Source organism: Nocardioides luteus (assembly GCF_014648595.1).
GTDB lineage: Bacteria > Actinomycetota > Actinomycetes > Propionibacteriales > Nocardioidaceae > Nocardioides > Nocardioides luteus.
Genome location: NZ_BMRK01000001.1, coordinates 450,511 through 503,967 on the forward strand (window position 1 = coordinate 450,511; position 53,457 = coordinate 503,967).

At 69.8% G+C, this 53,457-nt stretch carries 63 protein-coding genes and 1 riboswitch (2 of these 64 cut by a window edge); of the genes, 33 read left to right on the plus strand and 30 right to left on the minus strand.

All coding sequences use genetic code 11. From position 1 onward, the window contains the following. Positions 1-677 carry the 3' portion of a class I SAM-dependent methyltransferase gene (locus IEY81_RS02160; RefSeq protein WP_189116771.1) on the plus strand. The gene continues 115 nt to the left of window position 1, outside the view, so the window shows 677 of its 792 coding nt (coding positions 116-792); the start codon falls outside the window, past its left edge; the stop codon is at positions 675-677. Between the two features lie 36 nt (positions 678-713). Here the strand turns inward: IEY81_RS02160 and IEY81_RS02165 are convergent, their stop codons facing one another. The 5 genes from IEY81_RS02165 to IEY81_RS02185 all read right to left on the minus strand — a co-directional run bounded on the left by IEY81_RS02165 (position 714) and on the right by IEY81_RS02185 (position 5,314). Continuing rightward, positions 714-1,394, minus strand: a complete 681-nt coding sequence (locus tag IEY81_RS02165) for a methionine ABC transporter permease (protein ID WP_189116772.1) — start codon at positions 1,392-1,394, stop codon at positions 714-716. Then, on the minus strand, positions 1,394-2,443 hold the full coding sequence (locus tag IEY81_RS02170) for a methionine ABC transporter ATP-binding protein (protein WP_189116773.1): 1,050 nt from the start codon (positions 2,441-2,443) through the stop codon (positions 1,394-1,396). Before IEY81_RS02170 ends, IEY81_RS02165 begins: the two co-directional genes overlap by 1 nt. After that, complete coding sequence (locus IEY81_RS02175) at positions 2,440-3,378, minus strand: MetQ/NlpA family ABC transporter substrate-binding protein (RefSeq protein ID WP_189116774.1); 939 nt, start codon at positions 3,376-3,378, stop codon at positions 2,440-2,442. Before IEY81_RS02175 ends, IEY81_RS02170 begins: the two co-directional genes overlap by 4 nt. A 170-nt stretch (positions 3,379-3,548) precedes the next feature. Then, entirely contained in the window at positions 3,549-4,394 is an 846-nt protein-coding gene (locus IEY81_RS02180; RefSeq protein ID WP_189116775.1) for an ABC transporter permease, read from the minus strand. Then, entirely contained in the window at positions 4,391-5,314 is a 924-nt protein-coding gene (locus tag IEY81_RS02185) for an ATP-binding cassette domain-containing protein (protein WP_189116776.1), read from the minus strand. Before IEY81_RS02185 ends, IEY81_RS02180 begins: the two co-directional genes overlap by 4 nt. 131 nt (positions 5,315-5,445) lie before the next feature. On the opposite strand from IEY81_RS02185, the gene IEY81_RS02190 reads away from it, so the two are divergent. Further along, positions 5,446-6,690 (plus strand): sensor histidine kinase, encoded by a 1,245-nt coding sequence (locus IEY81_RS02190; RefSeq protein ID WP_189116777.1) that lies wholly within the window; start codon positions 5,446-5,448, stop codon positions 6,688-6,690. Beyond that, positions 6,687-7,346, plus strand: coding sequence for a response regulator (locus IEY81_RS02195; protein WP_189116778.1), 660 nt, complete (start codon positions 6,687-6,689; stop codon positions 7,344-7,346). The genes IEY81_RS02190 and IEY81_RS02195 overlap by 4 nt, the downstream gene beginning before the upstream one ends. A 9-nt stretch (positions 7,347-7,355) precedes the next feature. On the opposite strand, the gene IEY81_RS02200 is transcribed toward IEY81_RS02195, so the two are convergent. Next, positions 7,356-7,526 (minus strand): hypothetical protein, encoded by a 171-nt coding sequence (locus IEY81_RS02200; RefSeq protein WP_189116779.1) that lies wholly within the window; start codon positions 7,524-7,526, stop codon positions 7,356-7,358. A gap of 113 nt (positions 7,527-7,639) precedes the next feature. Here IEY81_RS02200 and IEY81_RS02205 point away from each other — a divergent pair, with 113 nt between their 5' ends. The 6 genes from IEY81_RS02205 (at position 7,640) to IEY81_RS02230 (ending at position 12,547) form a co-directional block, all read left to right on the plus strand. Continuing rightward, positions 7,640-8,089 carry a helix-turn-helix transcriptional regulator gene (locus IEY81_RS02205; protein WP_189116780.1) on the plus strand — a complete coding sequence of 150 codons (450 nt, stop codon included), beginning with the start codon at positions 7,640-7,642 and terminating at the stop codon, positions 8,087-8,089. 5 nt (positions 8,090-8,094) lie between these two features. Then, entirely contained in the window at positions 8,095-8,517 is a 423-nt protein-coding gene (locus IEY81_RS02210; protein WP_189116781.1) for a VOC family protein, read from the plus strand. A gap of 51 nt (positions 8,518-8,568) precedes the next feature. After that, positions 8,569-10,950, plus strand: coding sequence for an ATP-binding cassette domain-containing protein (locus tag IEY81_RS02215; RefSeq protein WP_229787214.1), 2,382 nt, complete (start codon positions 8,569-8,571; stop codon positions 10,948-10,950). Positions 10,951-11,068: 118 nt separating this feature from the next. Next, positions 11,069-11,536: a DUF6069 family protein gene (locus IEY81_RS02220; RefSeq protein ID WP_189116783.1), complete on the plus strand. Its 468-nt coding sequence runs from the start codon at positions 11,069-11,071 to the stop codon at positions 11,534-11,536. 39 nt (positions 11,537-11,575) lie between these two features. Continuing rightward, positions 11,576-12,046, plus strand: coding sequence for a VOC family protein (locus IEY81_RS02225; protein WP_189116784.1), 471 nt, complete (start codon positions 11,576-11,578; stop codon positions 12,044-12,046). A gap of 21 nt (positions 12,047-12,067) precedes the next feature. After that, the gene (locus IEY81_RS02230) at positions 12,068-12,547 is read left to right on the plus strand and encodes a GNAT family N-acetyltransferase (protein ID WP_189116785.1); all 480 of its coding nucleotides are present in this window, start codon (positions 12,068-12,070) and stop codon (positions 12,545-12,547) included. A gap of 29 nt (positions 12,548-12,576) precedes the next feature. On the opposite strand, the gene IEY81_RS02235 is transcribed toward IEY81_RS02230, so the two are convergent. Then, complete coding sequence (locus IEY81_RS02235; RefSeq protein WP_189116786.1) at positions 12,577-13,209, minus strand: class I SAM-dependent methyltransferase; 633 nt, start codon at positions 13,207-13,209, stop codon at positions 12,577-12,579. A 62-nt stretch (positions 13,210-13,271) separates the two neighbouring features. Here IEY81_RS02235 and IEY81_RS02240 point away from each other — a divergent pair, with 62 nt between their 5' ends. From IEY81_RS02240 to ddaH, 3 genes are read left to right on the plus strand one after another with little or no spacing between them, the layout of a single operon-like run. Continuing rightward, a complete protein-coding gene (locus IEY81_RS02240) occupies positions 13,272-13,502 on the plus strand; it encodes a DUF433 domain-containing protein (protein WP_189116787.1) in 231 nt (76 codons plus the stop codon). Next, entirely contained in the window at positions 13,499-13,738 is a 240-nt protein-coding gene (locus tag IEY81_RS02245; protein WP_189116788.1) for a hypothetical protein, read from the plus strand. The genes IEY81_RS02240 and IEY81_RS02245 overlap by 4 nt, the downstream gene beginning before the upstream one ends. Before the next feature lie 24 nt (positions 13,739-13,762). Continuing rightward, complete coding sequence (gene ddaH / locus IEY81_RS02250; protein ID WP_189116789.1) at positions 13,763-14,533, plus strand: dimethylargininase; 771 nt, start codon at positions 13,763-13,765, stop codon at positions 14,531-14,533. Between the two features lie 14 nt (positions 14,534-14,547). Here the strand turns inward: ddaH and IEY81_RS02255 are convergent, their stop codons facing one another. Both IEY81_RS02255 and IEY81_RS02260 read right to left on the minus strand, forming a co-directional pair. Continuing rightward, positions 14,548-15,921, minus strand: a complete 1,374-nt coding sequence (locus tag IEY81_RS02255; RefSeq protein ID WP_229787215.1) for an alpha/beta fold hydrolase — start codon at positions 15,919-15,921, stop codon at positions 14,548-14,550. A gap of 121 nt (positions 15,922-16,042) precedes the next feature. After that, positions 16,043-16,660, minus strand: coding sequence for a GyrI-like domain-containing protein (locus IEY81_RS02260; protein ID WP_189116790.1), 618 nt, complete (start codon positions 16,658-16,660; stop codon positions 16,043-16,045). A 23-nt stretch (positions 16,661-16,683) separates the two neighbouring features. On the opposite strand from IEY81_RS02260, the gene IEY81_RS02265 reads away from it, so the two are divergent. The 4 genes from IEY81_RS02265 (at position 16,684) to IEY81_RS24025 (ending at position 18,301) form a co-directional block, all read left to right on the plus strand. Then, positions 16,684-17,082: an MmcQ/YjbR family DNA-binding protein gene (locus tag IEY81_RS02265; RefSeq protein ID WP_189116791.1), complete on the plus strand. Its 399-nt coding sequence runs from the start codon at positions 16,684-16,686 to the stop codon at positions 17,080-17,082. After that, positions 17,079-17,591, plus strand: coding sequence for a putative immunity protein (locus IEY81_RS02270; protein WP_189116792.1), 513 nt, complete (start codon positions 17,079-17,081; stop codon positions 17,589-17,591). The genes IEY81_RS02265 and IEY81_RS02270 overlap by 4 nt, the downstream gene beginning before the upstream one ends. Before the next feature lie 25 nt (positions 17,592-17,616). Further along, on the plus strand, positions 17,617-17,961 hold the full coding sequence (locus tag IEY81_RS02275) for a TraR/DksA family transcriptional regulator (RefSeq protein ID WP_189116793.1): 345 nt from the start codon (positions 17,617-17,619) through the stop codon (positions 17,959-17,961). A 169-nt stretch (positions 17,962-18,130) separates the two neighbouring features. Beyond that, positions 18,131-18,301: a hypothetical protein gene (locus tag IEY81_RS24025; RefSeq protein ID WP_229787216.1), complete on the plus strand. Its 171-nt coding sequence runs from the start codon at positions 18,131-18,133 to the stop codon at positions 18,299-18,301. Between the two features lie 10 nt (positions 18,302-18,311). On the opposite strand, the gene IEY81_RS02285 is transcribed toward IEY81_RS24025, so the two are convergent. Next, positions 18,312-18,611, minus strand: a complete 300-nt coding sequence (locus IEY81_RS02285) for an anthrone oxygenase family protein (protein ID WP_189116794.1) — start codon at positions 18,609-18,611, stop codon at positions 18,312-18,314. A gap of 123 nt (positions 18,612-18,734) precedes the next feature. Here IEY81_RS02285 and IEY81_RS02290 point away from each other — a divergent pair, with 123 nt between their 5' ends. Then, positions 18,735-19,724, plus strand: coding sequence for a tyrosine-type recombinase/integrase (locus tag IEY81_RS02290; RefSeq protein ID WP_189116795.1), 990 nt, complete (start codon positions 18,735-18,737; stop codon positions 19,722-19,724). Here IEY81_RS02290 and IEY81_RS02295 read toward each other — a convergent pair. Both IEY81_RS02295 and IEY81_RS02300 read right to left on the minus strand, forming a co-directional pair. Next, the gene (locus IEY81_RS02295) at positions 19,714-20,184 is read right to left on the minus strand and encodes a class I SAM-dependent methyltransferase (RefSeq protein WP_229787217.1); all 471 of its coding nucleotides are present in this window, start codon (positions 20,182-20,184) and stop codon (positions 19,714-19,716) included. The genes IEY81_RS02290 and IEY81_RS02295 overlap by 11 nt on opposite strands. Positions 20,185-20,275: 91 nt before the next feature. Further along, positions 20,276-20,962: a winged helix-turn-helix transcriptional regulator gene (locus IEY81_RS02300; RefSeq protein WP_189116796.1), complete on the minus strand. Its 687-nt coding sequence runs from the start codon at positions 20,960-20,962 to the stop codon at positions 20,276-20,278. 109 nt (positions 20,963-21,071) lie between these two features. On the opposite strand from IEY81_RS02300, the gene IEY81_RS02305 reads away from it, so the two are divergent. Further along, positions 21,072-22,445: an FAD-binding oxidoreductase gene (locus IEY81_RS02305; RefSeq protein ID WP_189116797.1), complete on the plus strand. Its 1,374-nt coding sequence runs from the start codon at positions 21,072-21,074 to the stop codon at positions 22,443-22,445. 3 nt (positions 22,446-22,448) lie between these two features. Here IEY81_RS02305 and abmR read toward each other — a convergent pair whose 3' ends face one another. Beyond that, positions 22,449-22,961, minus strand: a complete 513-nt coding sequence (gene abmR / locus IEY81_RS02310) for an ATP-binding transcription factor AbmR (protein WP_189116798.1) — start codon at positions 22,959-22,961, stop codon at positions 22,449-22,451. Between the two features lie 80 nt (positions 22,962-23,041). Here abmR and IEY81_RS02315 point away from each other — a divergent pair, with 80 nt between their 5' ends. Further along, a complete protein-coding gene (locus tag IEY81_RS02315) occupies positions 23,042-23,539 on the plus strand; it encodes a GNAT family N-acetyltransferase (protein ID WP_229787218.1) in 498 nt (165 codons plus the stop codon). Here IEY81_RS02315 and IEY81_RS02320 read toward each other — a convergent pair. Beyond that, complete coding sequence (locus IEY81_RS02320) at positions 23,527-24,498, minus strand: NADP-dependent oxidoreductase (protein ID WP_189116799.1); 972 nt, start codon at positions 24,496-24,498, stop codon at positions 23,527-23,529. The genes IEY81_RS02315 and IEY81_RS02320 overlap by 13 nt on opposite strands. 77 nt (positions 24,499-24,575) lie before the next feature. Here IEY81_RS02320 and IEY81_RS02325 point away from each other — a divergent pair, with 77 nt between their 5' ends. Together IEY81_RS02325 and IEY81_RS02330 are read left to right on the plus strand one after the other, a co-directional pair. After that, positions 24,576-25,163 (plus strand): TetR/AcrR family transcriptional regulator, encoded by a 588-nt coding sequence (locus IEY81_RS02325; RefSeq protein ID WP_229787219.1) that lies wholly within the window; start codon positions 24,576-24,578, stop codon positions 25,161-25,163. 16 nt (positions 25,164-25,179) lie between these two features. Further along, a complete protein-coding gene (locus IEY81_RS02330; RefSeq protein WP_189116801.1) occupies positions 25,180-26,676 on the plus strand; it encodes an acyl-CoA carboxylase subunit beta in 1,497 nt (498 codons plus the stop codon). Here IEY81_RS02330 and IEY81_RS02335 read toward each other — a convergent pair. The 3 genes from IEY81_RS02335 to IEY81_RS02345 form a co-directional block, all read right to left on the minus strand. Beyond that, entirely contained in the window at positions 26,673-27,551 is an 879-nt protein-coding gene (locus tag IEY81_RS02335) for an LLM class F420-dependent oxidoreductase (RefSeq protein WP_189116802.1), read from the minus strand. The genes IEY81_RS02330 and IEY81_RS02335 overlap by 4 nt on opposite strands. 258 nt (positions 27,552-27,809) lie before the next feature. Further along, entirely contained in the window at positions 27,810-29,228 is a 1,419-nt protein-coding gene (locus IEY81_RS02340; RefSeq protein WP_189116803.1) for a S28 family serine protease, read from the minus strand. A 167-nt stretch (positions 29,229-29,395) separates the two neighbouring features. Further along, complete coding sequence (locus IEY81_RS02345) at positions 29,396-29,830, minus strand: SPW repeat protein (RefSeq protein WP_189116804.1); 435 nt, start codon at positions 29,828-29,830, stop codon at positions 29,396-29,398. Positions 29,831-29,965: 135 nt separating this feature from the next. Here IEY81_RS02345 and IEY81_RS02350 point away from each other — a divergent pair, with 135 nt between their 5' ends. The 6 genes from IEY81_RS02350 (at position 29,966) to IEY81_RS02375 (ending at position 33,550) form a co-directional block, all read left to right on the plus strand. Continuing rightward, positions 29,966-30,331 (plus strand): MmcQ/YjbR family DNA-binding protein, encoded by a 366-nt coding sequence (locus IEY81_RS02350; RefSeq protein WP_189116805.1) that lies wholly within the window; start codon positions 29,966-29,968, stop codon positions 30,329-30,331. 96 nt (positions 30,332-30,427) lie between these two features. After that, entirely contained in the window at positions 30,428-30,703 is a 276-nt protein-coding gene (locus IEY81_RS02355; RefSeq protein WP_189116806.1) for a Fe-S cluster assembly protein HesB, read from the plus strand. A gap of 94 nt (positions 30,704-30,797) precedes the next feature. Beyond that, positions 30,798-31,547, plus strand: coding sequence for a VOC family protein (locus tag IEY81_RS02360; protein WP_189116807.1), 750 nt, complete (start codon positions 30,798-30,800; stop codon positions 31,545-31,547). Between the two features lie 9 nt (positions 31,548-31,556). Then, entirely contained in the window at positions 31,557-32,681 is a 1,125-nt protein-coding gene (locus IEY81_RS02365) for an endonuclease/exonuclease/phosphatase family protein (RefSeq protein WP_189116808.1), read from the plus strand. Between the two features lie 147 nt (positions 32,682-32,828). After that, positions 32,829-33,020 (plus strand): hypothetical protein, encoded by a 192-nt coding sequence (locus IEY81_RS02370; protein ID WP_189116809.1) that lies wholly within the window; start codon positions 32,829-32,831, stop codon positions 33,018-33,020. Then, on the plus strand, positions 33,017-33,550 hold the full coding sequence (locus tag IEY81_RS02375; protein WP_189116810.1) for a MauE/DoxX family redox-associated membrane protein: 534 nt from the start codon (positions 33,017-33,019) through the stop codon (positions 33,548-33,550). The genes IEY81_RS02370 and IEY81_RS02375 overlap by 4 nt, the downstream gene beginning before the upstream one ends. Here IEY81_RS02375 and IEY81_RS02380 read toward each other — a convergent pair. Beyond that, the gene (locus tag IEY81_RS02380) at positions 33,505-33,966 is read right to left on the minus strand and encodes a GNAT family N-acetyltransferase (protein WP_229787220.1); all 462 of its coding nucleotides are present in this window, start codon (positions 33,964-33,966) and stop codon (positions 33,505-33,507) included. The two genes, IEY81_RS02375 and IEY81_RS02380, sit on opposite strands and share 46 nt — an antisense overlap. A 184-nt stretch (positions 33,967-34,150) precedes the next feature. On the opposite strand from IEY81_RS02380, the gene IEY81_RS02385 reads away from it, so the two are divergent. Then, entirely contained in the window at positions 34,151-34,861 is a 711-nt protein-coding gene (locus IEY81_RS02385; RefSeq protein ID WP_189116811.1) for a peptidylprolyl isomerase, read from the plus strand. A 4-nt stretch (positions 34,862-34,865) separates the two neighbouring features. Here IEY81_RS02385 and soxR read toward each other — a convergent pair whose 3' ends face one another. Beyond that, positions 34,866-35,339, minus strand: coding sequence for a redox-sensitive transcriptional activator SoxR (soxR, locus tag IEY81_RS02390; protein WP_189116812.1), 474 nt, complete (start codon positions 35,337-35,339; stop codon positions 34,866-34,868). Positions 35,340-35,400: 61 nt separating this feature from the next. On the opposite strand from soxR, the gene IEY81_RS02395 reads away from it, so the two are divergent. Both IEY81_RS02395 and IEY81_RS02400 read left to right on the plus strand, forming a co-directional pair. After that, the gene (locus tag IEY81_RS02395; RefSeq protein WP_189116813.1) at positions 35,401-36,099 is read left to right on the plus strand and encodes an SDR family oxidoreductase; all 699 of its coding nucleotides are present in this window, start codon (positions 35,401-35,403) and stop codon (positions 36,097-36,099) included. After that, the gene (locus IEY81_RS02400; RefSeq protein ID WP_189116814.1) at positions 36,096-37,187 is read left to right on the plus strand and encodes an S-adenosylmethionine:tRNA ribosyltransferase-isomerase; all 1,092 of its coding nucleotides are present in this window, start codon (positions 36,096-36,098) and stop codon (positions 37,185-37,187) included. The genes IEY81_RS02395 and IEY81_RS02400 overlap by 4 nt, the downstream gene beginning before the upstream one ends. Positions 37,188-37,196: 9 nt before the next feature. On the opposite strand, the gene IEY81_RS02405 is transcribed toward IEY81_RS02400, so the two are convergent. Further along, the gene (locus IEY81_RS02405; protein WP_189116815.1) at positions 37,197-37,634 is read right to left on the minus strand and encodes an OsmC family protein; all 438 of its coding nucleotides are present in this window, start codon (positions 37,632-37,634) and stop codon (positions 37,197-37,199) included. A gap of 37 nt (positions 37,635-37,671) precedes the next feature. Here IEY81_RS02405 and pepN point away from each other — a divergent pair, with 37 nt between their 5' ends. The 3 genes from pepN to IEY81_RS02420 all read left to right on the plus strand — a co-directional run bounded on the left by pepN (position 37,672) and on the right by IEY81_RS02420 (position 44,372). Continuing rightward, positions 37,672-40,125: an aminopeptidase N gene (gene pepN / locus IEY81_RS02410; RefSeq protein WP_189116816.1), complete on the plus strand. Its 2,454-nt coding sequence runs from the start codon at positions 37,672-37,674 to the stop codon at positions 40,123-40,125. A 126-nt stretch (positions 40,126-40,251) separates the two neighbouring features. Beyond that, positions 40,252-41,451: an exonuclease SbcCD subunit D gene (locus tag IEY81_RS02415; protein ID WP_189116817.1), complete on the plus strand. Its 1,200-nt coding sequence runs from the start codon at positions 40,252-40,254 to the stop codon at positions 41,449-41,451. Beyond that, positions 41,451-44,372, plus strand: a complete 2,922-nt coding sequence (locus tag IEY81_RS02420) for an AAA family ATPase (RefSeq protein WP_189116818.1) — start codon at positions 41,451-41,453, stop codon at positions 44,370-44,372. Before IEY81_RS02415 ends, IEY81_RS02420 begins: the two co-directional genes overlap by 1 nt. Positions 44,373-44,539: 167 nt before the next feature. Here the strand turns inward: IEY81_RS02420 and gcvP are convergent, their stop codons facing one another. The 10 genes from gcvP to IEY81_RS02470 form a co-directional block, all read right to left on the minus strand. Continuing rightward, positions 44,540-47,410 carry an aminomethyl-transferring glycine dehydrogenase gene (gene gcvP, locus IEY81_RS02425; RefSeq protein WP_189116819.1) on the minus strand — a complete coding sequence of 957 codons (2,871 nt, stop codon included), beginning with the start codon at positions 47,408-47,410 and terminating at the stop codon, positions 44,540-44,542. 69 nt (positions 47,411-47,479) lie between these two features. Further along, positions 47,480-47,570: riboswitch (glycine riboswitch) on the minus strand. A gap of 83 nt (positions 47,571-47,653) precedes the next feature. Further along, positions 47,654-48,271 carry a MerR family transcriptional regulator gene (locus tag IEY81_RS02430; RefSeq protein WP_229787222.1) on the minus strand — a complete coding sequence of 206 codons (618 nt, stop codon included), beginning with the start codon at positions 48,269-48,271 and terminating at the stop codon, positions 47,654-47,656. Positions 48,272-48,448: 177 nt separating this feature from the next. Beyond that, positions 48,449-48,916, minus strand: a complete 468-nt coding sequence (locus IEY81_RS02435) for a bifunctional nuclease family protein (RefSeq protein WP_189116820.1) — start codon at positions 48,914-48,916, stop codon at positions 48,449-48,451. A gap of 42 nt (positions 48,917-48,958) precedes the next feature. Further along, positions 48,959-49,711, minus strand: coding sequence for a transcriptional regulator FtsR (gene ftsR / locus IEY81_RS02440; protein WP_189116821.1), 753 nt, complete (start codon positions 49,709-49,711; stop codon positions 48,959-48,961). A 3-nt stretch (positions 49,712-49,714) separates the two neighbouring features. Continuing rightward, positions 49,715-50,197, minus strand: coding sequence for an FHA domain-containing protein (locus tag IEY81_RS02445; RefSeq protein WP_189116822.1), 483 nt, complete (start codon positions 50,195-50,197; stop codon positions 49,715-49,717). Between the two features lie 99 nt (positions 50,198-50,296). Continuing rightward, a complete protein-coding gene (gcvH, locus tag IEY81_RS02450; RefSeq protein WP_310280908.1) occupies positions 50,297-50,683 on the minus strand; it encodes a glycine cleavage system protein GcvH in 387 nt (128 codons plus the stop codon). A gap of 94 nt (positions 50,684-50,777) precedes the next feature. Then, a complete protein-coding gene (locus IEY81_RS02455) occupies positions 50,778-52,181 on the minus strand; it encodes a DUF881 domain-containing protein (protein WP_189116824.1) in 1,404 nt (467 codons plus the stop codon). Beyond that, the gene (locus IEY81_RS02460; protein ID WP_008359542.1) at positions 52,174-52,506 is read right to left on the minus strand and encodes a small basic family protein; all 333 of its coding nucleotides are present in this window, start codon (positions 52,504-52,506) and stop codon (positions 52,174-52,176) included. Before IEY81_RS02460 ends, IEY81_RS02455 begins: the two co-directional genes overlap by 8 nt. Next, positions 52,503-53,456 (minus strand): DUF881 domain-containing protein, encoded by a 954-nt coding sequence (locus tag IEY81_RS02465; RefSeq protein WP_189116825.1) that lies wholly within the window; start codon positions 53,454-53,456, stop codon positions 52,503-52,505. Before IEY81_RS02465 ends, IEY81_RS02460 begins: the two co-directional genes overlap by 4 nt. Then, positions 53,449-53,457 carry the 3' portion of a CDP-alcohol phosphatidyltransferase family protein gene (locus IEY81_RS02470; protein ID WP_189116826.1) on the minus strand. It continues 714 nt past the right edge of the window, so the window shows 9 of its 723 coding nt (coding positions 715-723); the start codon falls outside the window, past its right edge; the stop codon is at positions 53,449-53,451. The genes IEY81_RS02465 and IEY81_RS02470 overlap by 8 nt, the downstream gene beginning before the upstream one ends.

Below are 53,457 nucleotides of genomic sequence, written 5' to 3' on the forward strand. Positions count from 1 at the left end.
TCGACGTCGGTGCGGGGCCGGGGACGATCACGGTCGACCTCGCCGGCCGGGTCGCGCAGGTGACGGCGACCGAGATCGGGGAGAGCGAGCTCGACCTCTCCCGGCAGGCGGCGCAGGAGAGCGGAGTCACCAACGTCGACTTCCGGGTCGAGGACGTGCACGCGCTGGGCATCGAGGACGATGCGTACGACGTCGTGCACGCCCATCAGGTGCTGCAGCACGTCGCCGACCCGGTGCAGGCGCTGCGGGAGATGCGTCGGGTGGCCAGGCCGGGCGGGCTCGTGGCAGTGCGGGACAGCGACTACGCCGGGTTCGTGTGGTGGCCGGAGTCGGCGGAGCTGACCGAGTGGCTGCGGCTCTACCGGCTCGCTGTGCGCGCCAACGGCGGTGAGCCCGATGCCGGCCGGCGGCTGTTCTCCTGGGCACGCGAGGCGGGCTTCACCGACATCCGGGCGAACTCGAGCACCTGGTGCTACTCGGCTCCGCAGGAGCGGTCCTGGTGGGGCGGGCTGTGGGCCGACCGGTTCACCGACTCCGCGGTCGCCCGCCAGCTCGTCGACTCCGGAGAGGCCACGACCGCCGACCTCGCCCGCGTCGCGGACGGGTGGCGGTCGTGGGCCGAGGCGGAGGACGGCTGGTTCTCCGTCCTCCACGGCGAGATCCTGGCGCGCCCCTGAGGACCGGGTCAGCACCGAAGGTCAGCAGAGCCTGGCTCAGCGGCGCAGGATCCGCGCCGAGAGCGTGTTGCCGAGCAGCTGGATGACCTGCACGAGCGCGACCAGGATGAGCACGCAGACCCAGGTGACGGTCGGGTCGTACTGCCGGTAGCCGAAGGTCTGGGCGAAGCTGCCAAGACCGCCACCGGCGATCAGACCGGCCACCGCCGACATGTCGACGACCGCGACGAAGGCGAACGTGTAGCCGAGGATGATCGGCGCCATCGCCTCGGGGAGCACGACGGTGGCGGCGATCCGCGCGCGGCTGGCGCCCATCGCCCGCGCGGCCTCGATGACGCCCGGCGGGACGGTCACGAGGTTCTGCTCGACGATCCGGGCGATGCCGAACATCGAGGCCAGGATCAGCGAGAACACCACCGCCGGGAATCCGATGCCGGTGCCGACGACCAGGCGGGCGGCCGGCTGGACGGCGGCGATGAAGATGATGAACGGGATCGGCCGGAAGAAGTTGACCAGCAGGTTGAGGACCGCGGAGACGACGCGGTTCTCGTAGAGGCCGCCTCGACGGGTCAGGTAGAGACCCAGCGCGAGCAGCAGACCGAGGATGCCGCCGATGAGCATGGTCAGGGCGACCATGAGCAGCGTCTCGCCGGTGGCCTGCCAGATGTCGGGCCACAGCTCGCCGACCCGGGTGTCGGTGGGGAGAGCGGTCAGCATCACAGCTCCTTGGCGGGGACGAGGGCGGCGAGCTCACGTACGGCCTCGTCGACCGAGGCCGTGGGACCGTCGAGGGCGAGCGTGAGGTTGCCGAAGGTGGCGCCCTGGATCTCCTCGATGCCGCCGAAGACGAGCTCGAAGGCGACCCCGCGCTCGTGGAGCACCGCGAAGACATCGGTCTGGCGGGGACCGCCCTCGCGCAGCTCGAGCTTCACGAACCGGCCGGGATGACGCGTACGCAGCGCGGCGAGCGCCTCGGTGGAGGGCTCGTCGTCGACCACGGTGCCGACGAAGCGGCGGGTCACCGGCTGCTGCGGGGCGGAGAAGACGTCGTAGACGCGACCGGTCTCGACCACCCGCCCGTTCTCCATGACCGCGACGTGGTCGGCGAGCTCGCGCACGACCTCCATCTCGTGGGTGATCGCGACGATGGTGGTGCCGAACTCCGCGTTGACCCGCTTGAGCAGACGCAGCACCTCGTGGGTGGTCTCCGGGTCGAGCGCGCTGGTGGCCTCGTCGGCGAGCAGGAGCGAGGGGTTGGTGGTCAGCGCGCGGGCGATGCCGACGCGCTGCTTCTGCCCGCCGGAGAGGTTGCGCGGGTAGGTGTGTGCCTTGTCGGGGAGCCCGACGAAGTGGAGCAGCTCGGAGATGCGGCGCTGCTGCTCGGCCTTGCCGACGCCGGCGATGTCGAGCGGGTAGGCCAGGTTGCCCCAGACCGTACGCGACTCGAAGAGGTTGAACTGCTGGAAGATCATCCCGATGTCGAGACGGAGCCTGCGCAGCTGCCGCTCACGCAGACCGACGAGCTCGGTGCCGCCGATCTGGATCGAGCCCGAGGTGGCCGGCTCCAGGCCGTTGAGGAGCCGCACCAAGGTGGACTTGCCGGCGCCGGAGTAGCCGACGATGGCCTGTACGTCACCGGCGGCGATGTCGAGGTCGACGTCGTCGACCGCACACACCTCGCTGCGCCCACGGGCGGCCGGGTAGGTCTTGATGACGTTGCGGAGCCGCACGAGCGGCTCCGCAACATGGCCAGCGTGTGTCGTCACCGACGCTCCCGAACCTGCTTCTCGGTGTCATCGAGCGACTTCTGCAGGTCCTCGACCGGGATCTTGACGAGCTCGGCGGTGTCGCCGGAGGTCTCGTAGACCCCCTTCTGGACGTCCTCGTTGTTCTGGAAGATCTCGACGAGCTTCTTGTAGGTCTTGTTGTCCTTGTCCTCGGCGCGTACGGCGAAGATGTTGACGTAGGGGAGCGCCTTCGGGTCGGAGGGGTCGTCGGTCGCGAGCGCGTCCTCGAACTTCAGGCCGGCGTCCTCGACGAAGTCGTTGTTGATGATCGCCGCGGCGACGTCGGGGAGCGAGGAGGCCGTGATCGAGGCCTGGACGGCGCGGATCTTCACCTTGGAGGCGGCGGTGTCGACGTCCTTGACGGTGCTGAACGGCGTGCCGCCGTCGGTCAGCTTGATGAGGCCCTTGCTCTGGAGCAGGACCAGGCCGCGGGCCTGGTTGGTCTCGTCGTCGGGGACGATGACCTCGTCACCGGCCTTGATCTCGTCGAGGCTCTTGTACTTCGAGGAGTAGAGCCCCAGCGGGTAGGTGGCCGTGGAGCCGAGCGCGACCAGGTCGTCGTCGTTCTGCACGTTGTAGTCGGCCAGGAAGATGATGTGCTGGAACTGGTTGAGGTCCAGCTCGCCCTCCGAGAGCGCCGGGTTGGGCTGGTTGTAGTCGCCGAAGTTCTTGACCTCGAGGTCGATGCCCTCCTCGCGCGCGGCGTCCTGGAACGTCTCCCAGTAGGGGTCGTCGGCACCGACGACACCGATGGTGACCTTGGTCAGGTCGCTGCCGGAGTCGTCGTCGCGGGTGAGGAAGAAGGCGAGGCCGCCGATCACGAGCGCGGCGACGACGACGATCCCGATGATGAGCGGGAGCTTGGACTTGGGAGCCTCGATGAGCGGGGTGGGCTCAGGCGTGTTGGAGGACACGGGTGGAACCTCTTCTAGACGGGTGAGTCTCGGCGACGAGAGTGGCTGGACAGCGGATTGTTGTCCATCAAAACAGTAGACTTAACGCAGGTCACACTCGCATTGTCGGTCACACGCCGAGACGAGTCACGGACCCGCCTCGGCGTGTGCTAGGGGAGTATTTCCCGAGGTCAGACCAGGTCGCGCCGCCTCATCACGACCACTGCAGCGACGGCGGCGACCGCCACGTACGCGGCGACGGTGATCAGCGCCCGCTCGCCGGAGATGGCGTCGAGCACGCCGGGCGTGCCGTTGGGTCCGCCGACGACCGCGCCCGCCAGCGAGCCGCCGGCGGTGCCGGGGAGCGCCTCGGTGACGGTCTCGATGCCGGACAGGAGGCTGCCCACACCACGCAGCAGGTTCTCCACCACCAGCGACCAGACCAGCCCGAGCCCGACCGCGAGCGCCGGTCCCTTGGCGAGCACGCCGACCAGGAAGCCGAGCAGCGCCCACATCTCCAGCACCAGGAACCCGGCACCGAAGGCTCGCGCCAGGTCACCGAGCGCCGGCATCGAGACCGTCTGGCCCTCGCTCACGGCGATCACGACCGAGACGCCTGCCGAGAGGGCCAGGGTCGCGACCATCATCGTGAGGACGAAGAGGGTCACCGCGACCAGCGAGCCGCCCACCGAGGCGTACCGGCTCGGTCCCTGGGTGAAGACCGTCTTCCAGGTGCCCCAGCCGAACCCGTTGCCGGCGACCAGCGCGCCGACCACCATCGCCAGCGCCCCGCCGAACATCGGCAGCCCGCTCACGATCACGTCCGGGATCGCGCTCGGCATCAGCCCGGCCAGCAGCTGGGCGTTGCTGGCGCCGTCGCCGGCGAAGTTGTCGTCGCCGGTCTTGTAGGCGACGTAGTTGAACACGTAGCCGAAGGAGAGCGACAGCGCCAGCCAGGCACCGACGATCACCCAGACCGCCGACCACTTGCGCAGCCGCAGCAGCTCGGCGCGGGTGCTGTTCACCAAGGCGTTCATGACACGACCTCCTTCTTCCTGCTCGTCTCGGAACCGGTCATCTCGAAGAAGACGTCCTCGAGGGAACGCTCCGCGACGGTGACCTCGTGGACATCGATGGAGTCGGTGACCAGCTGGCGTACGACCTCGGGGGCCGCGGTCGCAGGCAGGTCGACTTCGAGCGTCCCGTCGCCGACGCGGCGTACGCCCTCGTCGCCGGCGATCCGCATGACGGCGGCGAGCGCTGCGTCTTCGGGGGTGGCCCGGACCCGGAGGGTCGCGCCACCGCGCAGCTCGGCGACGGTCGACTCCCGCAGCAGCCGTCCGTCGTTGATGACGCCGACGCGGTCGCAGATCTCCTGCACCTCGGCCAGGATGTGGCTGGAGAGGATCACCGTCTGGCCGGCCTCGGCGAGCGAGACGACCAGGGCACGCATGTCGGCCATGCCGGCCGGGTCCAGGCCGTTGGTGGGCTCGTCGAGCACCAGCAGGTCGGGGTCGCCGAGCATCGCGGCGGCGACCCCGAGCCGCTGCTTCATCCCGAGCGAGTAGCCCTTGAAGGCGTCCTTGGCCCGGTCGGTCAGGTCGACCATCTCGAGCACCCGGTCGACCTCGGTGCTCGGCAGTGACTGGTAGCGCGCGAGCGTGCGCAGGTTGTCGCGGCCGCTGAGGTAGGGATAGAAGCCAGGGCCCTCGATGAGAGCGCCGATGCGGGCAGTGACGTCGGGGCTGCCGGCCGGGAGCCCCAGGATGCGCGCCGATCCGGCGGTGGGTCGGATCAGGCCGAGCATCATCCGCAAGGTGGTCGTCTTGCCGGCCCCGTTGGGGCCGAGGAAGCCGTACACCTCGCCACGCACGACGGTCATGCTGACCCGGTTGACGGCGAGCCTGTCGCCGTACCGCTTGGTCAGCCCGTCGGTCTCAACCACGAGTTCGTTCATGGCTCCCACGCTCCCGCTTTCCGGTGGTCCCGGCGTCGGCGTGGTGGCGGCTCACGGTTACGCAGATCTGCGTAGACGGGCGAACGGTTCTGTCGTACGCCTCGCGCGCTCGATCGAACTACGGTGTGTCCATGTCCCGGATCCGTCGCCACTGGCTCCCGTGGCTGGTCGTCGTGGTGGAGCTGGTCGGCTCGCTGGGCAGCAACGCCCAGGCAGACACCCGCGGTCCGGCCGTCGTGCCCGCCCTGCTCGCTCTCCTCGCCGTCGTGCCGGTGCTGCTGCAGCGGCCGCCCGGGTGGGTGGTCGCGTTCAGCGGGCTGTGCGTCGGTATCTACTTCACGCTCGGTTTCGCCGAGAGCCCGATCTTCATGGCGCTCCCGGCGGTCACCTTCGCGGCGGCGTGGTCGCTGCCGCCGCGCCGGTGGGTCGGCTGGGCGCTGGCGGGAGCGGCGCTGGCGGCCACCGGGATCATGCTGAACCCCGCCGACGCCGCCCGCTTCGAGGACGGCCGCGGCCCGTGGGGGCCGGCCGGCGGGCCGGAGGGTGACGTCTCGCTGTGGCAGGCCCTCGGTCAGGTGGCGCTGGTGGCCGCCTTCGGTGCGGTCGGCACGGCGCTGCGCTCACGCAACGAGGCGCGGGCGCAGCGGCAGCGCCGAGCGGTCAGCGACGAGCGGGTGCGGATGGCCGCCGACCTCCACGACGGCGTCGGCCACGGGCTCGCGGTGATCGCCATGCAGGCCGGTGCTGCGCTGCACGTGCTCGACCGCGACCCCGAGGCGGCTCGCCGCAACCTGGAGGCCATCCGCGCCGAGAGCAAGGAGTCCCTCGACCTGCTGCGCCGGCAGCTGTCGCGGCTCACCGACGCCGACCCTGCCGACCCTGCCGGCCCTGCCGGCTCGGTCGGCTCTTCCGGCCCGCGGACGCCGGAGCACGGGCTCGGGGACGTACCGGCTCTGGTGGAGCGGGTACGCACCGGCGGGCTGGAGGTCTCGTTGCGGCTCGACGCCGACCCCGGGACGGTGCCGGCCGACGTCGAGCGGGCTGCGTATGCGGTGATCCAGGAGGGGCTCACCAACGTGCTGCGGCACGCTGCCGCGTCCCGGGCGGAGGTGTCGGTGGTGCGGACGGGCTCGACGGTCTCGACAAGCTCGACCTCCGGAGGGGGGTCGCTGGTCGTGACGGTGCATGACGACGGGCGGGTTTCAGACACCTCCCGCGGGGATCGGCGCCCAGGCATGGGAATTGTGGGAATGAGGTCGCGCGTCGAGGCACTTGGCGGCACCCTAGTGGCGGGGCCGGAGGTACGGGGCTTCCGGCTGCGGGCTTCCATCCCGGTTTCAGGGTCCTCGGCGGGTGGCGCGGAGGGGCTGGCATGAGTGAGCTGATCAAGGTTGCTCTGGTCGATGACCAGCCCCTCGTCCGGATGGGTCTGGCGACGATGATCGGCGCCGAGCCCGACCTGGAGATCGTGGGGGAGGCCTCCGACGGCAGCGCGGCGCTGCCGATGCTGCGCCGCACCCACCCCGACGTGGTGCTCTGCGACATCCGGATGCCCGTCCTCGACGGGCTCGGGATGCTGGAGCAGGTCACCCGTGACGCCTCGCTCGCCGACGTGCGGGTGGTGATGCTGACGACCTTCGAGCTCGACGAGTACGTCTTCGAGGCACTGCGCCTGGGAGCGAGCGGCTTCCTGCTGAAGGATGCCGAGCCGGTCACGCTGCTCGATGCCATCCGGGTGGTCGCCGAGGGTGGCTCGCTGCTGGCGCCGACCGTGACCAGGCGAGTGATCGAGGAGTTCGGCTCGTCGCGGCGGGCGGCCAATCCACATCCGCGGCTCGGGGACCTCACCGAGCGTGAGCGGGAGATGGTGGCCTGGGTGGCCACCGGACGTTCCAACGCGGAGATCGCCGCGGAGCTCGTGGTCAGTCCTGACACGGTCCGCACGCACGTCTCGCGCGCGATGGTGAAGCTGCATGCCCGAGATCGCGCCCAGCTCGTCGTCTTCGCGATCGAGTCGGGCCTGAAGATCTAGCCCGACTGGTCAGGCGGCGAGCGGGACGCTGCCCGGCATGACGACCGGTGCGCACGCGCACGTGTCGCTGCAGGCAAGGTAGGTGTGCACTTCGTGACCGCATCGCGGGCACTGCAGGAAGTGCGACATCGGGAAGCTGCGTACGTTGCCGTTCTCGGGGTTCTGCGCGGTGTCCCACATGACTTTCTCCTGTCTGCGTCGTGTGCCTTCACCTACTCCACGAGTGTGTGCCTGCGAATTCGACACTTCGTCGATGACACGCGGCAGATTCATCAAAATGGGATGATCGCAGCGTGACCAACAAGCCCGACCTGGAGCAACGGCTGCGTGACCTGAAGCTGCTGCGCCAGGTCAAGGACCGCATCGACCGGGAGTACGCGCAGCCCCTGGACGTGGAGGCGCTGGCCCGCGGCGTACACATGTCCGCCGGCCACCTGAGCCGGGAGTTCCGCAAGGCCTACGGCGAGCCGCCCTACTCCTACCTGATGACGCGGCGGGTGGAGCGGGCGATGACGCTGCTGCGGCGCGGAGACCTCAGCGTTACCGACATCTGCTTCGCGGTCGGCTTCGGGTCGCTGGGCACGTTCTCGACGCGGTTCAGCGAGCTGGTCGGGATGTCCCCGAGCGCCTACCGTGACACCGCGACCAGGGGCGACGTCGGGATCCCGCCGTGCGTGTCGAAGCAGGTCACCAGACCGATCAGGAATGGAGAAGCGAAGGTGCCGGATCCCTACATATCTTGATGCCCATGGACATCAAGATCAGCTTCAGCTACCTGCCGCACAACGACCCCGAGGCGTCGCTGCGCTTCTACCGCGACCTGCTGGGCTTCGAGGTGAGGAAGGACGTCGGCTACGAGTCGATGCGCTGGCTCACCATCGGCCCGCCCTCCCAGCGGGACATCAGCATCGTTCTCTACCCGCCGCTGGCCGACCCGAACATCTCCGAGGCCGAGGGTCAGGTCGTCCTGGAGATGATGGCCAAGGGCACCTTCGCCAGCCTGATGCTGTCCTCCCCGGACGTGGACGCCGCCTTCGAGAAGATCCAGGCCGGCATCGAGGGAAGCGGTGGCGAGATCATGTCGGAGCCGACCGACCAGGACTGGGGCATGCGTGACTGCTCGTTCCGTGACCCGGCGGGCAACACGGTCCGTCTCCAGCAGATCGGGTGAGGCCGGAAAATGTGCACGCCCGGGTTCAATCCTCCGGCTAGCCTGACCGCCATGAGCGATCCCCGCACGGCCGCACACGACGCCGACACGCACGATCTGATCCGCGTCCAGGGCGCCCGGCAGAACAACCTCAAGGACATCTCCGTCGAGATCCCCAAGCGTCGCCTCTCGGTCTTCACCGGGGTCTCCGGGTCCGGGAAGTCCTCGCTCGTCTTCGGCACGATCGCGGCGGAGTCGCGGCGGCTGATCGACGAGACCTACTCGACCTTCATCCAGGGTTTCATGCCCAGCCTGCCGCGGCCCGAGGTCGACGCGATGGAGGGGCTGACCACCGCCATCCTGGTCGACCAGGAGCGGCTCGGCGCCAACCCGCGCTCGACGCTCGGCACCGTGACCGACGGCCACGCGATGCTCAGACAGCTCTTCTCCCGGCTGGGTACGCCTCATATCGGTGGACCGACCGCCTTCTCGTTCAACATCCCGACCACCAAGGTCGGCGGCGTCTCGGTCACCGAGTCGGGCAAGAAGAACGTCATCAAGCAGGAGATCTACCTCGGCGGCATGTGTCCGGCGTGCGAGGGTCGGGGCGTCGTCTCCGACCTCGACCTCGGTGCCATCGTCGACGAGTCCAAGTCGCTCAACGAGGGCGCGATCCTCGTGCCGGGCTACAAGGCCGACGGCTGGATGGTCAAGGGCTTCTCCGAGACCGGGCTGCTCGACGGCGACAAGCCGATCGAGGACTACACCGAGACCGAACGCCACGACTTCCTCTACAAGGAGAAGGGGAAGATCAAGGCGCTCGGGATGAACATGACCTACCAGGGCCTCATCCCCAAGCTGCGCGAGTCGATCTTCAGCAAGGACCCCGAGCAGCTGCAGCCCCACATCAAGGCGTTCGTGGAGCGAGCGGCCGTCTTCGCGCCGTGCCCGACCTGCGACGGCACCCGGCTCAACGCGTCGGCCCGGTCCTCGAAGATCCGCGGCCTCGACATCGGTGAGGTCTGTGCCATGCAGGTCACCGACCTCGCGGAGTGGCTGCGCGGGATCGAGGACCCGGGGGTGGCCCCGCTGATCGGCTCGCTGCTGCACCTGTGCGACTCCATGACCGAGATCGGGCTGGGCTATCTCTCCCTCGACCGGCCGTCGGGGACACTGAGCGGCGGTGAGGCGCAGCGTACGAAGATGGTCCGCCACCTCGGCTCCGCGCTGACCGACGTCACCTACGTCTTCGACGAGCCGACCGTCGGTCTGCACCCGCACGACATCCAGCGGATGAACAAGCTCCTCCTCGACCTGCGCGACAAGGGCAACACCGTCCTGGTCGTCGAGCACAAGCCGGAGACGATCGCGATCGCCGATCACGTCGTCGATCTCGGTCCAGGTGCGGGCAGCGAGGGCGGCACGATCTGCTACGAGGGCTCCTACGAGGGGCTCGCCGCCGCCGACACGCTCACCGGGCGACACCTCGGCCACCGGGCGTCGCTGAAGGAGACGGTCCGCACGCCCAAGGGCCACCTCGAGATCCGTGGGGCGAGATCCCACAACCTGCGCGACGTCGACGTCGACATCCCGCTCGGCGTGCTCACCGTGGTCACCGGCGTCGCCGGGTCAGGGAAGTCGTCGCTGATCCACGGCTCGCTGGGCTCGGCTTCCGGGGCAGCCGGCGCCGACGTGGAGTTCGTCGACCAGAGCGCGATCAAGGGGTCCCGGCGGAGCAACCCGGCGACCTACACCGGTCTGCTCGAGCCGATCCGCAAGGCGTTCGCGAAGGCCAACGACGTCAAGCCCGCTCTCTTCTCGGCCAACTCCGAGGGCGCCTGCCCGACCTGCAAGGGCAACGGGATGATCTACACCGAGCTCGGCTTCATGGAGACCGTGGCCTCGCCGTGCGAGGACTGCGGCGGCAAGCGGTTCCAGCCGCTGGTGCTCGAATACCGGCTCGCCGGACTCAACATCGCCGAGGTGCTCGACCTCTCGGTCGCCACGGCGCACGCCTTCTTCTCCGAGGGCGAGTCGAAGGTGCCCGCAGCCGCCAAGATCCTGGAGCGGATGTCCGACGTCGGTCTCGGCTACCTCAAGCTCGGCCAGCCGCTCAACACCCTCTCCGGCGGCGAGCGGCAGCGGATCAAGCTGGCGATGCACCTGGGGGAGAAGGGCGGGACGTACGTCCTGGACGAGCCGACCACCGGCCTGCATCTGGCCGACGTCGACAACCTGCTCGCGCTCCTCGACCAGCTGGTCGACGCCGGCAAGTCGGTCATCGTCATCGAGCACCACCAGGCCGTGATGGCGCACGCCGACTGGATCATCGACCTCGGCCCCGGCGCCGGCCACGACGGCGGTCTGGTGGTCTTCGAAGGCACGCCCGCCGAGCTGGTGGCGAAGAAGTCGACCCTGACCGGCGAGCACCTGGCGGCGTACGTCGGATCCTGAGGTCGTGAGCCCGTGGGTGTCGGGAATCACGCCCGTTTGAGGCCATCTGGATGCGGTCAACCATGCCCGACCCACTTAACGTGGATTGGTTTCCGCATCAACGAAGGAGTTTCCTCAGATGGCCGTCTACGTACCCGAGCACCGGCAGGCGCCCGGGCAGTCCGGGCGCCTGGTCCCGGTGTGGCCCCGCGGACTGGTGGCCACCGCCATCGCCGCCGTCACCACGACGGTGATGGCTGTGACCGCCAAGGCGGTCGGGGTCGACTTCGGCAGCAGCGTCGGCGAGGTGCCGCTCTCGGCGTTCCCGCTGCTCACCATCTACTGCTCGGTGGTCGGCATCATCATCGCCGAGGCGATGATCCGGATCGCCACGATGCCGCGCTCCACCTTCCAGATCACCACGATCGTCCTCACCGGCCTCTCCTTGATCCCGGACGTGCTGCCCGTCTTCGAGTTCGACCTGGCCTTCGTCGGGTTCCTGTGCCTGACCCACCTCGTCGCGGCGGCGATCGTGGTGCCGATGATCGCCGTGCGGATGGAAGAGCGCCGCGGACTCGGGCTGCCCGCTCCGGCTCACCGTCGATAGCGGACGTCTCTCGTCCTGAATGGGTGTCATGGTGGAGCCATGGCATCCGACATCCGCGCCTTCCAGGTCACCTTCGACGCGCACGACCCACGCGCGCTCTCCACGTTCTGGCGCGACGTCCTCGGCTACGTCCACCCGGGCCCTCCCGGAGTCGAGGTCGCCGACGGCGTCGACCCGCTCGAGGCCTGGGACGAGTTCCTGGAGACGGCCGGCGTACCGGTCGAACGCCGCAACGACGCCTCTGCCATCGAAGACCCCTCCGGTGTCGGCCCCCGCGTCTTCTTCCAGCGCGTCCCGGAATTGAAGACGGTCAAGAACCGCGTCCACCTCGACGTCCGCGGCGCCCCCGGGCTGATGGGTGAGGAGCGGATGGCTGCGCTCGAGGCCGAGTGCGAGCGGGCCGTCGCGCTGGGCGCCACCCGGGTGAGCCGCCACGAGCCGGAGCCGCCGATGAGCAACGGCTTCATCGTGATGCAGGACCCCGAGGGAAACGAGTGGTGCCTCGATTGACCTCCTCTCTATCCTCTTGACATGCTGATCAGGCCCGCCACGGGCGATGACGCCGAGGCGTTGACCGAGCTCCACCTCGATGTGTGGGAGGAGGCCTACGCGGGTCTGATGCCGCCTGAGATCTTCGCCGAGCGCCGGTCACAGCGGACGGAGCGAATCGGGCGTTGGCGCACCAACGTCACCGCCGGCCCGATCACCACGCTGGTGGCCGACGGCGAGCCGGGACGGCTGCTCGGCTTCTCGAGCGCCGGCCCAGGTCGCGACTCCGACCCCGGGCTGCCTTCGCTGGAGCTCACCGCGCTCTACGTCCGCGCGGAGTGCTACGGATCAGGTCTGGGTCAGGCGCTCCTCGAGGCTGCGATCGGTGAGCGCGCGGCGTACCTGTGGGTGCTCGAGGGCAACAAGCGTGCGACGGTGTTCTACGAGCGTCAGGGGTTCAGGTTCGACGGTGTCGCCAAGACCGAGCCGGTCGGGGTCGAGCTGCGGATGATCCGCGGCTGAGGTCCCGTCCCGTGAAAGAAGTGTTTCTTTCACATCAGGCGGGGCCTTCGGGCGAGCAGGGTCGAGTCGTCGATGTCGACCTGGACGCCGTCGCGCACGACCGAGCGCGGCCGCTGCTCGACGACCACCGCCTCGAAGCCCTCCGGCAGCCCGGGGAGGAGGTCCTCGGCAAGGAACATCGCGTCGTGGTGGTTGTGGTGTGCGAACACCTCCGACGGCGCATGGCCGACGACGAGCAGGTGGCCACCCGGAGCGACGGCGGTGGCGAGGCGACCGGCGACGTCGACCATGCTCCCGTCGGGTGTGTGCAGAAAGTGGCAGGTGACCAGGTCGAACTCACGACCGCCCGCGTCGAAGGTGCGGGCGTCGACCTGCCACCAGGACGTACGCTCGGCGACCCCGGCCTCCTCCGCGTGCCGATGCGCCCGGGCCAGCCCGTTCGCCGAGAAGTCCGCGCCGGTCACCGTCCACCCCTGCTGCGCCAGCCAGATGACGTCCCCGCCCTCGCCGCAGCCGACATCGAGCGCGGTGCCGGGTGTGAGCCCTGCGACCTCGGCGACGAGCTGCGGGTTGGGATCACCGCTCCAGACCTTCTCCTCACCGGCGTAGCGCTCCTCCCACGACTCCGGCTCGAACATCCTGCGCCCGTCGTCCTCGCTCATGGACTCAATCTACGCACACGCATCGGCACCGGAGGTCCGCAACTGAGATGTAGCCTCGGAACGTGACCTTCGAGCGAATCACAGTGCATCCGGATCGAATGGGCGGAGCGCCCACGATCCGGGGCATGCGCATCCCCGTAGCAACCGTCGTCGCGATGGTGGCGGACGGGATGACCGTCGACGAGATCCTTGACGACCTCCCTGATCTGGTCGTCGAAGATGTCGCCGAGGCCCTTCGCTATGCCGCAGAGGCAGTGCGGGAGCGGGAGCTCCCCCTTCGCCCGAGCGCATGAGACTCCTCCTGGACGAGAATCTCTCCGAGAAGCTGGTGCCTCTGCTCGAGGCTGCGGATCACGACGCCACGGCCCCATCATTCGTGCTCATCCGGCGACTTATCGGGAGACGCGTCCCCGAGATCGCCAGCGTGATCGTCGACAACCTTGAAGACGTCGAAGCCGATCTTCTTGCGGGAGCCGTCGTCGTGTTCGGCGACGAGACCATGCGGATCAGGCGCTTGCCGATCGGGTGACACCGGCTGAGAGAGACTGTCCGCATGCACGCACTCGTACGCCGTCCCTCGCCCCGCCTCGCCGACGGACTGATCACGCACATCGAACGGAGCGCGGTCGACGTCGACCTGGCCCGCGAGCAGTGGGCGACCTACGTCGAGGCGATGCGCTCGACGGGGTGGACGACGCACGAGGTCGATCCGCTGGAGGACTGCCCGGACTCGGTCTTCGTGGAGGACACGATGGTCGTCTTCGACGACCTGGCGGTGATCAGCCGGCCGGGCGCGGCCGAGCGGCGGCCGGAGATCACGGCGGCCGAGGAGGCGGTGCGGGAGCGGGGATACCGGATCGCGCACATCGAGGCGCCGGGGACGCTCGACGGGGGAGATGTGCTCAAGCACGACCGGACCGTGTGGGTGGGGGAGGGCGGTCGTACCAACGCCGAGGGGATCACCCAGCTGCGCGCGCTGCTCGAACCACTCGGAGCGGAGGTGATCGCGGTCCCGACCTCGAAGGTGCTGCACCTGAAGTCGGCGGTCACCGCGCTGCCCGACGGCACCGTGATCGGGTACGAGCCGCTGGTCGACGACCCGAGCGTGTGGGGTGCCCGGTTCCTTCCTGTCCCGGAGGAACCGGGCTCCCACGTGGTCGTCCTCGACGAGCGCACCCTGCTGATGTCATCCGCGGCGCCGCGGAGCAGGGCGATGTTCGAGGAGCGTGGCTACACGGTCGTGGCCGTCGACATCTCCGAGTTCGAGAAGCTCGAAGGCTGTGTGACCTGCCTGTCCGTGCGGCTACGCGCTGCTCAGGACTGACTTCAGGACTGACCTCAGGGCTGACGCGGCAGCGAGGCGCAGTTCGACGACGCCTCGGCGCCGCCGACCAGGTCGGTGACCCAGTTGACCGCAGCGGTCTGGTCGGTGAGCAGCGGCACCAGGTGGTTGGTGACCAGCCCGTCGCCCAGGTTCGGCAGGATGACCGGCTTGTAGGTCACCTCCGCGCCCTTCGCGCACCAGTCCACGGCGAGCTGGCGGGCCTGGGCGTGCGGGACGATGTCGTCCTGCGTTCCGGTGGCGACCCGCACCGGGATCTGCGGCGAGAGGTTGCCGAGCTTCTGCTCGGAGATGATCGCCTGCACCGTCGGCTCGCGCTCGATGATGTCGTCGAGACTCTCGCCAGTGTTCGTCCATCGCTTGCTCTGCTGGAACGGGTAGCCGAAGATCCCGTCGCCGATGCACGCGGTCGAGAGGTCCTCGAGCGCTGCCTGGCCGGCCTCGTTGAGGTTCTCGTCGAGGATCGGCTGCAGCTCCGGGTTCGACTGGGCGAGACCGTTGATCGTCCAACCGAGCGCGGCGACCAGCGCCGAGCCGTCGATCCCCTCGGCGGTGGCCCGCAGGTCGGCCGGCGGCGCGCCCACGTAGGCGCCGACGAGGTTGACATCGGGAGCGTACGTCGAGGCGAGCTCGGAGGCCGAGCCGGTCGCACCGCCGCCCTGGCTGTAGCCGTAGAGCGCGACCCGCGACTCGCTCGTCACCGAGGCGCCGGACACCTGGGACGCTGCTCGGGCGGCATCGAGGACGGCGTGACCGCCGTCGACGCGGTCGACGTAGGTGTGCAGCCGGTCGGTGGTGCCGAGTCCGACGTAGTCGGTGACCATCACCGCGACGCCGCGAGCCAGCAGCCGGTAGATCCCGATGTCCTCGTAGCCCACCGAGACGGTCTTGCCGTTGAAGACGATGGGGCGCTCCAGGCCGAGCGAGGCCGAGCACTGGTCGCCCTGACCCATCGTCCCGGGCGCGACGACCACGAGCGGTCGCTCGCCCTCACCGCGCCAGGCGGCGAACGGCTCGACATAGGCACCGGTGACGGCGGCGGGGGAGCCGTTGTTGTCGGTGGTCTTGTACATGACCCGGGTCGCGGTGCCGGGCAGGGAGCCGACGCCCGGGATCGAGAGGCCGACGCCGAGGCGGAGCGGCTCGCTGCGTACCAGCGCTCCGTCAGCATCGGGGAGGGTCGCCGGCGGGTCGTAGAACTCCGGGATCTCGACGCCGCGGGAGACGGCGGTGGGTTGGGGTTCGACGGCTGCGGCGGGGGCGGACAGGGCTGCCGGGGCGACGGCGGTGACGGCCAGGGCGGTGGCAAGGACGCGTACGGCGTGCTTTCCGGAGCGCTTGACGAACATCCTCGACGAGTGCTGAGGCATGGGGGTCTCCTCAAGTAAGCGGGACACTCCGTCCCGAGTTACTGAAGAGTAATGTGAGCGCGCTCACCTCGACAAGAGTTTGAGTCAACATTCGTACACCGAAATCCGGGGAGCGGAACAGTCACGCCCGCAGCACCGGCTGCCGAAGGATCGTTCGTAGCTTGGCGGGCTCCACGCGTCGCGGGTCACCGAGGTAGATCTCGTGGTGCTTGCCGGTCATCCGAAGGCCCTGGCCGGGGATGAACCGCTCGTGCATCTCCGCGAGCACCGGGCCCTCGGCGTCGTAGGGCCCGACGTGCAGGGTCTGCACACAGGTTCCCTCCGCGAGCGTCTCCCAGCGCATCTTCTCCAGGCTCGCCGGGCGGTCCTTGGCGCCGACGGTCACGACCGCCTCCTCGAACATCTGCCTGGTGATCCACTCGGGGGTCATGATCATCACGGTCCAGTCCCACTGCGACTTGTCGCGCGCCGAGGTGAACGCGGCCATGTCCTCGGCCCACCACAGCGCCTCCAGCGGCGGCACCACGTAGTCACGACCGTCCTTCTTGCTGGCGAACTTCAGCTTGTACGCCACCGGATAGAGCGCCGCGAGCGCGTCCGCGTACGCCTGGGCGGTGTTGGGATCGCCGTGCCCGTCGATCATCAGATAGGGGAGCGGTGCCAGCTCCAGGACCCGGAACTCGCCCTGCCGCGCCCGGAACCCGTCGAGAGTCTTCTTCAGATCCGTCTTCACCGCCATGAACCAATGATTACGCTCCTGGCATGGCAACCGTGGACGACGTCCGCTGGCTCGGCTCGAGCCTGGAGCGTTCCTATGAGGTCTTCGTACGCAACCGGCTGAAGTTCCGGGTCGGTTCGATCGTCTACGTCGCCTTCTCCCTGGACGAGACCGAGATGGGTTTCGGCTTCCCGAAGGAGGAGCGTGCCGCGCTGGTCGCGAGCGCGCCCGAGAAGTTCCACCTGCCACGGGAGTCGGAGATGCGGTTCAACTGGGTCGAGTCGAGCCTGGCCGCGCTCGACCCGGTCGAGGCCTGCGAGTTCGTCGTGGACGCCTGGCGGCTGTGCGTGCCGAAGAAGCTCTCGGCGGCCTACGACCTCACCCATCCCGGCGGCCCCGGGCTCGATCTCCCGGATCGTCCGGAGAGCGGGGGAGAGCAGTGATCCTCTCCCCGGAGCGCGATCCCCGCCTGGTGACGATCCGCCGCGGCGGCACCCTCGCCGACGCCGACCACCGTCTGCTCGCGTCGTGGGCGGCGACCTGCGCCGAGCACGTGCTCCCGCTCTTCGAGGCCGAGCGGCCTGATGACCCGAGACCGCGCGAGGCGATCGAAGCCGCACGAGCCTGGACGCGAGGTGAGCTGAAGATGATGGAGGCACGCGCCCTGGGTGGTCACGCCATGGGCGCGGCCCGGCCGTTGCGCGGCGCGGCCCGCAACGCTGCGTACGCCGCCGGTCAGGCCGGCGTGGTCGCACATGTCGCAGCCCACGACCTGGGCGCTGCCGCGTACGCGATCAAGGCGGTGCGCGACGCCGCTCCTCCTGGCGAGGCGATCGAGGCCGGGCGACGTGAGTGCGCCTGGCAGCGCGAGCAGCTCCCCGAGCAGGTCCGTGAGCTCGTCCTCGACGACCAGCGGATCCGCAACGAGATCTGCTGGTCGGTCTTCTTCTGACTCCGGTCGTGCCAAGATCGAGGTCATGGACAGGATCCGCGAACGGCTGAGGTCGGAACGGCAGCAGACGCGGGCCCGTCTCGCCGACCTGACCAGCGACTTCGATGCCGTGGTCGCGGCCTCGCGGGACACCAACGCCGACGACGAGCACGATCCGGAGGGTGCGACGATCGCCTTCGAACGCTCCCAGGTCGACGCCCTCGTGCGCCAGGCACGCCGACATCTCGACGAGATCGACGCGGCCGTGCAGCGGCTGGAGGCCGGGACGTACGGGATCTGTGAGAGCTGCGGTGAGCCGATCGCCGAAGGGCGCCTCGAGGCCCGTCCTGTGGCGCGCACCTGCATCGCGTGTGCGTCCACGCGACGGTGAGCTCCGATCCGTAGGATGGCGCCTCCCGACGGAAGGTGGTCATGTCGCAAGCCCCTGAAATCCGATCCTGCTGTGCTGCCTGCTCTGGGCGCACCCGGGAAAGACCGATGCCCTGCACGCCTACGAGGACACCGTCCTCCAGCTGATCGAGGAGCACGGGGGAGAGGTGGTGCAGCGAGCGCTGGCCGACACCCCCGGCCAGCCCGACGAGGTGCAGTTCTTCCGGTTCGTGAACCAGGCTGCTCTCGACGGCTACATGAACGACGAGCGGCGCACCTCGCTCGCAGCCGAACGGGACGCGGCGATCGCTCGCACCGAGCTGTTCCCGGTGCGCTTCTGACGCACTGCTCTCACGCGGTCAGGCGGCCCTGGAGCACCAGGCTCCACGCCAGCAGCCGGCGCTGGTCGGAGCCGAGGCTCAGCGCCGCAGCCAGCAGGGTGAAGAAGAGTGCACCGAGGAACCCGCTCACCATGAACCACGGGTTGATGATCGCCCGGTCGAGGGCCTGGAAGGCGCCGACGAAGGTGCGGTCGTCGGTCGGGCGGAGGCCGGGCATGATCGTGTGCGCGTAGAGCGCGAAGTAGCCCGCCATCAGACCCATGGTCATGGTCGCGACGATCACCGACAGCGTTCGGATGTCCTCGAGCATGAGGCCCATCCAAGCGGGTCTCGATCGCGAGAGCCAGCAATTTCCGCGATAGTACCCCCTATCGCAGAAATGTTCGAAAAGACTGTAGAATCGGGGGATGTGAGCGTATCTGAGGAACCAGTGATGTTGGGGGATGTCGTCGAGGACTTCTTGACCGACAGAGCGACGCTCACCCGCCGCGGGCTCAACGACAAGTCCCGTGCCGCCTACCGTCAGGACATCACCGCCTGGGCGCGCCAGCTGCACGCCGATGCGGGCGGCGACCCCGAGGCCGACGACGTGCTGGCCCTGGTCCCGATCTCCGGGCTCACCGACCAGAACGTACGCATCGCCTACCGGTCGCTGCGAGAGAGCTCGGCCGCGGCGACCTGTCAGCGGCGGGTCGGCACGTTGCGGCTGTTCACCCACTGGCTCCAGCTGGAGGGACATCTGCTGGTGGATCCGACGCTGCGCATCGAGGCTCCTGAGCGGCCGAGCCGGCTGCCTGCGGGCTGGAGTGTCGACGAGCTGCGCCGCCTGGCTCGGGTCGCCTCCACGCCACGGGAGGGCACCGACCGACGCCGCTGGCCGGCGCGCGACCGGGCGATCTTCGCGGTCCTGGTCACCACCGGCGTACGTGCTGCCGAGCTGTGCAGCCTCACCGTGGGATCGATCCGGCGCGAACCCGACGGCGAGACGTTGCTACGAGTCATCGGCAAGGGCGACAAGCAGCGCAACCTGCCGTTGCCTCCGGAGGCCGTCGACGCGGTCGACGTCTATCTGACCGAGCTCGAGGCTCGCTTCGGCGCTCGCGACTCCGCTGACAGCCTGTTCCTGCTGACCTCGGGCAAGCAGCTTCGCCCAGGGGCGCTCAACCACCTGGTCGAGACCTGGATCCGGCTGGCCGGCGTCCCCAAGCAGCCCGGTGAGGCCGCGCACGCCTTCCGCCACAGCGCAGCCAAGGGACTGATCCGCTCCGGCGTGCCCGTACCTGCCGTCCAGGGGATCCTCGGCCACGAGGACCTGAAGACGACCGGCATCTACGTCAAGGCGACTGCGGCCGACACTCGTGATGCCGTGCTGCTCTCACCGGCGCGCGAGGTGCTGCGGGAGACGGCGGAGACTACGGCTTGATCGCTCTGGTGGCGATGTAACCGGACATGTGCCGCGAGGTGGCGTCCGCGTGGTGCGGTGCCTCGACCAGGTGGGTCAGAGCGAACCCGGCGGCGAGCTGTCCACCGATCTGCGCGCTCAGCGAGTGGCTGTACTCGATCGGGCCGTCGCCATAGGCACGCTCACGATCCGCCGGTGTCAGATCCAGCGAGCTGAACGGCAGCCGGTGGCGTACGACCAGCTCATCGGCGTCGAGCGCGACCTCATCGAAGAGGTAGACGTCCGGGTTCATGAAACCGGTCATCAGCGTGCCGCCAGGGCGCAGCACCCGGAACGTCTCAGCCCAGACAGGCCTCAGATCCGGGCAGAACAGCGTCGAGACCGGGTTGAAGACGATGTCGAAGGCGGCGTCGTCGAAGGCTCCGAGGTCACGCATGTCACCCAGCGCGGTCTGCAACGACAGCCCGTCCCGAGCAGCCACCTCGTCGTCGCGGGACGGCTCAGCGACGTATTTCGCCGATAATGCACATTATGTCAACTGACGTAGGAAACCGCGCACAGGAGCGGCTCCCCTAACGGCTCGCCCGCTCACGAACAGCCTCCGCGAACGGGCTCCACACGAACCACGTCGACAGCCCCCGGACGAGCCGTGGCGAACCGGCGACGTCGATCAACCCGTCCGCCAGCGACTTCTCCCAGTGGCAGAACCCGTTGAAGACATCCGACAACGCGGCGGTCGTCGTCGTGACGACCAGATCCGCCTCGAACCCCGGGTGCTGTGCACACACCGACGCCTCGCCACGGTCCAGCACGATCCAGATGGTCTCCGGCTCCGGCGCCGTGAAGTGGAACTCGATGACGACGCGTCGTGGCGGGAAGCGTTCTGGCCTGATCCTGCGGTGCATCCACCAGGTCAGTGTGACCGGGTCGATCTCGTGCGGACGAATGTCGTCGAACAACCATTCGACCGCCCACCTACCCAGCGCATCCACCACGCGCTCCATGTCCTTGCCGGCGGCGGTCAGGTGGTATTCGTTCCCCTTGCCCGTCGGCGACGGCCACGTCTCGACCACGCCCATCCGTTCCAGGTGGCGCAGCCGCTGCACCAGCAGCGAGCGCGAGATCCCGGGCATGCCACGAGCGATGTCGTTGAAGCGTACGTTGCCCAGGATCAGCTCACGGATGATCAGCGGCGTCCAGCGGTCCGCGATGACCTCGCTGGCCATCGCGACCGGGCAGTAGCGGCCGTAACCGGGCATGCTCGAGATCGTGCCACCGCTCCCCCGGCGCCGATAGTACGAAAACTGTACTGGCCAGGTGTCATCTCAGGACTGGTTGCGGCAGCTGTCGCAGTCCGACGCTGGCGGCATGACAACCATCAACCAGCTCCACGAGAGCGTACGAGCCCGGGTGGTCACACCCGAGGACTCCGGCTACGACGAGGCTCGGGCCGTATGGAACGGGATGATCGACCGCCGTCCGGCTGCCATCGTGCAGGCCGCGGAGGTCGGCGACGTCGTCGCCGCGGTCAACTTCTGCCGGGAGAGCGGCCTCCCGCTGGCCGTGCGCGGCGGCGGGCACAGCGCCCCGGGCTTCGGGACGATCGACGACGGCCTGGTCATCGACCTCTCCCCCATGCGTTCGGTCGAGGTCGACCCCACCGCTCGAACCGCAGGCGCGGGCGGCGGTGCGACCCTGGGCGACCTCAACGAGGCGACCCACAAGCACGGTCTCGCCACGCCCGGCGGGATCGTGTCGACGACCGGCGTGGGTGGACTCACGCTGGGCGGCGGGATCGGCTACCTCACCCGAGGGTTCGGGCTCTCGATCGACAACCTCCGCTCTGCCGAGGTGGTCACCGCGGACGGCCAGGTGCGTCGCGCCAGCGAGTCCGAGAACCCCGACCTGTTCTGGGCGCTGCGCGGAGGCAGCGGGAACTTCGGGGTCGTCACGACCTTCGAGTTCGACCTGCACCCCGTGGACGAGGTCGTCGTCGGCCTCTTCTTCTACGAGCTCGAGCACGTCGGCGACCTGCTGCGCTTCTTCCGCACCTGGGTTCAGGAGGCCGACGAGCGCTATGGCGCCTTTCCCGCCTTCCAGGTCGCTCCTCCCCTGCCCTTCCTCCCCGAGGAGCGCCACGGCGACACCTTCTGCGCCGCCGTCGTCCACTGGAGCGGGCCGGTCGAGGAGGGCGAGGCGGCGATGCAGCCGTTCCGCGACCTCGCACCGCGGGTCGGCGAGATGGTCTCTCCCATGCCCTACCCGTGGCTCAACAGCGCGTTCGACGACCTGTTCCCTCGCGGCGTACGCAGCTACTGGAAGGGCAACTACGTCACGGAGCTGACCGACGAGGCGATCGAGGTGCACCTGGCCCACGGCCCGAAGGCACCCAACGCGAGCTCGACCATGCACCTCTACCCGATCAACGGCGCCGCCTCTCGCGTCGGCGCGACGGACACCGCGTTCTCCTACCGGCACGCGACGTTCTCGACGGTCATCGTCTCCGCCTGGACCGACCCCGCGGACGACGCCGCCAACATCGGCTGGGTGCGGGAGTACGCCGAGGCGCTCACGCCGCACTCGGAGGCCGGTGGCTACGTGAACTTCATGTCCGAGGACGACCAGGGCCGCGTCAGCAACAACTACGGCAGCAACTTCGCGCGGCTCCGGGAAGTCAAGGACGAGTACGACCCGGGCAACCTCTTCGGTCACAACCAGAACGTGCCGCCGCGCGGAGCGTAGGGATCAGTCCTTGTCGGGGCCGTTCGCGCGGACCCGCTCGACGTTGACCAGCGACTCCTGAAGCTCGTCGAGCCACTCGCTCGAGTGTTGCTGGACGAGCTTCACGCACCAGGCGAGGGCGTCGCTGCGGCTACGTGCGACCCCTCCGGAGACGAGCAGGTCGAGCACCGCGCGCTCGGGCTGGCGCAGGCGGGTCATGACCGGGGCGGAGACGTTGGTGAACAGGTGGCGCTCTCCCCCTATCTCCACCGCCCAGGAGACCTTCCGGTCGAACTTCCGCTCGGCCTGACGCGCGACCGCCATCCGGTCCTCGCGGGTCCGCTCGCGGAACTCGGCGGCCCTCCCCTGGTTCGCCGCGGCGCGCTCCTCCTCGGGAGCGTCGTCGGCGAGCTTGGGCTCGTTGATCCGTCCGGTGACAGTGATCTCCTCGCGGTCGACCACGACATCGACGACCTCGTCGTACACACCTTCGGGCAGCCGTCCGGCGAACCACCCGCGCAACTCTGACGTAAGCATGTAATCATTCTTACAACGCAGCTGGCGGTGGTTCAAGGAATCTGTACGAGCAGCATCACTGCAGGTCATAGGGTGTCGGAGTGCTTCCCGCTCCGACCACGAGGCTCCGGTTCCGCGCGATGACCTCGTCCGACCTGCCCGACATCGCCACCCTGGAGCTGGGCGGCTCGCGCGGCCCCGCCGGCTGGATCGACTGGAACCAGGACAACTACGAGCGGCACGGCTTCGGACTCTGGGTCATCGAGACCCGCGACGGAGGCTTCGTCGGTGACTGCGGGCTGACCGTGCAGGAGGTCGCGGGTGAGCGGTTCGTGGAGGTCGGCTGGCACGTGCGTTCCTCGCTCCAACGTCAGGGGTACGCCACCGAGGCAGCCCAGGCCGTCCGGACCGCCGCGGCTGCAGCCGGGGTGGAGCACCTGATCGCGATCATCCGGCCGGACAACATCGCCTCTCAGCGTGTGGCGACGAAGATCGGCCTGGCTCTCGAACGCGAGGTCCACAAGGGCGGCGGGCCGGCGCTGGTCTTCGGAGCCGACCTGCACCCCGAACCACGCCTCGAGCCCGCTCAGTCGGTCTGAGCAGAGCCGGCGAGCTCGACGACCACCTTGCCGCGTACGTGTCGGGCGGCTTGCATCTCTACGGCCGCGCGGACCTCCTCGACCGGGAACGTGGCCGCTATCGGCACCCGCAGCTCGCCTGCCGCGACCCGCTTCGCGATGTCCAGGAGAGCTTCCGGCCCGGCGTTCGCGCCGTTGGCTGCCGGTACGCCTTCGACCACGCCCGCGATCGTGCAGATGCGGCCGTCCGGGACGCCGAGCTCGCGGGCGACCGCGACGGTGTCGGCTCCGTGCAGGTCGAGGGCGGCGGTGACGGAGCCCATCTCGCGGACCCGGTCGGCCAGTCCCCCGCCGTAGGTCACCGGCTCCGCACCCAGGCTGCGCAGGTAGTCCGCCGAGGACTCCGAGCCGGTGCCGATCACACGTGCGCCGGCGATCCGCGCCAACTGGACCGCGAAGACGCCCACCCCTCCTCCGGCCCCGCCGACGAGCACGGTGTCACCGGCTCGGACCCTCACCACATCGAGAGCGGCGGCAGCGGTGCTGCCTGCGATCGAGAGTGTCGCGGCGGTGCGGTCGTCGAGACCGTGCGGGGTGTGATGGGCGACTCCGGTGGAGATGTTCCCGTCCGCGTCGATGACCAAATGGTCGGCGAGGGCACGGGACAGAGCCGTACCGAAGACCCGGTCGCCGACGGCATAGCCGGTCACGTCCGGACCGACTTCGTCGACGACACCGGCGTAGTCGGTGCCGAAGCCGCAGGGTGCGCTCAGCCCGAACCGCGCCGCGGTCTCGTCGTCGGAGGTCATGAACCAGTCCATGGGGTTGAGACCCCCGGCGCTGACCCGTACCCGGATCTGCCCGGGGCCTGCGTGCGGCTCCGGCACCTCCTGGACGCTCAGGTTCTCCGGCCCGCCGAAGCGCTCGAGGAGGACCGCCCGGCTCCTGCTCCCCCGGTGGTCGTCGCTGTGGTGTGGCATGGTGCGTCTTCTTTCGTCCAGGCGGAGCAGTACTATGTGGACTATGCTCCGGTTATCACTTTCACGATAAACGGAGCGTGTTCCATTTGACAACCCCGACCTCCCGATCGTTGCGCGCCGACGCGGCCCGCAACCGCCAGCAGCTGCTCGACGTGGCGACCCGGGTGCTCGCCGAGGCCGAGGGCGAGCCGTCGATGCGCGCCATCGCCCGGGAGGCCGGCGTCGGGATCGGCACCCTCTATCGCCACTTCCCCACCCGTGAGGCACTGGTGGCGGCCGTCTACCAGGACCAGGTCGCACGGCTCACGACCGGAGCAGAGGAGCTGCTCGCCGCCGAGGAACCGTCGGTGGCCCTACGGCACTGGATGGACCGGTTCGGCGAGTGGGTGGCTGCCAAGAGCGGGATGCTCGCCACGCTGCTGACGATGATCGACGCCGGCGACCTGGCCCACACCCGGACCAGGGACGAGCTGCTCGCCGCCGTCTCCACCATCCTCGAGGCCGGGGCAGCAGCCGGCGACCTGCGCGAGGACGTCACCGCCGAGGAGGTCTCCGCCGGCCTCATCGGGATCTTCACCGTCGCTCACCAGCCCGGCAACACCGTCAGCGCCGACCGGCTCCTGGACATCTTCCTCGACGGCCTTCGCCCACAGGACCGCTCCTGACTGGCACCATGGCCCGGTGACCGACGACGCCCCCGCCACCGGCCTGACCGAGCTGCACGCCCGCCGCTTCCTGACCACCGACGCGGCCAGACCGGAGAAGGTCGCCCGCTGGCACGCCAAGGGGCGACGTACGGCTCGGGAGAACATCGCGGACCTGGTCGACCCGGGCTCGTTCGTCGAGTACGGACGGTTCATCACCGCTGCTCAGGAGGGCCGCCGAGACCTGGCCGATCTCGTCGTCGAGACACCCGCCGACGGCATCATCGGCGGCACCGCGACCATCGCGGGGAAGCCGTGCGCGGTGCTCTCCTACGACTACCTGGTGATGGCCGGCACCCAGGGCATGCGCGGCCACCGGAAGTCGGACCGGCTCCTGGAGACGGTCAAGCGGATGCGGCTGCCGACGGTCTTCTTCACCGAGGGCGGAGGCGGCCGCCCCGGCGACACGGACATCCCGCTGGTCTCGGCGCTCGACGTGGAGTCGTTCGCGCTGTGGGGCGAGCTCGAGGGGGTCGTGCCCCGCATCGCCGTCGTCTCCGGCCGCTGCTTCGCCGGCAACGCGGTCCTCGCAGGATGTGCCGACCTCCGCATCGCCACCCCGGACGCCAACCTCGGCATGGCGGGTCCGGCGATGATCGCGGGCGGCGGCCTCGGCACCTTCGCCCCCGAGGAGATCGGCCCGGTCTCGGACCACATCGCCAACGGCGTCATCGACATCCTCGTCGACGACGAGGCAGCCGCCGTCGCCGCCGTACGCGACCTCTTCTCCTGCCTCGAGACGCCCGCCGAGAGCGGCGATGCTGTTGATCAGGACGAGCTGCGGTCGCTCCTGCCCGACAACGACCGGGAGGGGTTCGACGTACGTCCTGTCGTCGAGTCGCTCGCCGACACCGACTCGGTCACCTGGCTGCGCGAGGGCTTCGCCCCGGAGCTCGTCACGGCGCTGGCGCGCATCGACGGAATCCCGGTCGGCGTCATCGCCAACCAGTCGACACACCTGGCCGGAGCGCTCACCAGCGACGCGTCGGTCAAGGGCGCGGACTTCCTCGCGCTCTGCGGGCGCTGGGACCTGCCGGTGGTCTCCCTGGTCGACACCCCGGGATTCATGGTCGGCCCCGACGCGGAGCGCACGGGTCTGGTCCGGCATGCATCCCGGATGGTCGTCGCAGGTGCGCAGCTGTCGACGCCGTTGGTCGGCGTGATCCTGCGTCGCGGCTACGGGCTCGGCGCCCAGGCGATGCTCGGCGGGAGCACCCATCGTCCGCTGATCACCGTCGCCTGGCCCGACGCACACCTCGGCCCGATGGGCCTGGAGGGCGCCGTACGCCTCTCGATGGCCGGCGAGCTCGCCGCGCTGCCGGAGGATGAGCGTGAGGAGCGCGTGGCCGCGCTCACCGAGGAGTACCGAAAGCAGGCCAGCGCGCTCAACGCCGCGCGGATGCACGAGATCGACGACGTGATCGACCCGGCCGAGACGCGTGCCGTGATCGCCGCGACGCTCCGCCGCGCCTAGATCGCCTTCAGCCGCGGCACGAGGTCGACGACCGTGGTCGCCCACGGCACCGGGTCGACGTAGGGCGTCGGCATGAGGCCGACGAGCGTGATCCCGAGAGCGGCGTAGGCCTCCATGTCCTTCAGGAACGCGTCCGGGTCCTCGATCGTCGGGCCCTGGTAGAGCATCGTCTTCTCGATCGCGTCGTAGTCGGTGCCGAGGTCGTCGCAGTGGCCGCGCAGCACCTCGAGCTTGTGACGGACGGTCTCGAGGGCCTCGTCGCCGGGAGCGCCGAAGAGGTTGCAGCCCTGTCCGTGCTTGGCGACCAGCCGCAGCGTCTTCTTCTCGCCTCCGCCGCCGATCAGGACCGGGACCGTGCCGTTGACCGGCTGCGGGAGCGAGATCGTCTCGGCCAGCTGGTAGTGCTTGCCCTCGTAGGCGCCGTCGTCGTCGGACCACATCTGACGGCAGATCTCGAGGGTCTCCTCCAGGCGCTCGAAGCGCTCGGCGGTCGGCGGGTAGGGCACGCCGAGCCCCTGGTGCTCGCGCTCGTACCACGCAGCGCCGATCCCGAGGAGGGCACGGCCGCCGGAGAGCTGGTCGAGGGTGGTGACGGTCTTCGCGAGCAGCCCTGGGTGGCGGTAGGTCACACCGGTGACGAGCAGGCTGAGGCGTACGTTGTCGGTGATGCCGGCCAGGTAGCCGAGGGTCGTGTAGCCCTCGAGCATCGGCTCGAACGGGCCGCCGGCCTGCTCCATCTGGAACCAGTGGTCCATCACGGTGAACAGGTCGACACCTCCCTGGTCGGCGATCTTGGCCGTCTCGGTCAGCTTCTCGGCGAGCGTCGTCTCCCACTCGGGGTGGGTGAAGGTGAAATAGTGGAGTCCAAGGTCCATAACCCTGACGCTAGGCCTTCGAGTGCGCTCTAAGGCAAGGCCTTCAGTCGTGTCGAGCCGTACGCAGCGGCGAGAAGGCGACGATGAGCGTGGCGACGACGAACATCACGACCGCGACCCACAGCGCCGGGCGGAGGCCGACCACCTGGGCCACCGCTCCGCCGCCCAGGGCGCCGACGACCGCGCAGTTCGCCTCGTCGCTCAGGCGGTGCGGTGCCTCGTGGTCGAGGTCACCGCACCGCCCACGACGAGAAGGACTCAGCGCAGTGCCCGCTCGCGGCGCAGGTCGCGTTTGTCGAGGTCGGCGTCGTAGCCGGCCAGGGGCTTCGCCTTCTCCGGGTTCTTCGCGACGGCGGCGCTGGCGACGCCGGCCCACTCCAGGATGCGGGCGGTGGCGAGCTCGCGCTCGTCCTCGACCAGACCGGCGACGTTGGCGCCGTGGTTCATGCCCGGTGCGGTGAAGACGTAGGAGTCCTTGGCCTTGGGGCCGGGGCGGAAGCGCTCGGCGCCCCACGGGTCGACCTCACCGTAGACGAAGAGCATCTGGTTGGCGTGCTTGCGCACCCAGGAATCGACGTCACGCATCGCGGAGGGGTCGAACTTCATCTCGATGTCGCGCGGGACGAAGCTGCGTGGCGGCTGGTAGCCGTAGCGGATCAGCTTCTTCTCGATGTGCGGGAAGCCGATCGTGGGAGCGCCCAGCTCGGTGCCGGCCTGGTAGTAGTACGGCGTGTAGGGGCTCAGGCCCTGGTCGGTGTAGAAGCTGAAGCCCGAGTAGTAGTCGATCGAGCCCCAGATCTGCTGGTCCGTGGCGGTCGCCGCGTCGGCGGGGATGTTCATGCACTCGTCGGTGCCGGCGTACTGCCAGAAGGCCCAGACGTAGTCGAGCACCACCATCTCGTACGCGGAGTCCAGGCTGCCCATCGTCTCGAACGTGTAGCCATCGGCGGCGGCCAGGTCCGAGTAGATCGCCTTCAGCGCCTCGCGGCGGACGAGCGCCTCCCGCTGGACACCGTTGAGGCGGTCGCGGCAGTCCTGGGTGCCGACGGTGGCGAAGAACTCGTCGTAGGCGGAGTCCTCACGGTTCACCACGTCGTTGGGCGCGACGTAGGCGACGATGCCGTCCATGTCGCGGGGGTAGAAGCGCTCGAAGTAGGTCGCGGTCATGCCGCCCTTGGAGCCGCCGGTGGCGAGCCAGTTGGCGGAGTAGATCGGCTTCAGCGCCTCGAAGATCGCGTGCTGGTCGCTGGCGGCCTGCCAGATGTCGAGGTCGTCCCAGTCGGCCGGTTCGGGTCGCGACGGCGTGAAGAAGCGGTATTCCATCGAGACCTGGTTGCCGTCGACGATGCGGGTCGGCTCGCTGCGGCTGGGGTTGGTGGAGACGTTGTAGCCGCCGGTGTGGAAGACCGTCGGGCGGGCGGTGTCCTTGTGGAGCACGGTGATCCGCTGCTGGAAGGTCTCCCCGCCGGGATCGCGGTGGTCGACCGGCTGGGTGAAGCTCAGGACGAAGTAGCGGTAGCCGTCGACCGGCTTCTCCTGGATCAGGCTGACCCCCTCGATGGCGAGCAGACGGTCGAGGATGTCCTCCTCGGCCGCGGTCGCAGGGGTGGCGGGGGTGACGAGGACCAGGGACATCAGCCCCATCGCCACCAGAAGCCGGCCGATCAGTGCACGCATGGGCTCTCTCCTTCGAGGCGGGTTCTCGGCAACCTAGCCGACCCGCGCGCGGCGCACCTCTGAATTCCGGAACACGCGCAGGAAGAAGGAAGTCCCTGCTCGAAGCGGCTGAGGCCGGCCGAGCGCTCTCCGCTCGACCGGTCGATACGGTAGCGAACCCGCGAGCGTCACCTACGCGGATCGAACTTCGTGCCGAACCCGGACGCACCGAGCCCGCACACTGCGATGACGACCCCGACGATCACGTTGGACGCGATCATTCCGCCGGTCGTGTCCACGCCGTTCATCAGCCACGGCGAGACGATCGCCCAGATCCCCATCAGCGGGACGGTCCAGGCCAGACCATGCGTACGGCCGAACGCCGACGCGAACCCGAGCGCCAGCAGAGCCACCGAGAGGCCGACGATCAGGTTGCTGACCATCAAGGGCGATGCCGTGGTGTTGAAGCCCACGATCCACGGCGAGATGGCCAGGTAGAGGCCGGCCATCAGCGTGACACCGTCGACCACCTGAGCGGTGGCGGAGGAACCGGTCAGATCGAAACGGTCCCGGAGGGCGGCGATGTCGGGGTGTTCTTGGATGGACAGGTTTTCAGACGACATTTTGTGAATCACCTCCTCAGCCCCATGCCACAGGAAGACGACTGTCCTCGTCGAACATTCTAGGACTCCGGGGCGCCGATCGACCCTCCCAAATAGGTGAGCGTGAGGGGCCGCGGCGGTGGCAGCATGGCCGTCATGGACGTGACGACGTTGCAGGCCTATTGCCTCGCCAAACCAGGGGCCTGGGCGGACAACCCCTGGGACCACGAGCACCCGGTGATCAAGGTCGGACCGGGCGAGCGCGGGAAGATCTTCGCCTTCCTCGGAGCCGCCAAGGTGGGTCTGAAGTGCGGCCCGTCGCGCGACGTCGCCGACGAGTGGCTGCTGCGCTACCCGGACGATGCGACGGTCACCGGCTACATCGGGCGGTCGGGCTGGAACGACCTCGCCTGGGGCGGGGAGATCCCCGACGAGGAGATCCTCGAGGCGGTCGACGAGTCGTACGCGACGGTCGTCGCCAAGCTGCCGAAGAAGATCCGTCCGCACGGCTGGGCCGGATAGCGCGTGGCGCGCCCGGGCAGGCCCGGGCTTGAATGCGGCTGGATCGTGAGGAATGGTGGAGCGGGTACTCCGAACCCAACCACGGAAGATCTCGACATGCTTCAGCTGACCGAGAACGCCACCACGATCGTCCGCTCCATCGCGGAGCAGTCCCAGGGCGCCGGCCTCCGGCTCGCCTCCAACACAGAACCCGATGGTGCTATGAGCGCCGCACTGGTCCCGAACGCCGAGGCGGACGACCAGATCGTCGAGCAGGAGGGTGCGCGGGTCTTCCTCGACCAGGCCGCTGCCGCCGAGCTCGACGACAAGGTCCTCGACGCAGGTATGGACGCCTCCGGCAACGTGCAGTTCGGGATCTCGCAGCAGGCTTGATCCGACTCGACGCCGGGTGTGCCGCAGTGGCGGCGCACCCGGCGTTCGTCATTTCCCGCCGACGGCCGCGCCGTCACGGCGTAGGGTCGCGGACATGAGCACTCCCGGCGCGCCTGCGTGGCTCCACATGTTCCTCGACCTCCCGCGCGAGCGGTGGGAGGAGGCGGTCGAGTTCTGGTCGGCGGCGACCGGATGGGCCCTCTCGCACCCACGCGGCGAGAACGGGCAGTTCATCACCCTCGAGCCGCAGTGCGGTGACGCCTGGTTGCGTCTGCAGGCGATCGACGGCGAACAACCTCGGATTCACATCGACCTCGACGCACCGGACCGTGAGGGCGCGGTCGCACGGTCGATGGCGCTCGGAGCCACTCCGGCGTGGACGTACGACGGCGTGCCGGTCATGCGCTCCCCCGGCGGTCTGCTCTTCTGCCACACCGTCGGGGACGACGCCGCGCCCAGCTTCGCCCGCTCGGAGCCTGAACGGGTCCTGGACCAGGTGTGCATCGACATCCCGCGCTCCCGCTGGGAGGCGGAGGTCGCCTTCTGGACCGCGCTCACCGGACGCGAGCTCGACCAGACCAGGTCGCCCGAGTTCGTACGCCTGGCCGAGCCTGACCCGCACGGTGGCCTGCGGATCCTGCTGCAGCTCCTCGAGGGGGATCACGGCGAGGTGCGCGCACATCCCGACTTCGCGGTCGCCCACCGGGACGCCGAGACCCGGCGTCAGGTGGCGCTCGGCGCCGAGTCCCTCGACGTCACCGAGGGCTGGACGGTGATGCGGGCTCCGTACGGACAGATCTACTGCCTCACCGATCGGGACCCGCTGACCGGCAAGGTGTCCTAGCCTGGAGAGGTGCGGCTGGCCTCGTTCAACGTCGAGAACCTCTTCGCGCGGCCCAAGGCGATGGACGCCGAGGTCGCCGACGCCGAGACGCGCCGCACGGTCCTCGCCGCGCACGCTCGTGTCTCCACGCTGCTCGCCCAGACGAGCTATGCGGGCGAGGAGCAGGAGATCCTCGACAACCTCGAGAAGCTCGGCCTGCTGAAGAGCGACGAGGGCGCCTACGCCAGGTTGCGGAAGATGCGCGGCGCGCTGCTGAAGCGGCCGCGGTCGGGTCCAGTGCAGCTCGTCGCCGAGGGGCGCAACGACTGGGTCGGCTTCGTCGAGCTCAAGACCACAGCCGTCGACGAGGTCGCCACCGAGAACACGGCGCGCGTCTTCGCTGAGCTGCGGGCGGAGGTCGCGGTGGTCGTCGAGGCCGACGACCGTCCCGGGCTGCACCTGTTCTCGCAGACGCTGCTGCCCGAGGTCGGTGCCGAGGCGTACGAGCAGGTGATGGTCGTGGAGGGCAACGACGCGCGCGGCATCGACGTCGGCGTGATGGTCGGCGACGGCTACCGCCTGGCGCAGATGCGCACCCACATCTTCGACCGCGACGAGGAGGGCGTGATCTTCTCCCGCGACTGCTGCGAGTACCACCTCGAGACCCCCGGCGGCACCTCGGTCGTGGTACTCGCCAACCACTTCAAGTCCAAGGGCTACTCGGAGAAGAACGACCCGCAGGGCGCCAAGCGGCGGACCCGGCAGGCCACCCGGGTGGCGGAGATCTACCGCGGGCTGCTGGAGGAGGGCGTCGAGCACATCTGCATCGCCGGCGACCTCAACGACTCCCCGTCCAGCGAGTCGCTCGAGCCGCTGCTCTCGGTCGACGGTCTCCTCGACGCCAGCGCCCACGAGCACTGGGACTGGAACCACCGCCGCGGGACGTACGGTTCCGGCAACGAGGACGACAAGATCGACTACCTGCTCCTCTCCCCCGCGCTGCGCGCGAAGCAGACCGGTGGCGGCGTCTTCCGCAAGGGCGTGTGGCACGGGCCGCGCACCAAGGACCCGTGGGACCTGTTCCCGACGCTGACCGCCGAGCAGCACGCCGCGTCCGACCACGCCTGTCTCTACGCCGACTTCACCGATCTTTGACCTGAACGCTGATCCGACGGCGACAGCGACCCGAGCCGGCTCTCTGAGGCGGGCGGTTTCCTAAGAAGGTGCCGCCCATCCTGAAGATGCGCTGAGGGACGCCGCTCAGGCGGTGGCACGGCGCTCGGACTGTGGCACGCTGGCCGCGTGAACGAGGTTGGGTACGTCATCGGCCTGGTCGCGGTCTCCGCGGCCGTGCTGGCGCTCGGGGTGTGGTTCGTGCGGCGCGAGATCCGCGACGAGGTCTCCCCCGCGCTCGTGCTGTGGACCGGCTACGCGGTCGTCGCGGCCTTCGTCGTCTTCGGGGTCGTCCGCACGTCGTGGGTGGTGCTCTCATGAGGACGAGTTTTCTCAACGAGCACAGCCTGGGCTGGCTCGGTCTCGCCGGCCGCCTCTACCTCGGCTTCGTGTTCCTCACCGCCGGCATCGCCAAGCTCCCCGAGCCGACGATCACCGAGCAGGCCGTGCGCAGCTACCAGCTGCTGCCGTGGCAGATCGCCCCTGCGTACGCACTGGCGCTGCCGATCGCAGAGATCGTCCTCGGCGGGTTGCTGATCCTCGGGCTCTTCACCCGCTCCGCGGCGACCGCGACCGCGCTCGGCATGGCCTCCTTCATCGTCGGCATCACCTCGGCGTGGGCGCGCGGGCTCAACATCGACTGCGGCTGCTTCGGCGGTGGCGGCGCCTCGGCCGACCCGAGCTATCTCGCCGACACCATCCGCGACCTCGGCTGGCTGGCGATCGCCGTCTACCTGATCGTCGTTCGCCGCACCAAGCTCGCCCTCGACGACCTGCTGTTCCGCCGGGACGCTGCCCTGGACGACTACAGCGAGAGCTCGAAGAAGACCGAGTTGGGGTCGAGCACGTAGCTCCCGAACGGCGGGCGCTCGGTGAAGCCGTTGCCCGCGTAGAGCCGGCGCGCAGGCGCGTAGAAGTCCTCGGTGCCGGTCTCCAGGAGCACCCGACGGCCGCCACGCGACCTGGCCTCGTCCAGCAGGTGGCGCAGCAGCCTGGTCGCGACACCGCGGCCACGGGCGGCGGCCGTGGTGCGCATCGACTTGAGCTCGAAGTCCCCGCCGTCGAGGCGCTTCAGAGCGCCGCAGCCGACCAGCTCGGTCTCCTCCCAAGCCGACCAGAAGGCGATCTCGGGCACCCGTAGCGCCTCGAGATCGAGTGCGTGCACCGACTCGGCCGGCGTCACCGCGTACATGTCCTCCAGATGCTCCTCCAAGAGCCGGACCACCTCGGGCCGGGTCAGGTCGTCGAGCTCGAAACGCAGCGTCACGGCGGGAGATTAACCGAACCCTCCCCTGTCGTGGCTGTCCGGGGCGACGAGGCTGGTGCAGTATCGCGGCACGCAACCAGGCTGTGCGATAGTGCCACGCTCCGATGCGCGAGGCGACTGTCGACGCCGCCCGGGCCAGGGGTCTGAGGAGCGCAGATGCGGCGGGCTCCCCTACCATCTGCGCATGCTCTCTCGTGCGCTCCCGGCCGCTGCCGCCGCTGCCCTGCTCCTGACGCTCTCCGCCTGTGGGTCTGATGACTCCCAGGCGGAGAGCGACGGTCCGAAGTCGAGCGAGTCCAGCGACTGGAAGTCGATCGTGAAGCCCGGCACGACGAAGTGCGACTACGCCGAGGACCCGACCGGCGCATCCAAGGAGGTCGACGCTCCGCAGGAGACCGCGCAGTACACCGGCAAGGTCGCGGCGACGATCAACACCTCGGCCGGCCCGCTCGGCGTGACGCTCGACGCCGACAAGGCGCCCTGCACCGTCAACTCGTTCCTCTCGCTGTCCTCGCAGGACTACTACGACGGCACCAGCTGCCACCGCCTCGGCGCCAATCCCGGCTTCGAGCTGCTCCAGTGCGGCGACCCGACCGGCCAGGGCACCGGCGGCCCGGGATACACGATCCCCGACGAGTTCAAGGACAGCGACACCTTCCCCGCCGGCACCCTCGCGATGGCGAACACCGGCCAGCCCAACTCCGGCGGCAGTCAGTTCTTCATGGTCTTCGGCGACACCCAGCTGCCGCCGTCCTACACCGTCTTCGGCACCCTCGACGAGGCCGGCATCAAGACGCTCCAGAAGGTCGGCGAGGCCGGCGTCGCGGAGGCGGGCCCCGACGGCACCGGAGCCCCCAAGAAGCCGGTGAAGTTCGAGACCGTCACCGTCGGCTGATCCGTCAGGCGCGACGGCGAGGGGGCTCGCGGCGTAGGACCTTCGGGAGGTACGCGGCCCCGGAGCTCTGCTCCGCGGCGGCGTCGTTCGGGTTGGAGATGCCGCAGCGCTGCAGGGAGAGGCAGCCGCAGCCGATGCAGGAGTCGAGGTTGTCGCGCAGCCGCTCCAGAGCGTGGATCTGCTCCTCGAGGCGACGGCGCCAGTGGCGCGACATCCGCGCCCAGTCGGCCTTGGTGGGAGTGCGGTCCCCCGGCAGACAGTCGAGCTCGGCCTTGATCTCCTCCAGCGAGAGGCCGACGTTCGCCGCCGCCCGGATGAAGGCGAGGCGGCGCAGCACGCTCCGCTCGAACGTACGCTGTCCCCCGCTCGACCGCTCGGCCCGGATCAGCCCCTGGCTCTCGTAGTAGCGCACGGCCGAGGCCGCGTAGCCGCTGCGGCGGGTCACCTCGCCCATCGTGAGCAGGTCGTGCTTGTTCATCGCAACCTTTTCCGGCAGAGCCCTTGATCTCAAGTTCACTTTAGGTTGAATGCTAGCGGCCATGAACAGATCACACAACGAAGTAGCCGTCATCACCGGTGGTTCCGCCGGCCTCGGGCTCGCCCTGGCCGAGTCGCTCCTGGAGCGCGGGTGGAGCGTCGTCACCGACGCCCGCGACCCCGACCGCCTCCATGCCGCCTTCCCGGACCACCCACGGGTGACCAGCCTGGCCGGCGACGTACGCGACCCCGAGCACCAGGACGCCATCGGGGCCGCCGTCGCGCGGCACGGTCGTCTCGACCTCCTCGTTCACAACGCCAGCGAGCTGGGCCCGATGCTCCCGCTGGCCGAGGTGCCCGAGCCGCTCTTCACGAGCGTGCTGGAGACCAACCTGCTCGCCCCTCTCTCACTGACCCAGCGGCTCCTCCCCTATCTGATCGCCTCGCGCGGCATCCTCCTCGGCATCTCCAGCGACGCCGCGGTCGAGCACTACCCCACCTGGGGCACCTACGCGGCCAGCAAGGCCGCGCTCGACCACCTGATCCTGACCCTCGGCGAGGAGAACGGCGTGCGTGCCTACGCCGTCGACCCCGGCGACATGCGCACCGCTATGCACCAGGCCGCGTTCCCCGGTGAGGACATCTCCGACCGGCCGCTGCCGGAATCGGTCATTCCGCACCTTCTCGAGCTGCTCTCCGGAGTGCAGCCGACCGGGCGCTACCGCGCCGCCGACCTCGCGCCCGTAGGAGCGAACCGATGACGATGCTCGCCGAACGGCCCACCACGACCTTTCCCGCCCCTGACGACACGACAGCTCCGGCCCCCTCGGACTGGCGCGGGCTCGAGCGCGACGGGGTGCGGCTGCTCCTCGCCTCCCCCGGCGAGGTGCGGCTGCTCCTCGCCTCCCCCGGCGGCGTACGCCATGCTCGCTTCCGCGACCTCGCCGACCACCTCTCCCCCGGAGACATGGTCGTGGTCAACGACTCGGTGACCGAGGCGCGCCAGCTCGATGCCGACATGGTCGGCCGCGGCCGGGTGGTGCTCCATCTCGCGCAGCGGCTCGACGAGGGCTGGGCGGTCGAGATCCGCTCGGCCCCCGACGCCTCGCGCTCGGTGCTCGATGCCAACGAAGGCGACGTCGTCGTCACCGGGGGTCTCCGGGTCACGCTGCTGGAGCCCTACCCCGGCGGCCGGCCGTCCTCCCCCACCGGCGAGGGCAACCGGCTCTGGCGCGCCGAGGTCACCGGCGACGTGATCGCCGAGCTCGCGCACGCGGGCCGGCCCATCGCGTACGGCTATCTGGACCGGCGCTACCCGCTCTCGGCCTACCAGACCGTCTTCGGCCATCGCGCCGGGAGCGCCGAGATGCCCTCGGCGGCGCGGCCGTTCACCCATCCGCTCGTCACCGAGCTGGTCACGCGCGGCATCCAGATCGCGCCGATCACGCTCCACACCGGTGTCTCCTCCCAGGAGGCCGGTGAGGCGCCCGGCGCGGAGTGGTTCGAGGTCTCCGAGACGACCGCACGGCTGGTGGAGCAGACCAGGTACGCCGGTGGCCGCGTCGTCGCCACCGGCACCACCGTCACCCGGGCCCTGGAGTCCGCGGTCGTCCCGGCGACCGGTGCGGTGAAGGCTTCGAGCGGCTGGACCGACCGGGTGATCACGCCCGCCAACCCGCCATACGTCGTCAACGGGCTGATCACCGGCTGGCACGACCCGCAGGCCAGTCACCTGCTGCTCGTCGAGGCGGTCGCCGGAGCCGAGCTCACCCAGGCGGCCTACGACGCAGCCGTCGCGCAGGGCTACCTGTGGCACGAGTTCGGCGACTCCGCCCTCCTGCTCCCCTGAGGGCGCCGGCTAGGACAGGGCGCCCTCGCCGTAGCCGACCGGGGTGCCGACGGCGACGGTGCGGCCGACGGTGCACAGCCGGGTCTCGGACTTCTTGATAGCGTCCGGGAGCACCTTGCGTGCACCGTCGCCGGCCTCCCCCTCGGGGAAGGTGATGTCGAAGGTGACCGAGATGTCGACGAGCCGGTTGCCCTGCTCGTCGCGGATCTTGGTCGCTGCGGCGAGGGCCTCGAAGGTCTCCATCGGGGACCGTTTGCCGGTGATGAAGTCGACGTCGATGGCGCTGCAGCCGGCGAGCGCGGCCAGGAGCAGCTCGACCGGGGTGAAGTCGGAGTCTTCGCCGTGGCCGATGTCGATGGTGCCCCCACGTACGTTGGTCGCCCGGAAGCGATGCTCGCCGGCCTTCTCCAGGGAAACCGAACGCAGGTCTGCGGCAGAGTCAGTCATGAGCACAGAGTGCCACCTGCCCGTTAGCCTGTGCGACGTGAGCACCCAGAGCCTTCCCCTGCGCCGCGACGAGGCGGCCGCCCGAGCCGGTCTGCTGAGCATCGAGGACTACGACGTACGTCTCGACCTGGCCTCCAGCGAGGAGACCTACCAGTCGGTGACGACCATCCGGTTCACCTCCCGGGGAGGCCCGACGTTCGTCGACCTGAAGCCGGTCTCGGTGGAGCGGATCACCCTCAACGGCAGCCCGGTCGATCCGGCGACCCTGGCCAAGGGCCGTCTCCCGATCGACACCCAGGAGGGCGTCAACGAGCTGGTCGTGGAGGCGACGATGCCGTTCCGCAACGACGGTGAGGGGCTCCACCGCAGCGTCGACCCGGCCGACGGCAAGGCCTACGTCTACGGGATGTGCTTCATGGACGCCGCCCCGACGATCTTCGCCTGCTTTGACCAGCCCGACCTCAAGGCCCCCTACACGTTCCACGTCACCGCTCCGGAGGACTGGACGGTCATCGGCAACGCCCCGGGCACGCAGACGGCGCCCGGTGTGTGGGAGCTCGAGCGGAGCCAGCCGCTCTCGACGTACTTCGTCACGCTCGTGGCCGGGCCGTGGCACATGATCCACGACGAGCACGACGGGATCCCGCTGTCGCTGAGCTCGCGGCAGAGCATCGCCGCCGACCTCGACAAGGACGCCGAGGAGATCTTCACCCTCACCAAGCAGTGCTTCGACGAGTTCCACCGGCTCTTCGGCATCCGCTACCCGTTCGGCAGCTACCACCAGGCGTTCGTGCCGGAGTTCAACGCAGGCGCGATGGAGAACCCGGGCTGCGTGACCTTCCGTGACCCGCTCGTCTTCACCTCGCGGGTCACGCGTGGCATGCGCATCCAGCGCGCCACCACGATCGCCCACGAGATGGCCCACCAGTGGTTCGGCGACCTGGTCACCCCGCAGTGGTGGGACGACCTGTGGCTCAACGAGTCCTTCGCGGAGTACATGGGCAACCGGGTGACCGCCGAGGTGACGGAGTACGCCGACGCCTGGGCCGACGTCTCCTACGCCCGCCGTCAGTGGGGTCTGACCGCCGACCAGCGCGGCTCGACCCACTCGGTCGCCGGCAACGGGGCCGAGGACGCGGTCTCCGCGCTGCAGAACTTCGACGGGATCTCCTACACCAAGGGGTCGGCGATCCTGCGCCAGCTGGCCGCCTCGCTCGGCGACGACGTCTTCTTCGCCGGGGCGATCGACCACTTCACCAAGCACCGCTTCGGCAATGCCACGATGCACGACCTGTTCGGCTCCTGGGCCTCCGCCGCGGCCGAGGCGGGTGTCGACTTCGACCTCGACGCGTTCACCTCGCAGTGGCTGCTCACTGCCGGCCCGGACACGCTGTCGTGGGACCCGGCCAAGATGGTCATCAACCGCACCACCCCGACCAAGCACCCCGCCGACCGCTCCCACACCTTCCGCGCCGCGGTCCTCAACGGCACCCGCTGGAGCACCGAGGAGATCACGGTCAGCAGCGACCAGACGCCGTTCCAGGTCGCCGCCAACGCCGTCGTGCTCGACCCCTACGACGACACCTGGGCCTCCGCCATCCCCGACTGGGAGACCGTGCAGGCGCTGAAGGGGGCGATCGCCGCAATCACCGACGGCGGCCTGCGCGCGGGCGTGTGGAACAACCTGCGCAGCGCCTGGTTCAACGCCGCGATCGACCCGGCCGACGTCGTGGACATCGCCGAGGCGTCGCTGCCGATCGAGGACCTCGAGGACACCCCTCGGCGCACCATGCCCTGGCTCTTCGGCTCCGTCGTGCCGCTGGCGCCCGCGGGGTCGCTCGAACGGCTCCACCAGGCGGCCCTGCGCAAGCTCGACGAGGTCGCCCCCGGCTCCGAGCTGCAGCTGTCGGCCTACCGCACGGCAATCCGCTCGGCCACCTCGGAGTCGCGGCTGCGCGGTTGGCTGGAGTCTCCGCCCGACGGCATCGAGACCGACCTCGACCTGCGCTGGCGTGTGCTCGGCAAGCTCGCCGAGCACGGCTTCGCCACCCGGGAGGAGCTGCAGGCCGCCTACGACGCCGAGCCCGCCAACGACGCGCGCATCCACCTCAACGGCGCTCTGGTCAGCATCCCCGACGCCGAGGCCAAGGCCTACGGCTGGTCGGTGTTCACCGGCGAGACCGATCTGCCCAACTACGACATCCTGGCCGCCGGCCGGGCCTTCTGGACGGGACCTGCCGAGCTCACCGAGGGCTATGTCGAGCGCTACTTCGCCGAGCTGCCCGCCACCGCCGAGAAGCGCTCGGGCTGGAGCCTCGCCGAGGCCGCCGAGGCGTTCTTCCCGGCCGGGTCGGTGACCGAGGCGACGGTCGCTGCCGCACGGGCGGTCGTCGAGCAGGATCTGGACCCGGGCGTGCGTCGCCGGGTCTCCGACGCCGCCGACAACCTGCAGCGCCACCTGGCGATCAAGCTCACCTATCCGCGCGGTTAACGGCACAGCGTCCCGTCTCCTCGGACGCTACTGGGGCTCGACCCGCTGCGCTCGCTCGACCTCCTCGCGTTGCGTCCCGCGCGGGTCGCAGGCTCGGATGTCCGTGCTGACCGATAGTTTTCGGCTATGCGGATCCTGCACACCTCCGACTGGCACTTGGGCCGGTCCTTCCACCGGGAGGGCATGCTCGAGCACCAGGCGGCGTACGTGGATCATCTGCTGTCCGTGGTGGAGCAGGAGTCCGTCGACGTGGTGTGCGTCTCCGGCGACATCTACGACCGGGCGCTGCCGCAGGTCGACGCGGTGCGGCTGGCCTCCGAGGCGCTGGCCCGGCTGGCCGCATCCCGAGCCAAGGTCGTCATCACCAGCGGCAACCACGACTCCGCCCAGCGGCTGGGCTTCGGGTCGCAGCTCATCGACGCCGCCGGCATCTTCATCCGCACCGACCTGGCCGGTGTCGGCCGGCCGGTGCTGCTCCCCGACGACCACGGCGAGGTCGCCTTCTACGGCCTGCCCTACCTCGACCCCGACGCCGCTCGCGGCTCGTGGGGACTGGAGTCGCGCTCCCACCAGGCCGCGCTCGGTGAGGCGATGCGCCGGGTCGGCGCCGACCTCGGCCGCCGGGGCGGGCGCAGCGTCGTGATGGCCCACGCCTTCGTCACCGGCGCGGAGCCCTCCGACTCCGAGCGCGACATCTCGGTCGGTGGCGTCTCGATGGTGCCCGCCAGCCTCTTCGAGGACGTCTCCTACGCCGCGCTCGGCCACCTCCACGGCCGTCACACGATCACCGAGACGGTGCGCTACAGCGGCTCCCCGCTGGCCTACTCCTTCTCCGAGGTGAACCAGGTCAAGGGCTCCTGGCTGGTCGACCTGGACGAGTCCGGCTACGTGGCGAGCGAGTTCGTCGAGGCGCCGGTGCCGCGCCGGCTGGCGAAGCTGCGCGGCACGCTCGAGGAGCTGCTCGGCGACGCCCGCCACGAGGCCCACGAGAGCTCCTGGCTGCAGATCACCCTGACCGACCGGATCCGCCCGGCGCAGGCCATGGAGCGGCTCCGCCGGCGCTTCCCGCACACCCTCGTGCTCGGTTTCGAGTCGACCGCACCGGTCCTGGGGGCGCTCTCTCGGCCGGACGTCTCCCAGCCGCGGCGTGACATCGACCTGGTCACCGAGTTCGTCTCCGAGCTGCGCGGCGAGCCCGCGGCCAAGGCCGAGCTGGCGCTGCTGCAGAGCGCTGTCGACGCCTGCTGCGAGGACCCCGACGTCGACACCCTCGACTCGCGCGCCGGCGGCGCCGAGGAAGAGGAATGGCTCGAGGTGCTCTTCTGATGCGTCTCCACCACCTGGAGGTGACCGCGTTCGGCCCCTTCACCGGCACCGTCTCGGTCGACTTCGACGAGCTCTCCCAGGCAGGTCTCTTCCTGCTCTCGGGGGCGACCGGCGCCGGCAAGACCAGCGTGCTCGACGCGGTCTGCTTCGCGCTCTACGGCGACGTTCCCGGTGACCGCTCGGTCGCCAAGCGGCTGCGCAGCGACCGCGCGCCCGTAGAGGTCGCCACCCGGGTCGTCCTGGAGGCGACGCTGGCCCAACGGCGCTTCCGCATCACCCGCTCCCCCTCCTGGGAGCGGCCCAAGCGGCGCGGCTCCGGCACCACCACCCAGCAGGCCTCGGTCGTGCTCATGGAGCTGGTCGAGGACGAGTGGCGCACCCTCACCACACGTCTCGACGAGGCCGGCCACCTGGTCTCCGACCTGCTCGGCATGACGCTGACCCAGTTCGTGCAGGTCGCGATGCTCCCCCAGGGCCGCTTCCAGGCCTTCCTCCGCTCCTCGGCCGAGGAGCGCAAGCGGCTGCTCGAAAGGCTCTTCCGCACCGAGCGCTTCGCCGACGTCGAGCGCTGGCTCCGCGAGCGTCGCGTCGAGCTGCGGCGACGCTCGGAGGAGCTCAACGCCGATGTCGCCGAGGTGGTCAGCCGGATCAGCGAGACCGCCGCCGTCACCCTTCCCGACGACTGGGACGTCCACGACCTCGGTCTTCCTGCCGGCGACGGCACCATCGCCTCCTGGGCGCGCACCCTGGTCGAGGAGGCCACCGAGGCCCAGGCGGTCACCTCCGGCGCCGCGATGGAGGCCCTCGCCGCCGAGTCGGAGACCCTCACCGCCCTCGACGCCGCCCGGGCGATGGCCGAGAAGCAGCGCGACCTGCGTGCCGCTGCCGCCGCGGAGAGCCGCCTGCTGGCCACGGCCGCCGAGCACGAGGAGCGGGTACGCCGCGTCGAGGCCGCCCAGCGCGCCGAGGCGGTCGCCGGGGTCAGCGAGCTCGCCGACCAGGCGCGCCGCGAGCACCAGCGAGCGGCCTCGCTCGCGCCGAGCGATCTGACCGTGGGCGAGGCGAAGGCCGCCGTCGAGAAGATCTCGGCGCGCCTGGCCCACGCGCGCGCCCTCGAGCCGGTGCAGCGCAGGCTCGACGAGGTCGCCCGCGAGCTCACCGCCACCGCCGCCCAGCGCGACCGCGTGCTCACCCAGACCCGGGAGCAGTCGCGGCTCACCGAGGAGCTGCCGCAGCGTACGAAGGCGCTCGGAGAGCAGCTCGCCGCCGCCACGGAGGCCGCCGCGGCGATCCCGGTGCTGCGCGCGCAGGTCGCCGCCGTCCACGAGGTCCGTCGTCTCACCGCAGAGCTGGTCGAGGCTCGGGCCAGGCACGAAGCGGCCAGGACAGCAGCCATGGAGGCGCGCACTCACCACCTCGATGTGCGCCAGGCGCGGCTGGATGGCATCGCAGCGGAACTCGCCGGCGATCTGGCCGTTGGGGCGGACTGCCCGGTGTGTGGCTCTCACGACCACCCGCGCAAGGCCTCACCTGCCGACGGCGCCCCTGACGCAGCTGCTGAGAAGAAGGCGGAGAAGGCCTACGACGACGCCAGCGCCGAAGAGCATCTTCGCGACCAGCACGTGCGCGACCTCGCCACCCGGCTCCAGATCGCCCAGGAGGCTGCCGGCGAGACCGACGAGCCGGCCGAGGTGCTCGCCGAGCGGCTGGCCGGCCTGGAGCGCACCGCCTCCGGCGAGGCGAGCCTGCGTGCCGAGCTCTCCGCCGCGGAGGAGAGCCAGGAACGCTCGGCGTCGCTGCGGACCGAGCTGGAGACCCGCGCCGCCGAGCTCGAGACGACCGTGCGTCACCTCACCGAGGAGCGCGAGCGCCTCGAGGAGCAGCTGCGTGATGTACGCGCCGACCACCCGGGTCTCGCCGCCCTGCTCTCCACCCTCGAGCGCGAGCACCGCGCGGCCACCACCGATCTCGAACGCCTCGAGACGGTCGCCCGCGCCGCCGAAGCGCTCACCGGCGCCGAGCGCACCCTCACCGCCACCGCGACCCGCGCCGGGTTCGACAGCCCCGAGAGCGCGCTCGCCGCGGCTCTCCCGCCGGAGCAGATCGCCGCCCTGAACCGGCAGATCAAGACGTACGCCGACAGCCTGGCCGCCGCCCGCGCCACCCTGGACTCCCCCGGCGCGGCCGAGATCCTCGCCACCGACGAGCCCGACCTGCAGGCGCTCGCCGGCGCGCACCGCAAGGCCGCCGACGCTGCCGACGCCGCCCGCTCCGCGGCCGACACCGCCGCCACCCGGGCCGCTCGTCTCGACTCGCTCCACCGAGACCTGACCACCGCCCTCGCCGTGTGGGCGCCGGTCCGTGACGACCTCGAGGTCGCGGTCCGCGTCGCCTCGTTCGCGGAGGGCAAGAGCAGCGACAACCAGCTCCACATGAGCCTGTCCGCCTACGTCGTCGCCTACCGTCTCACCCAGGTCGTCGCCGCCGCCAACGAGCGGCTGGCGAAGATGAGCGACCAGCGCTACGCCCTGGAGCACTCCGCCGCCAAGGGCGCCGGCGACCGCCGCGGCGGCCTGGCGCTCCTGGTCCGCGACGACTGGTCCGGCGAGTCACGCGACCCGGCCACCCTCTCCGGCGGTGAGACCTTCGTCGTCTCCCTCGCCCTCGCGCTGGGCCTGGCCGACGTGATCATGAACGAGGCCGGCGGCCAGATGCTCGACACCCTCTTCGTCGACGAGGGCTTCGGCTCCCTCGACGCCGACACCCTCGACGACGTACTCGACGTCCTCGACACCCTCCGCGAAGGCGGCCGCATCATCGGCGTGGTCAGCCACGTCACCGAGATGCGCGAGCGCATCCCCACCCAGCTCTCTGTCACCAAGGGCCGCGAGGGCTCCACCCTGAAGGTCCTCGGCGTCTAGCCGAGGCGTCACCCCCGCAGGCCGAGCCGTCACCCCGGACGGCCGAGGCGTCACGTACGCAGGCCGAGACGTCACGTACGCAGGCCGAGAAGTCACCGCCGTGCCATCTCGGACGACGTAAGTGACGTCTCGGCCTGCAGAACTGACGCCTCGGCCGACGTGAGTGCCTACTCGGCGAAGGACTCCACCGGCGGGCAGGAGCAGACCAGATTACGGTCGCCGTAGGTGTTGTCGATGCGGGCGACGGGCGGCCAGTACTTGTCGGGGTCGATGCCGCGCGGGAAGACGGCCTCCTCACGGGAGTAGGCACGGTCCCAGTCGCCGACGAGGGCGCGCGAGGTGTGCGGGGCGCCGCGCAGGACCGAGGTCTCGGCGGTCCACTCGCCGGAGGCGACCCGGTCGATCTCGCCCTTGATGGCGATCATCGCGTCGATGAACCGGTCGAGCTCGGCGAGGTCCTCGGACTCGGTGGGCTCGACCATGAGCGTGCCGGCCACCGGGAAGGACATCGTCGGGGCGTGGAAGCCGTAGTCGATGAGCCGCTTGGCGACGTCGTCGACGGTGACGCCGGTCGCCTTGGTCATCGGCCGCAGGTCGAGGATGCACTCGTGGGCGACCAGACCGGTCTCACCGCGGTAGAGCACCGGGAAGTGCTCGTTGAGACGAGCCGCCACGTAGTTGGCCGACAGCACCGCCGCCGACGTCGCCCGGGTCAGCCCCTCCGCACCCATCAGCCGGATGTAGGCCCACGAGATCGGCAGGATGCCGGCGGAGCCGTACGGAGCCGCCGAGATCGCGCCGATGCCGGAGCGCTTCGCGTCGTCGGGGTGCAGCGAGTGGGAGGGCAGGTAGGGGGCGAGGTGGGAGCGGACCGCGACCGGGCCGACACCGGGGCCGCCGCCACCGTGCGGGATGCAGAAGGTCTTGTGGAGGTTGAGGTGCGAGACGTCGCCACCGAACTCGCCGGGCTTGGCGTAGCCCAGGAGCGCGTTGAAGTTGGCGCCGTCGATGTAGACCTGACCGCCGGCCGCGTGCACGAGCTCGCAGACCTCGGTGATGCCCTCCTCGTAGACGCCGTGCGTCGAGGGGTAGGTGACCATGATCGCGGCGACGTTCTCACCGTGCTGGTCGAGCTTGGCGCGCAGGTCGGCGAGGTCGACGGTGCCGTCCTCGGCCGACTTCACCACCGCGACCTTCATCCCGGCCATCGCCGCGGAGGCGGCGTTGGTGCCGTGAGCCGAGGAAGGCATCAAGCAGATGTTGCGGTGGCCCTGGCCCTGCGCCTCGAGGTAGCCACGGATCGCCATCAGACCGGCGAACTCGCCCTGCGAGCCGGCGTTGGGCTGGATCGAGACCTCGTCGTAGCCGGTGACCTCGGCCAGCCATCCCTCGAGCTCCCCGACGAGCCGCTTGTAGCCGGCAGCGTCCTCGGCGGGCACGAACGGGTGCAGATCGGCGAAGCCGGGCAGCGAGATCGGCTCCATCTCGGTGGTCGCGTTGAGCTTCATCGTGCACGACCCGAGCGGGATCATGCCCTTGTCGAGCGCGTAGTCTCGCGAGGAGAGCTTGTGCAGGTAGCGCAGCATCTGGGTCTCGCTGTGATGCGCGTTGAAGACCTCGTGGGTGAGGTAGTCGGTGGTGCGCAGCAGGCCGTCGGGCAGCGCGTTGGCCGTGGTGCGGTCGATCTCCTCCAGGTCCATGCCCGAGACGCCGAACGCGCTGAGCACCGCCGACAGAGTCGAGCGGGTGGTCGCCTCCGAGGTGGAGATGCCGACGGTGTCCTCGTCGACGAGCCGCAGGTGTACGCCGAGGCGACGCGCCGCGGTGACGACGTCGGCCGCACGGCCCGGCACGGTCACACCCAGCGTGTCGAAGAAGGTCTCCGAGACCAGGGAGTGGCCGGCTGCCTTCAGCGCGGCGGCCAGGACGGCGGCGTAGCGGTGGGTGCGGGTGCCGATCGACTTCAGGCCGGCGGGGCCGTGGTAGACGGCGTACATCGAGGCGCCGACGGCCAGCAGCACCTGGGCGGTGCAGATGTTGGAGGTCGCCTTCTCACGGCGGATGTGCTGCTCGCGGGTCTGCAGCGCGAGCCGGTACGCCGGGCGCCCCTCGGCGTCCACGGAGACGCCGACGAGGCGACCGGGCAGGTGACGCTCGATCCCCTGGTGGACCGCCATGTAGCCGGCGTGCGGGCCACCGTAGAAGAGCGGGATGCCGAAGCGCTGGGTCGAGCCGACCACGACGTCGGCACCGAGCGTGCCGGGCGCCTCCAAAACGGTCAGGGAGAGCAGGTCGGCGGCGACCACGGCGAGCGCGCCCCGCTCGTGAGCGGCGTCGACGACCGGCTTCAGGTCGGGCACCCGGCCGGACGCGCCGGGATACTGCACCAGCACGCCGATCAGATCACCCTCGGGCAGACCCTGGGACAGATCGGCCACGACGACCTCGAGGCCCATCGCCTCGGCGCGGACCTTGACGACCTCGATCGACTGCGGCAGCGCGTCGGCGTCGATGACGAACGGGCCCGAGCCCTTGCGGTTGGCCCGGTGCACCAGCGCCAGCGCCTCGGCCGCGGCGGTGCCCTCGTCCAGGAGCGAGGAGTTGGCCACCGGCAGGCCGGTCAGGTCACCGACCATGGTCTGGAAGTTGAGCAACGCCTCGAGCCGACCCTGGGAGATCTCCGGCTGGTAGGGCGTGTAGGCGGTGTACCAGCTCGGGTCCTCGAGCACGTTGCGGCGGATCACCGGGGGCGTCACGGTCGCGTGGTAGCCCAGCCCGATCATCGCCTCACCGGGCTTGTTCGAGGCCGCGATCTCACGCGCCAGCGACGCGACCTGCGCCTCGCTCAGCGCTGCCGGCAGGTCCAGGGACTCGACCGAGCGGATGCCAGCCGGCACCGCGGCCTCCATCATCGCGGCGATCGAGTCGTACCCGAGCCGCGACATCATCGTCGCCTCGTCGGCGGCCGAGAGTCCGACGTGGCGCTCCACGAACGGAGAGGCGGCGTCGAGCTCGGACAGGGTGGGCGTGTCGGACACTGTGGCTCCTGGGGCATGAGGACAACTCGTACGCCCTCCCCCTCTGTCACGCGCACGCTTCAGAGTTGCCTGCTCCGCACAGTCGTGGGTGCCTGAGAGTTTCCGGGGAGGAATTGCCCCTTCGGCGCCCCAGCGCGTGGGGCTCTCCCGTGCGGGATGGTCAGCACCACCAGCATAAACGACAGGGCCTCGCGGACCCGCAGCTGCGGGGCCCACGAGACCCGGTGTCGACTGTGGTGCCGGTTACCCGGCGTTGCGGGCAGCGCGACGAGCGGCCAGCTCGTCGGACATCGAGGCGACCTGCTCGCCGTCCTCGGCCGTACGCTCGCTTGGCAGCTCCGAGAGGGTGCCCTCGATCTCGCGCCACACACCACCGATGGCGATGCCGAAGACGCCCTGCCCGCCCTGGAGCAGATCGATGACCTCGTCGTTGCTGGTGCACTCGTAGACCGAGGCGCCGTCGCTCATCAGCGTGACGCGGGTCAGGTCGTCGGTGCCGCGCTCGCGCAGGTGCTGGACCGCGGCACGGATCTGCTGCAGCGAGATGCCGGCGTCGAGGAGCCGCTTGATCACCTTGAGGATCAGGATGTCACGGAAGGAGTAGAGCCGCTGGGTGCCGGAACCGGTGGCGCCACGCACGCTCGGCTCGACGAGGCCGGTGCGGGCCCAGTAGTCGAGCTGGCGGTAGCTGATCCCGGCCGCGTTGCAGGCCGTCGGGCCGCGGTATCCGGTGTCGCTCGGCAGTGGCGAGACATCGTCGGTGAAGAGAAGGCCCTGCTCATCAGCCTGCTCCGCCGCGCGTTGCGCGTCGTCGGCGCCGTGGCCGGGCTTCTGCTCGTGGTCGAACACGATGTCCTCCATCGTCTACTCCGTTGTGCGTAACTCCACTCGGGGAATGAACGGCTGCGGCGGGGGGACCACACCGTTGGAGTTACAACAGAGACAACTACAAGGTAAGCGCCGTACGGGCCCCGGTCAAAGAACCCCCTCCGGCGTGTCGCCCACCCTAACCCTCAACATGAACTTGAGGCTTCTGCCTCAGTGAGACTCGAAGTCCTCGGGCGTGATCTCGTCCAGGAACTCCCGGAACTTCTCGATCTCGTCCTCCTGCTCGGCCGGGACCGCCAGTCCCGCCTCGTCGAGGACGTCGTCGGAGACCACGATCTTGGTGCCGGTACGCAGCGCCAGTGCGATCGAGTCCGAGGGCCGCGCGCTCACCTCGACGCCCGAGGCGAAGACGAGGTTGGCGTAGAAGACACGGTCGGTCACCGAGGTGATCTGGACCTCGGTCAGCTCGTTGCCGGTCGCCTCCACCACGTCCTTGAGCAGATCGTGGGTCAGCGGCCTCGGCGGCACAACGCCCTGCTGGGCGAAGGCGATCGCGGTCGCCTCCACGGCACCGATCCAGATGGGCAGGTATCGCTCACCTGCCACCTCGCGCAACAGCACGATCGGCTGGTTGGAGGGCATCTCCACTCGGACTCCGAGCACATCGACCTCGCGCATGTCTTCCACCCTACCCGGGTCCGGGTGGCAACAGGAGCCCGGTCAGCGGTCGCGCAGGCCGGACTTCACCAAAGTGGCGTGCAGACGGACCGCGAGCGAGGCGATCTCGCTGCCGATCTCCTCAGCGCGTCCCTGCGCGCCGGCGTTGCCCGGGCGTCGCAGCGGCGCCACGATCTGCTCGATCAGCCCGACCTCGCGGTCGGCTGCGGCCTTCATGCCGCGCAGGTGGCGCGGCTCGATGCCGAACTCGGCCAGCTCCTTGGCGGTGCGCGCGATCGCCAGGGCGTCGGTGTCGTAGTGGCCGCTGCGCAACGGCACCACCAGCCCCATCTTCTCCAGCTCACTCAGCAGCGCGTCCTCGACCTCGGCCACCTTGAGGAGCTCGCGCCGCGAGATGCGCATGTTGTCGGTGCGCCGGAACGTCTCCGGCCCCGGCGCGCCGTCGGGCGCCAGGGCGACCGTCGGGACGGTGGGCACGGTCGGCTCGATCGCCGGCGGCTCCAGGCCCCGGTCGATGGCGTCGAGGTGCTCGCCGATGACCTTCAGCGGCAGGTAGTGGTCACGCTGCATCCGCAGGACGTAGCGCAGCCTCTCCACGTCGCGGCGGGAGAACTTGCGGTAGCCCGCGGGCGTACGCTCCGGCTTGATCAGTCCCTTGTCCTCGAGGAACCGGATCTTCGGGATGGTGACCGTCGGGAAGTCGGGACGCAGCTGGTCCAGGACCTGCCCGATGTTGAGCCGCTCCCCCGAGTCGCTGGCCGGCCGTTGCGGGTCGGGCATCGCGGCGGCGGCCATCGGCTATGCCCCTTCGTGCCCGGCGTAGAAGACGAGCCGGAACTTCCCGACCTGCACCTCGTCGCCGTCCTTGAGGACGACCTTCTCGATGCGGTCGCGGTTGACGTAGGTGCCGTTGAGGCTGCCGGAGTCGGAGACCTCGAAGGTGTCTCCGGTGCGCGCGAACTCGGCGTGGCGACGCGAGACGGTGACGTCGTCGAGGAAGATGTCGCTGTCCGGGTGGCGGCCGGCGACCACGGTGTCCTGGTCGAGGAGGAAGCGGCTGCCGGCGCCGGGACCGCGCTGCACGACGAGCATGCCGTTGCCGCGCGGCAGCGCCTCGACGGTGGCCGCGTCGACCGGGCTCAGCACCCGGTCGGAGGTGTCGGCGTCAGCCCCGAGCTGGATCGTCGAGGTCTGGTCGGTCCCGGTCAGGCTTACGCCACACTGCGAGCAGAACCGTGCTTCGTCGGGGTTCTGGCTGCCGCAAGCGGGGCACACGGACATTTGAGCTCCAGGTTCATCGAGGGCCGGGCACACACCCTCAAGTGAACGTTGAGGGATGGTATCCGCAACCTATCAGGTCGGCCCAGGTGTTCGGTTGAGTTACGCGTCGAGGGATGCCTCGTACGCCGAGGCGTCGAGGAGGCTCTCCAGCTCGGCGGGGTCGGACGGGGTGACCTCGAAGAGCCAGCCGCCGCCGTAGGGGTCGTCGTTGACGAGCTCGGGCGTGGCGTCGAGGGAGCCGTTGACCGCGACGACCTCGCCGGAGATCGGGGCGTAGATGTCGCTGACCGACTTGGTCGACTCCAGCTCGCCGCAGCTCTCACCGGACTTGATGGTGTCGCCGACCGCGGGCATCGAGACGTAGACGATGTCGCCGAGGGCGTCCTGGGCGTAGTTGGTGATGCCGACCCGTACCGAACCCTCGGTCTCGCCGGGGTTGCGCAGCCACTCGTGCTCGCTGGTGTACTTCAGGTCCTCGGGGTACACGGGCATCTCCTCATCAGGCGTACTTGGTCTGGCCACGGAAGATCGTCCCGCGAACCGGTTGACGAAACCCTACTGCGCTCCACCGACGGAACGGTCAGCGGGACACGGTGTGAATCGACTCGATGTCGATCTTCTCCTCGGAGTCGACCTTCACCTCGGCGCCCTGCTCCTCGAGCTGGTCCTGAGGACCCTGGTAGAAGTCGATCGCACCGGCCAGCGTGTCGGGCGGGCCGATCACCTTGAGCCGGTAGGGCGGGCTGATCATCTCGCCGCTGACGTTGAGGCCCGGAGCCGGCTGGCTGACCTCGATCGACGACGATGCGACCAGGCGCACGGCCTCACCGTCGGCGCCCTCGATCTCCATGGCCTCGGCGCCGCTGGTGCGCAGCTCCTCGATCAGGTCGAGCAGGCCGGTCAGGCGCAGCGGGTCGGCGCCGGGGTCGATCTCCACCATGATGCCCGGCCCGCTGACCGGCACCGTGCCGGCGATGACGCGGAGCGTGTCGACCTGCTCCTCGGCGCGCTGCAGCGCGGTCTGCTGCTGGAGGGTCTGGTCTTCCAGCTCGTCGCGGGTGGCCTCGAGATCCTCGATCTGCTCCTGGGCCTTCTGGGTCGTGCCGGCCAGGCCGGAGAGGACGTCGATCAGCTCCTGCTCGCGCAGCCCGGCGTAGGTCGAGTCCTCGTCGTTGGTCTGCACCTGCACCACGGCGCCGTAACCGAGTACGCAGAGCAGCGCCGCCACGGCCACCTGGCCGCGTCGGAAGTGGGTGAGCGCGTCGAAGAGCCGGGCTCGACCCACCAGGGGCGCAGGCTCCTCCTCGGGCTCCTCGGCCGGCTCTGCGGGCTTCTCAGCCTCCTCGGGCTTCTCAGGCTCCTCGGAGACGGCGGGCGCGACAACGTCGACGGGCGCCTCGGCGTCATCGGTCTCGGACCGCTCCGCCTCGACCGGCTCGTCGTCCTCGGGCACGGACTCGTCTGCCGGCGCGTCGGCAGGTGCGGCTTCCGCCGTCGCGGTGGTCTCTTCGGCCGCTGTGGTCTCTTCGGTCTCCGCGGGCTCCGGCTCATCGAGCGCCTCGGCCGCGGCTTCCGGCTCCGCCGGCGCGTCCTTCGCGACCTCGGCGCCGGCCTCATCGCTCACCGGCTCGGGCGTGTCATCGCCCGGCTCCTCCGACGCTGTCTCCTCGGGCGCTGTCTCCTTGGGCGCTGTCTCCTCGGGCGTCTCGTCCGCGGGATCCCCGGCGGGTTCCTCAGCAGGCTCCTCAGCGGGCTCAGCCGCCTCGGCAGCCTTCGGCGTCGACTCGTCAGCCGACGGCGTACCCGCCTTCTCGATCTCGGGCTCGACCGCCGTCTGCTCGTCGGCGACGTTCTCCTCGGGGAGGTTCTTCTCCACGGGCGCGACGGCCTTCTTCGGCGCAGGCTTCTTCGCCTGCGTCTTCTTGGCGGGGGTGCGCTTGGCCGCGGTGCGCTTCGCGGTCGGCCGCCTCTTCCGCTCAGGCATGGAAGATGTGCCTCCGGATGGCTGCGACGTTGGTGAAGATGCGGATGCCGAGGACGACGATCACGCCGGTGGACAGCTGACCGCCGACGCCGAGGCGGTCACCGAGGTAGACGATGCCGGCGGCGATGACGACGTTGCTGATGAAGGAGACGACGAACACCTTGTCGTCGAAGATGCCGTCCATGAAGGCGCGCAGCGCACCGAAGACCGCGTCCAGCGCGGCGACGACGGCGATCGGCAGATAAGGCGCCAGACCGACCGGCACCTCGGGCTGGAAGAACAGCCCCAGCACGATGCCGATCACTAGGCCGATGACGGCGATCATTCTTCGCGGTCCCCTTCGGTGTTCTCTTGCTTGTCTTCGTCGGTGTTCTTGCTGGGCTTCTTGCTGGGCTTCTCGTCGGGCTTCGCAGAGCCCTTGGCGCCCTCGTCACGCTCGTTCGCGCCGAGATGGGTCAGCTCGAGCAGAGCGGCCGGCGCCGCGGGAAGCGTGAGCCGGTCGATGTTCTCGACCTGGTAGGGCATCCCGTAGTCCTGCGTCGTGGCGTGGATCATCGCGCCGGAGACCGTCTCGGCGAAGCGTGCGGCCAGCGTACGCGTGTCACCGATGGCCGACACCTCATATGGCGGAGAGAGCGAGACGTCGTTCATCCGGAGGGTGGCGCCGGAGGTGATCACACCGCTGCGCGGGGTCACCCGCTGGCCGTCGACGGAGACGGCGGTCGCACCCGCCTGCCACAGCCCGTTGACGATCACAGCGAGATCGTAGTCGCGCACGGTGCCACCCTCGACCCCGTCCGGTGCGTTGTCGATGGTGATCCTGATGCCCTCGCCGGTCACCGGGGCGAAGCCGGTCTCCTCGGCGGTCGCGGCGGCCTTCGAGGAGGCCGACTCGGCGCGCGACCCGAGCGCGTTGAGCGCCGCCTCCCGGCTCTGGTTGTCCTCGCGGAGCTCGGCGATCTCCTGGTGGAGGTCGGCGATGCGGTCCTGGCGCTGCTCGATGCGGTCGATGAGGACCTGTCTGCTGGTCTGGCGGACGTCCTCGTTGCGAGAGGTCTGGACCGCGGCCGTGGTGGCCAGCAGCGCGAAGAGGCCGACGACGATCATCGCCCGCAGCCCCGGCCGTCGACGCCTGGTCATGGGCTCGTCGGTGGGCTCGCGCCGCTCGGCGGCGGCGCGGTAGTCGGAGTCGATCGACTGGTCGGTGATCCGGTCGAGGAGCGGCTTGGTGACGTAGGCGCGCAGGTCCTCGGAGTCGGGGATCCGGTCAGGCACG

Bases quoted from the DNA above. Each gene is read 5' to 3' on its own strand.
- IEY81_RS02165 (WP_189116772.1), bottom strand. From the start codon at position 1,394: ATGCTGACCGCTCTCCCCACCGACACCCGGGTCGGCGAGCTGTGGCCC.
- IEY81_RS02180 (WP_189116775.1), bottom strand. From the start codon at position 4,394: ATGAACGCCTTGGTGAACAGCACCCGCGCCGAGCTGCTGCGGCTGCGC.
- IEY81_RS02185 (WP_189116776.1), bottom strand. From the start codon at position 5,314: ATGAACGAACTCGTGGTTGAGACCGACGGGCTGACCAAGCGGTACGGC.
- IEY81_RS02190 (WP_189116777.1), top strand. From the start codon at position 5,446: ATGTCCCGGATCCGTCGCCACTGGCTCCCGTGGCTGGTCGTCGTGGTG.
- IEY81_RS02195 (WP_189116778.1), top strand. From the start codon at position 6,687: ATGAGTGAGCTGATCAAGGTTGCTCTGGTCGATGACCAGCCCCTCGTC.
- IEY81_RS02200 (WP_189116779.1), bottom strand. From the start codon at position 7,526: ATGTGGGACACCGCGCAGAACCCCGAGAACGGCAACGTACGCAGCTTC.
- IEY81_RS02210 (WP_189116781.1), top strand. From the start codon at position 8,095: ATGGACATCAAGATCAGCTTCAGCTACCTGCCGCACAACGACCCCGAG.
- IEY81_RS02215 (WP_229787214.1), top strand. From the start codon at position 8,569: ATGAGCGATCCCCGCACGGCCGCACACGACGCCGACACGCACGATCTG.
- IEY81_RS02220 (WP_189116783.1), top strand. From the start codon at position 11,069: ATGGCCGTCTACGTACCCGAGCACCGGCAGGCGCCCGGGCAGTCCGGG.
- IEY81_RS02225 (WP_189116784.1), top strand. From the start codon at position 11,576: ATGGCATCCGACATCCGCGCCTTCCAGGTCACCTTCGACGCGCACGAC.
- IEY81_RS02230 (WP_189116785.1), top strand. From the start codon at position 12,068: ATGCTGATCAGGCCCGCCACGGGCGATGACGCCGAGGCGTTGACCGAG.
- IEY81_RS02235 (WP_189116786.1), bottom strand. From the start codon at position 13,209: ATGAGCGAGGACGACGGGCGCAGGATGTTCGAGCCGGAGTCGTGGGAG.
- IEY81_RS02245 (WP_189116788.1), top strand. From the start codon at position 13,499: ATGAGACTCCTCCTGGACGAGAATCTCTCCGAGAAGCTGGTGCCTCTG.
- ddaH (WP_189116789.1), top strand. From the start codon at position 13,763: ATGCACGCACTCGTACGCCGTCCCTCGCCCCGCCTCGCCGACGGACTG.
- IEY81_RS02255 (WP_229787215.1), bottom strand. From the start codon at position 15,921: ATGCCTCAGCACTCGTCGAGGATGTTCGTCAAGCGCTCCGGAAAGCAC.
- IEY81_RS02260 (WP_189116790.1), bottom strand. From the start codon at position 16,660: ATGGCGGTGAAGACGGATCTGAAGAAGACTCTCGACGGGTTCCGGGCG.
- IEY81_RS02265 (WP_189116791.1), top strand. From the start codon at position 16,684: ATGGCAACCGTGGACGACGTCCGCTGGCTCGGCTCGAGCCTGGAGCGT.
- IEY81_RS02275 (WP_189116793.1), top strand. From the start codon at position 17,617: ATGGACAGGATCCGCGAACGGCTGAGGTCGGAACGGCAGCAGACGCGG.
- IEY81_RS02285 (WP_189116794.1), bottom strand. From the start codon at position 18,611: ATGCTCGAGGACATCCGAACGCTGTCGGTGATCGTCGCGACCATGACC.
- IEY81_RS02290 (WP_189116795.1), top strand. From the start codon at position 18,735: ATGTTGGGGGATGTCGTCGAGGACTTCTTGACCGACAGAGCGACGCTC.
- IEY81_RS02300 (WP_189116796.1), bottom strand. From the start codon at position 20,962: ATGCCCGGTTACGGCCGCTACTGCCCGGTCGCGATGGCCAGCGAGGTC.
- IEY81_RS02305 (WP_189116797.1), top strand. From the start codon at position 21,072: ATGACAACCATCAACCAGCTCCACGAGAGCGTACGAGCCCGGGTGGTC.
- abmR (WP_189116798.1), bottom strand. From the start codon at position 22,961: ATGCTTACGTCAGAGTTGCGCGGGTGGTTCGCCGGACGGCTGCCCGAA.
- IEY81_RS02320 (WP_189116799.1), bottom strand. From the start codon at position 24,498: ATGCCACACCACAGCGACGACCACCGGGGGAGCAGGAGCCGGGCGGTC.
- IEY81_RS02335 (WP_189116802.1), bottom strand. From the start codon at position 27,551: ATGGACCTTGGACTCCACTATTTCACCTTCACCCACCCCGAGTGGGAG.
- IEY81_RS02340 (WP_189116803.1), bottom strand. From the start codon at position 29,228: ATGCGTGCACTGATCGGCCGGCTTCTGGTGGCGATGGGGCTGATGTCC.
- IEY81_RS02345 (WP_189116804.1), bottom strand. From the start codon at position 29,830: ATGTCGTCTGAAAACCTGTCCATCCAAGAACACCCCGACATCGCCGCC.
- IEY81_RS02350 (WP_189116805.1), top strand. From the start codon at position 29,966: ATGGACGTGACGACGTTGCAGGCCTATTGCCTCGCCAAACCAGGGGCC.
- IEY81_RS02355 (WP_189116806.1), top strand. From the start codon at position 30,428: ATGCTTCAGCTGACCGAGAACGCCACCACGATCGTCCGCTCCATCGCG.
- IEY81_RS02360 (WP_189116807.1), top strand. From the start codon at position 30,798: ATGAGCACTCCCGGCGCGCCTGCGTGGCTCCACATGTTCCTCGACCTC.
- IEY81_RS02375 (WP_189116810.1), top strand. From the start codon at position 33,017: ATGAGGACGAGTTTTCTCAACGAGCACAGCCTGGGCTGGCTCGGTCTC.
- IEY81_RS02385 (WP_189116811.1), top strand. From the start codon at position 34,151: ATGCTCTCTCGTGCGCTCCCGGCCGCTGCCGCCGCTGCCCTGCTCCTG.
- soxR (WP_189116812.1), bottom strand. From the start codon at position 35,339: ATGAACAAGCACGACCTGCTCACGATGGGCGAGGTGACCCGCCGCAGC.
- IEY81_RS02395 (WP_189116813.1), top strand. From the start codon at position 35,401: ATGAACAGATCACACAACGAAGTAGCCGTCATCACCGGTGGTTCCGCC.
- IEY81_RS02400 (WP_189116814.1), top strand. From the start codon at position 36,096: ATGACGATGCTCGCCGAACGGCCCACCACGACCTTTCCCGCCCCTGAC.
- IEY81_RS02405 (WP_189116815.1), bottom strand. From the start codon at position 37,634: ATGACTGACTCTGCCGCAGACCTGCGTTCGGTTTCCCTGGAGAAGGCC.
- IEY81_RS02415 (WP_189116817.1), top strand. From the start codon at position 40,252: ATGCGGATCCTGCACACCTCCGACTGGCACTTGGGCCGGTCCTTCCAC.
- IEY81_RS02420 (WP_189116818.1), top strand. From the start codon at position 41,451: ATGCGTCTCCACCACCTGGAGGTGACCGCGTTCGGCCCCTTCACCGGC.
- IEY81_RS02430 (WP_229787222.1), bottom strand. From the start codon at position 48,271: ATGGAGGACATCGTGTTCGACCACGAGCAGAAGCCCGGCCACGGCGCC.
- IEY81_RS02435 (WP_189116820.1), bottom strand. From the start codon at position 48,916: ATGCGCGAGGTCGATGTGCTCGGAGTCCGAGTGGAGATGCCCTCCAAC.
- ftsR (WP_189116821.1), bottom strand. From the start codon at position 49,711: ATGGCCGCCGCCGCGATGCCCGACCCGCAACGGCCGGCCAGCGACTCG.
- IEY81_RS02445 (WP_189116822.1), bottom strand. From the start codon at position 50,197: ATGTCCGTGTGCCCCGCTTGCGGCAGCCAGAACCCCGACGAAGCACGG.
- IEY81_RS02455 (WP_189116824.1), bottom strand. From the start codon at position 52,181: ATGCCTGAGCGGAAGAGGCGGCCGACCGCGAAGCGCACCGCGGCCAAG.
- IEY81_RS02460 (WP_008359542.1), bottom strand. From the start codon at position 52,506: ATGATCGCCGTCATCGGCCTAGTGATCGGCATCGTGCTGGGGCTGTTC.